Here is a 55,175-nt window from a genome sequence, read left to right on the forward strand (position 1 = left end):
GTTTCCCCATGTGAGAGTAGGTCATCGTCAAGCGCCTAACACCCAGCACCCCCGCTCAGTTCACTCTGGCGGGGGTGTTGTCTTTGGGGCGGAAGAAAGTCGAACGGAGTTCGAGGATGCCGTTGCTGAAATTGCTGAGTGATGGAAAATTTCATTCCGGCGTCGAGCTTGGTGAGGCCCTGGGCGTCTCCAGGAGTGCCATCTGGAAGCGGCTGAAGACGCTGGAAGATGACCTGGGCGTCGAGGTGTTCAAGGTTCCGGGGCGGGGTTACCGCCTGGAAGAGCCCCTGTCGCTGCTCGATGCCGAACGGATCGCGGGGGAGGGTGGTTGGCCGGTAGCGGTCCTGGCTTCCATCGACTCCACCAATGCCGAGGCACAACGCCGTCTGCAACAACAGCAGCAAACGCCGTTCGCCTTGCTGGCCGAGCATCAGCAGGCCGGACGTGGCCGGCGTGGCCGCGCCTGGGTCAGTCCCTATGGCAAGAATCTCTATCTCACCGCCGTGGTCTCCAGCCAGGGCGGGATCCAGAAGCTGCAGGCCTTGAGCCTGACCATGGGCCTGGCGGTGATCCGTACCCTGCAACAGCTGGGAGTGGAGGATGCCTGGCTGAAGTGGCCCAACGACGTCCTGGTTCGTGGTCGCAAGCTGGCCGGTATCCTCATCGAATTGTCGGGTGATCCGCAGGACGTCTGCCAGGCCATCATCGGCATCGGTATCAACGTCAACATGCGCATGGCCAACGACATCGATCAGCCATGGATTTCCATGGCCGAGGTCCTGGGCGGTCTGCAGGATCGCAACCAGGTCGCCAGTCTGCTGCTGCGGGAGATCGACAGCCTGTGGCAGATTCACCGCCAATCCGGATTCGCCGCCCTGCGCGGCGAGTGGGAGCGTTATCATGGCTGGCAAGGTCGAGCGGTAACCCTGTCTTCGGGGGTTCGCTGTATTCAGGGCACAGTGGCAGGAGTTGCCGAAGATGGGGCTATCCTCATGCGCGTAGACGGGCAGACACAGGCATTCAGCGGTGGCGAATTGAGCCTGAGCCTAGATCATGATTCTTGAACTCGATTGCGGTAACAGCCTGATCAAGTGGCGACTGCTCGCCGCGGGAGCCGAAGTGGTCGACACCGGCATCGTCGACAGCGACGACGCCCTGATCGCGGCCCTGTCCCAGCCGGATGCTCCCACCCTGGCGGCCTGTCGGCTGGTCAGCGTGCGCAGCGACGAAGAGACCCAGCAGCTCAAGGAGCGGTTGACGGCGACCTTCGCCATCCCCTGTCACCAGGCCGTGCCGGTAGAGGTGTGGAATGGTGTGCGCAACGGCTATCGGGATCACCAGCGTCTGGGCATGGATCGCTGGTTGGTGATCCTGGCCGCGGTGCAACTGGCCGAGGGAAAGGCCTGCGTGGTCCTGGATCTGGGCACTGCGGTGACGGCCGATCTGGTCGACGCCCAGGGTGAGCATCAGGGCGGGTTCATCTGTCCGGGGATTCCGTTGATGCGTCGGGAACTGCAGACCCATACCCGTCGGATCCGCTACGATCCACATTGGGCCAGTGGTGAACGCTACGAGGCGCCGGGACGTACGACCATCGAGGCCGTGGAGCGTGGGTGTCTGTACATGCTCAAGGGCTTTGTCCGCACCCAGTACGAACTGGCTCAGGAGATGTTCGCCGAAGGCTGCGAGGTGTTTCTGACCGGGGGTGACGCGGAACTGGTCAAACATGTCGTTCCGGGCGCGCGGATCGTGCCCGATATGGTGTTTGCTGGATTGGCTTTGGCGTGTCCGCTCGAGAACGAATGATGCGTTGGTTGTTTCTGCTATTGGTGGTACTGAACGTTTTCTACTACATATGGCATCAACAGCAGGTGCCTTTGCTAGGTAAGGAAATCGCCCCTCTGACGCTGTACAAAGGCGAGCGTGAAAACATTCGTCTGTTGAACGAGACGGCATCTGGTGACGCTGCACGGCGTCAGTGACGGCGGTACCCTTCGATGAGGAGCGAAGATGCTGACGCTAGGTAATCTCTGCCTGTTGCTGGGCGCAGTCGGCATTGGTCTGTGGTTCTGGCACGCCCACGGCATTCGCGAGCAGGCACTGGTGCTGGCCGAGCAGGAGTGTCGTCGCCGCAAGGTCACGCTGCTCGATGGCGCCGTGGCCTTTTCCCGTTTTCGCTGGCTGGCCGATGCCAAAGGCCGCAAGCGCCTGGCGCGGTTGTTCTCCTTCGAATTCACCGTGACGGGAGAGGAGCGACTCGACGCCTCTCTGGCCCTGTTCGGCAAGACGCTGGCCAAGGTCGAGTTCGCGCCTTTCGTGGTGCCCGAGGTCGAACGCCCGGCGGCGGATTCGGTGGTGGCTTCGGCCCCTGCCTATCAGGCCAAGCCCGAGCACGGCCAGGTGGTCTATCTGGATCAATGGCGACAGCGCCAGCGTACCGAGACCAATAGGCGCCAGGAGCCGGAGTGATCCCCGGCACTATCTCCTGATATTTTTTTCCTTCCGTAGTCTGACGATCAGTTCCGGCTGATCCGTTCTGGCTTTCTGCTTCTTTTCATGTGATCCCTGATGTTCAGCCCTCTCGTTACCTTTCCTGCGCTCTATTTCGCCACCCTCCTGATGTTGGCCGGCTCCGGTCTGTTCACCACCTATATCGGTCTGCGACTGACTGAGCAGGGGGCAGGGGATTTCTGGACCGGCGCCCTGATGGCGGCCTACTACTTCGGGCTGGTGTGCGGCGGCAATTTCGGCCATCGGCTGATCGCCAGTGTCGGCCATATCCGTTCCTATGTGGCCTGCGCCGGTGCGGCCACCGTTACCGTGCTCATTCACGCCCTGATCGACGACCTGAACGTCTGGATCGCGTTGAGATTCATCATGGGCGTGGTGATGATGAATCAGTACATGGTGATCGAGAGCTGGCTCAACGAGCAGGCGGAGAATCACCAGCGCGGCAAGGTGTTTGCCGGCTACATGGTGGCGGTGGACCTGGGGCTGGTGATCGGCCAGGCGCTGCTGGCCTGGCATCCGCAACTCGACTACAAGCCGCTGTTGCTGGTAGCCATCTGCTTCGCCTCTTGCCTGATTCCTCTGGCGATGACGCGGCGGGTGCACCCGGCCAAGCTGGTGGCGGCGCCGCTGGAGATCCGCTTCTTCTGGCAGCGGGTGCCCCAGTCACTGGTGACCATCTTTACCGCAGGCCTGCTGGTGGGGGGCTTCTATGGCCTGGCACCGGTGTTCGCCAGTCGCAGTGGCCTGGATACGGCGCAATCGAGCTTCTACGTCGGGCTGTGCATCGTCGCGGGCTTCTGCGCCCAGTGGCCGCTGGGCTGGCTGTCGGATCGACTCGACCGCTGCAAGCTGATCCGCGCCAATGCGGTGCTGCTGTGCCTAGCGGCGGTACCGCTGTGGGGACTGATCACCTTGCCCTATCCCTGGTTGCTGGCTGCGGGCTTCGTCTCGGGCATGCTGCTGTTCACCCTCTATCCGCTGGCGACCGCCTTTGCCAACGACCACGTCGAGCCCGAGCGGCGGGTGGAACTGTCGGCGATGCTGCTGACCACCTATGGCGTCGGTGCCTGCATCGGGCCGCTGCTGGCCGGCGCGGCCATGGAGCATTTCGGCCCGGGCACCTTCTATGTGCTGACCTCGGCCTATGCGCTGATCCTGATCGTCTTCGTGCAGCCCCGGTTCGTCAGTGGCGAGCACCGGCTGGACGCGGCACCGCTGCATCATGTGGCCATGCCGGATTCCGTCAGTCCGATGGCAGCGGCGCTGGATCCGCGTATCGACGAGGTGCCGCAGGAAATGGTGGTGGAGGCCCCCGCCAGCATCGGACCGGGTAGCGAGAAGACCTGATAGGCGAGCCCGGCGCGAGGCCAGGCAGGAAGGAGCGGGTAGCGCTTAGGCCTGACGGGTCTGGCCGGGCTTGATCAGGCGGTCCAGGGTCTGGGCCGAGCCGTTTTCGGCCAGGGCGCCCTCCTGCAGACGATGCTGCTGATGCTCGATCAGTCGACCCACGGGACGCTGACCGCTTTCTTCGGCCACTTCGTCGCCACCGAGACGCTGTTGTTGGTCTTCGATCACCTGGCCCAGGGGACGCAGACTGGACTCTTCGGCGATCCGGCGGTCCTGCAGTTGGCGTTGCTGCTGCTTGATGACTTCACCCAGCGGACGCAGGCTGGATTCTTCGGCCAGGGTGCGTTCCTGCAGACGTTGCTGCTGTTGCTTGATCAGATGGCCTAGCGGACGCTGGCTGGATTCCTCGGCGATCTGGGTGGCAGGGCTGGTGGGGGTGAAGGAGAAGTCCTGGGCGAAGGTGTTCAGGGCCAGGGCGGTCAGGGCGAAACCGAAGGCGATACGCAGGTTCATGATGGTGTCCTCTGGGGAAACTGTGCTGGAGTGAGTTCAGTATCCCGAGCAGGACCGCTCGAAAAAAATAGACTGGCGAGATAGTGACTATCAGCGCCGTCGATGCCTTTCAAAAAACCTCTAGCCTCCCGTCGATGATTCCTGCTTTTCCGCTTCGCTCAGGTGCGTGCCACCGAACAGCTCGCGCAGAGCGGCGGCATAGGCACGTGTGCCTATCACCATGCTGTTGGAATGGGTGCCGCCCGGGATCAACAGCAGCCGCTTGGGGGGTTGCGCGGCGGCATAGAGGGCCTCGCTGAAGCGGGGCGGCACATAGCGGTCGTCGCTGCCGTGAACGATGAGCACCGGGATATGGATCTCCGGGATCTTGTCCAGGGAATCGAATTTCTCCGTCATCAGCCAGCGCAGGGGAAAGCGGGTGTCAACCACCGCCGAGGCGGCATCGGCCAGGGTGGTGAAGGTGGATTCGATGATCAGACCGGCCGCGGCGGGATAGTCGCCCGTGGGATCCCCGTCGCGGGCGATGCGCCAGGCCAGATCCACCGCCACGGCGCCACCCAGGGAATGGCCATAGAGGTATCTCTTGCGCGGATCGGGCTGCAGGCTCTGCAGGTGCTTCCAGGCGACCCGGGCGTCCTGGTAGACGCTGCGTTCGGAGGGAACGTCGCCAGGACTTTCGCCAAAGCCGCGATAGTCGATGGCCAGCACCGAGTAACCCAGTTGTCGCAGGGTGGCGATGCGCCGGACCTGGGCGGTGAGATTCCAGCGGGTGCCGTGCAGATAGAGCAGGGTGGGGGCGTCCGGGCGCCGGGCGGGCCACCACCAGGCATGCAGGTAGTCGGTGCCGGTCAGACCGTCCGGGACCGGCAGATTGAACTGGCGGACGCCTTCCGGCACCCCGGTGAACCAGCTGGCATTGCCGGGCTCGATGCTGAACACCCATTGACGTTCGCGGTAGGCCAGTTCCGAGCAGCCATAGGGGACCCCGACACCCACCAGCAGGGTGACGCAGAGCAGCGGGATCAGGCGACGGCGGAGCAGGGTGGCAAGGGGCATGGGTTTCTCTGGATACCGGAAGACGCAGGGTAGGGGCGTTCGTCGCCTGGCGCGAACCCCCGTTTCGGTTGGACAGTCATCCTAGAGACAGCGACTGCAGTGACCCCACACCTGAGGTGAGCCATGAGTGCTACGGCCAAGAAGAGCGATCCCGAACTCTGGGAAAAGGTGAAGAAAGAGATTACCGAGGGCGACAAGGGCGGCAAGCCCGGCCAATGGTCGGCGCGCAAGGCGCAACTGGCGTCCCAGGAGTACCAGAAGCGCGGTGGTGAATACCAGGGCGGCAAGGGCAAGGACAATCATCTGCAACAGTGGACCGACGAGAAGTGGGACACCCGCTCCGGCAAGAAATCCGAAGAGACCGGCGAACGCTATCTGCCGGAAAAGGCCCGGGATTCCCTGAGCAAGGAAGAGTACCAGCGCACCACCGCCAAGAAGCGTCGCGACACCCGCCGCGGCAAGCAGCATTCCAAACAGCCGGCGGATGTGGCGCGCAAGACGGCGACCGCGCGTGAGTCGGGCCTGGCCGGTCTGACCAAGGACGAATTGATGAAGCGTGCCGCGCGTCGCGAGGTGCGGGGCCGGTCGCGCATGAAGAAAGACGAACTGGTGAAGGCGTTGCAAAAGGCAGGTGAAAAATGAGCACCAAGAAGGCTTCCAACGACGACAAGAAAGACGACAGGAAAGAGGTTCGCAGCGAGTTCAAGCAGGTGGTCAACATGACCCCCAGCCAGCTGCGCAAATGGCTCAGCGGTGATACCAGCAAGGGTGTGGGCATGACCAAGGGCGGCAAGAAGGTCACGGCCGCCAACGATGGCAAGGCGGTCGGCCATGCCATGGGTGAGCGCATCCTGGAGCTCAAGGGCAAGCGCCAGGCCGAGCTGGAAGACGATGACTACCAGGCCATGCGCAAGGTCATCGGCTATGTGCATCGCCATCTCAAGCAGCGACCGGAGGGCGATATCGAAGACTCGCGCTGGCGCAAGTCGCTGATGAACTGGGGCCATGATCCCTTGCGCGACAAGCGCAGTGCCTGATCCCGACGAACCGCAGCCCAGGCTGCGGTTTTTCGTTGCTAGGGAGTGACTGGCCGAATTTGTGGGCAACTGTGACGCCGCAGCGCGGACGCAAAGGAGTAGGGTAGCCACCTATCTATCTGAAATCCTTCAAGGAGTTGTGAATGGCACCCCGGGATCTGTTGCTGGCATTGGTCGTCATCCTGGCCTGGGGGGTGAATTTCGTCGTCATCAAGGTTGGCCTGCATGGCGTACCGCCCATGTTGCTGGGCGCCCTGAGATTCTGTCTGGCGGCCTTTCCCGCCATTCTCTTCGTACGGCGACCCCAGGTGTCCTGGCAGCTGCTGCTGGCCTACGGCCTGACCATCTCGCTCGGCCAGTTCGCCTTCCTGTTCTCGGCCATGTACGTGGGGATGCCAGCGGGGCTGGCCTCGCTGGTGTTGCAGGCCCAGGCCTTCTTTACCCTGGCCTTCGCCGCCACCTTCCTGGGTGAGAAGGTACGGCGGGCGAGTCTGGTCGGGCTGCTGGTGGCGGCCTTGGGGCTGTTGCTGATCGGTACCGAGCATGGCGTCACCATGACCCTGGCCGGTTTTCTGCTGACCCTGGCGGCGGCGGCCATGTGGGGCCTGGGCAATATCGTCATCAAGAAGATCGGCAAGGTGGACATGCTCGGCCTGGTGGTCTGGGGCAGCCTGATTCCGCCCATCCCCTTCTTCATCCTGTCGTTGCTGCTGGAAGGCCCGGAACAGATCGCCACGGCGCTGACGTCGCTGTCGGGCGGCTCGGTCTTTGCCATCGTCTACCTGGCCTTTATCGCCACCCTGGTCGGCTACGGCATCTGGAGCCGGCTGCTGTCGCGCTATCCGGCGGGCCAGGTGGCGCCCTTTTCGCTGTTGGTGCCGGTGGTGGGGCTGACTTCCGCCGCGGTGCTGCTGGGGGAGCAGATGACCATCCAACAAGCGGTAGGTGGCCTGGCTGTCATGTTCGGCCTGTTGATCAATGTCTTTGGCGGTCGCTGGCTGGATACGCGGGACAAGGCCTCAGCCTCTGCATGATGTTGCACGTTTATAAATGATTGTGCATGATCTGCTGATCCTCCTGGAGTATCAGCATGACTGCATCCATCCACCTCCCCGAAGAACGCCAGGCCGCGATCCTGGCCCTGTTGCGTGAGCAGGGCCGGGTCCTGTCGGCCGAACTGGCCGCCACCTGGGGCATTTCCGAAGACAGCGTACGTCGCGACCTGCGTGAACTGGCCCGCCAGGGCCTGTGCCGCCGGGTGTACGGTGGGGCGCTCTCGCTGCTGACACCGCCGCAGGCACTGCCGGCGCGGATCAGCCAGGACGAGACGGCCAAGCAGGCGCTGGGCCACGCCGCGGCCAGGCTGGTACAGCGGGGGCAATTGCTGCTGCTGGATGCCGGCTCGACCAACCTGGCCATCGCCCAGGCGCTGCCCACGGATCTTGACCTGACCGTGGCCACCAATGCGCCGGTGATCGCCACGGCGCTGCTGCAGCGCCCGGGCATCCGGGTGCTGATGATCGGCGGCCTGGCTGCGCCGCAGTCCGGCGCCTGCCTGGGCGCCCGGGCCCTGCGTGACCTGCGTGGCGTGCGCGCCGACCTGGCCTTTCTCGGGACCTGCGCCCTGGCGGTGGAAACCGGGGTGACCGGCTTCGACCTGGAGGAGGCCGAGTTCAAGGCGGCCGTGGCCGAACAGAGCGCCCAGGTCGCCGTCGCGGTGACCGCCGAAAAGCTCGACAGCGTGGCCTTCTATCACGTGCTCCGGCTCGATCAGCTGAACCATCTGGTGTTGGAGCCGGGGTTGAGCGAGGAGCGCCTGCAGCCCTATCGCGATGCCGGCCTGCACCTGCATTCGCTCGCTAGCGACCGCTGATCTCTCGCCCAAGGATTCCCATGACCTCTGCCGTACTGCGTCGCCAACGCCGCGCCACCTTTACCGTCTTTCTCGCCAATGGTTGCGGGATCGGTGGCTGGGCGGCCGCCATTCCCGAACTCAAGCGCGATCTGGCGCTGGGCGACGGCCAGCTGAGTCTGGTGCTGCTGGCGGTCGCCCTGGGCGCCCTGCTGACCATGCCCTTCGCCGGGGTGCTGGTGCCGCGCCTGGGCGGTACCGGACGCCTCACCCGGCTGAGCATCCTGGCCTTCGTGCTGGTGCTGATCTGGCCTGGGGTGGCGCCGTCGCTGGGCTGGCTGCTGCCTTGCGCGCTGCTGCTCGGTGCCAGCAATGGCCTGATCGACGTGGCCATGAATGCCCATGCCAGCGATGTCGAAAGCCGCTGGAACGGCCCGCTGATGTCGTCCTTCCATGCCGCCTTCAGCCTGGGCGGATTTCTCGGTGCCGGCCTGGGGGCACTGGTGCTGCACCTGGGCGCCTCGGCGCTGGTGGTGTTGCTGGCCGCTGCCCTGGTGGCGCTGGTGCTGGCCTTGCCCGCCGCCCTGGCCCTGGACGAAGGCGATCGCAGCCCGGTGAGCCATGCCCTGCGGCTGCCGAATCGACGCGTACTGGCGCTGGGGTTGATCGCCATGGGCTGTCTGATGCTGGAAGGGGCCATGACCGACTGGAGCGCCGTCTACCTGGGCCAGGTGGGCGGCGCGAGTCCGGTGGTGGCGACCCTGGGCTATGCGGCCTTTTCGCTGACCATGCTGGTGGGGCGGCTGTTCGGCGACGGCATCCGCGCTCGCTTCGGCGGCCCCCAGGTGATCGTTGGCGGGGCCCTGCTGGCGACCCTGGGGCTGGCCCTGGCGGTAATCCTGCCGGCGCCCTGGACGGCGATCCTCGGCTTCGCGCTGGTCGGCCTGGGCCTGTCCAATGTGGTGCCCGCGGCCTTCAGCGCCGCCGGCCAGGTGGCCGAGACGCCGGCTGCGGGCATCGCCATGACCGCCACCGCCGGTTATCTCGGGTTCCTGCTCGGTCCGCCGCTGATCGGTGCCGTGGCGGGGCAGGTGGGACTGCGTGGCAGTCTGCTGTTGTTGACCCTGATCGGGGTGGCGGTGGCGCTGCTGGCGCTACGCCAGCGCAAGGCATGACGTCTATTCAGGGAACCCCGCTGCGCTGAGCAGACCCAAGAGGGAACGGAAATCCAAGGAGGCGGCCATGACGCGCCCACGCAAGATCCTCGCCTGGCTGCTGGGAATCATCCTGCTGCTGTTCGTGCTGGTGGTGGTGATCCTTGCCACCTTCGACTGGAATCGGCTCAAGCCGACCATCAACGAGCAGGTGTCGAGCGCCTTGCACCGGCCCTTCGCCATCGAGGGCAACCTGGGCGTGGTCTGGCATCGCGAGCCGGATCAGGGCGGCTGGCGCGCCTGGATTCCCTGGCCGCACATCGCCGCCGAGGACCTGACCCTGGGCAACCCGGACTGGGCCAAGGAAAAGACCTTCGTCCACCTCGACCGGGTGCAACTGCGGATCTCCCCGCTGGCACTGCTGGCCAAGCAGATCTATATCCCGCGCATCGACCTCAGCGGGCCGGTGGTCAATGCCCAGCGGCTGGCCGATGGCCGCAACAGCTGGACCTTCGAGACCGCCGAGAAGGACCCCAAGGCCGAACCCTCGGCCTGGACCGTAGATATCGGCACCATTGGCTTCGACGCCGGCCAGGTCGGCTTCGACGATGCCCAGACCGCCACCCGGCTAAGGGCGCGGATCACCTCCCTGGATGCCCCCATCGCCTACGCCGATCTGGTCGGCAAGCAGGGCACTTCGCGCCAGCGCTCCCACGTCAAGCAGACCCAGCCCTTCCAGTTCGCCCTGGCGGTGGAGGGCAGCTACAAGCAGGTACCGGTCAGTGGCCGTGGCCAGATCGGCGGCCTGCTGGCGCTGCAGGACGCCGACGTGCCTTTTCCCATCCAGCTCGATGCCCGGGCCGGCGAGACCCGCGTCCAGGTCTTTGGCACCCTGACCGATCCGCGGCGGCTGGGCGCCCTGGATCTGCACCTGGTGCTGGAAGGCAAGAGCCTGGCGCAGCTCTATCCGCTGACCGGGGTCACCCTGCCGGAGACGGCGCCCTATGCCACCGACGGCCATCTCACGGTCAAGCTCAACGATCCGGCGGGCGCCCGCTTCAGCTATGAAGACTTCAATGGCCGGGTCGGCAAGAGCGACCTGCACGGCGAGGTGCTGTTCACCGGCGGCAAGCCGCGGCCCAAGCTCAGTGGCACCCTGCGCTCCGATCAGCTGCTGTTCGAAGACCTGGCACCACTGATTGGCGCCGATACCAAGGAGCAGCAGGCGGCCAAGGGCGAGGCCAGCAAGCAGCCGGCGGACAAGGCGCTGCCGATCTCCGAATTCCGCACCGAGCGCTGGCGCGCCATGGATGCGGACGTGCGTTTCACCGGCAAGCGCATCGTGCAGAACGCGCAGCTGCCGATTACCGATCTCAACACCCACGTGCGCCTGACCGATGGCGTGCTGCTGCTCGACCCCCTGCGCTTTGGTGTGGCCGGCGGCGATCTGAACACCACGGTGCGCCTGGAAGGCGACAAGACGCCCCTGCAGGGGCGGGTCGATCTGCATGTGCGCCGGGTCAAGCTGAACCAGCTGTTCCCCACCGTGGAGACCATGAAGCGCAGCATGGGCGAACTCAATGGCGATGCCACCCTGAGTGGCACCGGCAACTCGGTGGCGGCATTGCTCGGCACCAGCAACGGCGAACTCAAGCTGCTGATGAACGACGGCCGCATCAGCCGCAGCTTGATGGAGCTCGCCGGACTCAACGTCGGCAACTATCTGGTCGACCGGCTGTTCGGCGATGACGCGGTGGAGATCAACTGCGCGGTCGCCGATCTCGATTTCAAGAAGGGCTTGGTGCAGCCCCAGGTCTTCGTGCTCGACACCGAGAATGCCCTGATCAACATCACCGGCACCATCAACCTGGCGAGCGAACGACTGGATCTGACCGTCGATCCCCACAGCAAGGGCTTGCGCATCTTCTCGCTGCGCTCACCGCTCTATGTGCGCGGCACCCTGAAGAATCCCGCGCCGGGGGTGAAGGCACTGCCCCTGGCGGCCCGTGGCGCGGCGGCGGCCTTGCTTGCCACCTTCGCGGCGCCGGCGGCCGGTCTGCTGGCGCTGGTGGCGCCCAGCAACGAGCAGGGCGCCCAGTGCAGTGCGCTGTTGCAACAGATGCGTACAGGGCGTTGAACTCCTGCGCTAGAGCCGGTTCGCGCGCCTTGACAGATGACCGTTCGGCGGCGTCTGACGGGTGGAAAAGAACCGCTCTGGTTGCCTAGGCTCTATAGAAATAACCCGAGTCGGGCAGCCTTTTCGCGGAGATCCCTCATGCGTGACGACACCGATAGCCACTACGAAATCCACTACAAACTGCTGGGCGAAAGCTATACCGACCGTATCAGCAATCTGGACGTGCCCATCACCGACGTGGTCCGTGACTTGGCCTGTCGGCACCTGGATGCGATCAACGACGAGCGCTTCCACCTGGCCGACATCGAGTCCGGTCAGGCGCTGGTGGCGCTGCACGATGTGTCCATTCATCGCGTCGCACCGGAAGCCCCATGAAGCGGCTACTAGGCGGTGGGTTGCTGGCCCTGACCCTGACGGGGCTGGCGGCCTGTTCCACCGAGACGGTAGTGACCCTGCAGGACGGTACCCAGTACATCACCGAAGATCGTCCCAACACCAAGACGGCCGACGGTTTCTATGAATTCACCGATGTGGCGGGTCGTCACGTGCGGGTGAAGGCAGCCGATGTAGCCACCATCAAGGCGGAAGACTAATCAGGAGACTGCCATGCCCCGCGGCGACAAATCCAAGTACAGCGACAAACAGGAACGTAAGGCCGAGCACATCGAGGAGAGCTACGAGAAAAAGGGCGTCTCCAAGGATGAAGCCGAAGCACGGGCCTGGGCGACGGTGAACAAGCAGTCCGGCGGTGGTGAAAAGGCAGGTTCCGGCAAGGCCAAGAGTGGTACCGCCAAAAGCGCGGACCGCAAGGATTCCGCCCGGCGGGCGGTGGCGACCAAGCAAGGCCAGTCGCCCAACAGCGGTCGCGCTTCAGCGCGGCATTCGCGCACTGGCAGCACCTCGCTAAGTGACCTGACTCGCGATGAGCTGGTGAAGAAGGCGGCTGAGCAGAACGTCCGCGGTCGGTCGCGAATGAAGAAGGACGAGTTGATTCGTGCCCTGAGCTGAGGCAAAGACACAAATAAAAAAGCCGGACAATGTCCGGCTTTTCTTTGCCTGGCGTTTAGCTGGGTAGCAGACGGCAGGTGAGGCTCTTGATGTAGCGGGTCTCCGGGATGGCCGGGTGCACCGGGTGATCCGGGCCCTGAGCGCCGCGTTCGAGGATCTGCAGGTTGCGATCCAGATGGCGGGCGCTGCCGAGCAGGATGTTTTGCAGGTCGTCTTCGGGCAGGTGCATGGAGCAGGAGGCGCTGACGAGGATGCCGTCCTTGTTCAGCAGCCGCATGGCCTGTTCGTTGAGGCGGCGATAGGCGGCCTCGCCGTTCTTCAGGTCCTTGCGCTTCTTGATGAAGGCTGGCGGGTCGGCGACGATGACGTCGAATTTCTCTTCACCGGCCTTGAGTTCCTTGAGCGCTTCGAAGACATCGCCCTCGACGCACACCAGCTTTTCCGCCAGGCCGTTGAGGGTGGCGTTGCGTTCCACGCCGTCGAGGGCAAAGCCCGAGGCGTCCACGCACATGACCTCGCTGGCACCGAAGGCCGCGGCCTGCACGCCCCAGCCGCCGATGTAGCTGAACAGGTCGAGCACCCGCTTGCCTTCGACATAGGGCGCCAGGCGCGCACGGTTCAGGCGGTGGTCATAGAACCAGCCGGTCTTCTGGCCTTCGCGGACCGGTGCCTCGAAGCGCACGCCGTTCTCTTCCAGCGCTACCCAGTCCGGTACCTCGCCGTAGGCCACTTCCACGTAGCTGGAAAGACCCTCGGCCGTGCGGGCGCTGCCATCGTTCTTCCACAGCACGCCCTGGGGCTTGAACACCTGCAGCAGGGCGGCGAGGATGGCCTCGCGCTGGCGCTCCATGGTCGCCGAGGCGATCTGCACCACCAGGATATCGTTGAAGCGATCCACCACCAGGCCGGGCAGGAAATCCGCATCGCCATAGACCAAGCGATAGCAGTGGCTGCCGAACAACCGCTCGCGCAGGCTCAGGGCGACCTTGAAGCGATGCACCAGCAGCGACTTGTCCAGCGGATAGCCGGTGTCGCGGGAGAACAGGCGGGCGCAGATTAGGTTGTTGGGCGACAGCGCCACCAAGCCCAGCGGCTTGCCGCTGGTGGTTTCCAGGATGGCCTGGTCGCCCGGTTCGAAGGCGGTGAGCGGGGTGGCGACGACGTCCACCTCGTTGCTGTACACCCAGAGGTGCCCGGCGCGCAGACGGCGGTCGGCATTGGCTTTGAGGCGCAGGCGAGGCAGGGTCATGAATCACTCCAACGAAGGGGGCAAAAGCGCGGAATTATAGCGCAAAGCCACCTGCCTGGGCCGGCCGTCAGTCCCGCTGGCTGACCTCGATATCGCTAAGTCCGGCCTCCTGGGCACGACGGGCGATGCTCGGCTGGGCATGGCGTTCCCAAGGCGCATCGACCACCACCTGGGGTTCTTCGACATGCTTGATCAGCAACTGCAGCACGGCTTCCTCCTCGGTGACCGGCTCGAAACTCTCCAGCTCGTGGGTGAGGGGCTCGCCATTGAGGCGATAGCGGATCTGGTAACGGTGCAGGGTCTGCATGGGGGTACCTCGGCAGCGGGGGATAAGCGATGGACTCCGCCAGGCGGCCGCGGTTGCGTCAGAACCTGGTCACGATCTGCTGCGCGTCGGCCAAACGGCGTTGAAAACGCCCTGGAAGGCCAGCCCCGTCAGAATGCTCATTTACCACTTGTAAACCCGAGCGCGGGTCCGATCCGCCTCCTCAGGCATTTTCGTGGGGCCACCTAGGCCTTGTTTGGCTCTAGCTCGCGAGATCGTGAACAGGTCCTCAGCCGCCGAGGGTATCGAGAATCGGGCAGTCGGGACTGGCGTCGCCATGGCAGCAGGACACCAGCTCGCCCAGGGTGCTGCGCAGGCGGGTCAGTTCGGCGATCTTCAGATCCAGCTCGCCGATGTGCCGCTTGGCCAGCGCCTTGACGTCGGCACTGGCACGCTGCCGGTCCTGCCAGAGACTGAGCAACTGGCGGATCTCCTCCAGGCTGAAGCCCAGTTCCCGCGAGCGGCGGACGAAGGCCAGCACTCGCAGATCCTCGGCGCCGTACTGGCGATAGCCGCTGTCGGTACGCCCGGCAGGCGCCAGCAGACCGATGCGCTCGTAGTAGCGCAGCATCTTGGCGGTGAGCCCACTGGCCTTGGCGGCCTGGCCGATGTTCATGACGAGAGATCTCCAGACGGGCGCCAGCGGCCGAGCAGCAGGGCATTGGCCAGGACACTGACGCTGGAAAAGGCCATGGCGGCGCCGGCATAGACCGGGTCGAGCAGGCCAAAGGCCGCGAGCGGCAGGCCGATGACATTGTAGACGAAGGCCCAGAACAGATTCTGGCGGATCTTGCGCTGGGTACGCCGGGCGATGTCCAAGGCCGCCACCACCTGGCGTGGATCCTCCTGCAGGAGGGTGATGCCGGCGGCATGGCGCGCGGCGGCGGTGCCCGAGCCCATGGCGATGCCCAGTTCAGCGGCGGCCAGAGCGGGGGCGTCATTGAGGCCGTCGCCGACCATGGCGACGCCGCCCTGGGTCGCTTGCAGACGGGCGACCACCGTGGCCTTGTCGGCGGGCAGTACCTCAGCCTCCCACTGCGCGATGCCCAGCGCCGCGGCCACCTGGCGGGCGCTGCCGCGGTTGTCACCGGTCAGCAGCCAGCTGTCGATACCGTCATGGCGCAGCTGGGCGATGGCCGCGGCGGCACCCGGACGGATCTCGTCGCCAAAGGCCAGCAGGCCCAGCACCCGCGGTTGGGCGCCGGTTTCCAGCAGCCAGGACAGGGTCAGTCCCTGGTCTTCCCAGGCGCGAGCGGCGTCGGCCAGGGGGCCGGCGTCCAGCTGCCGTTCGGCCAGCAGGCGGGCATTGCCCAGCAACAGCGGCCGTCCTTGCCAACTGCCCTGGAGGCCGCGGCCGGGGAGGGCGCGGACGTCCTGGGCGGGCGGGGTGTCCAGGTCACGGTCACGACAGGCCAGGAGCACCGCTGCGGCCAGGGGGTGTTCGCTGCCGCGTTGCAGGCTGCCGGCCAGACTCAGCAACTCGGCTTCCTCGATGCCAGGCGCCGTGGCCAGGTGGCGCAGGCGCAACTGGCCGGCGGTCAGGGTGCCGGTCTTGTCGAAGACCACGGTGGTGATGCCCTGGGCGCGCTCCAGGGTTTCGGCGCCCTTGATCAGGATGCCGTGACGCGCCGCCACCCCGGTGCCGGCCATCAGCGCAGCAGGAGTAGCCAGGCCCAGGGCGCAGGGGCAGGCGATGACCAACACGGCGACGGCGGCGAGCAGGCTGGGCTCCAGGGCGTGACCAGTCAGCAGCCAGCCGAGCAGGGTGACCAGGGCCAGGGCCACCACTACCGGAACGAACACCCGGCTGATGCGATCCACCAGTTGCTGGATGGGCGCCTTGGTGGCCTGGGCGTCTTCCACCAGGCGGATGATACCGGCCAGCACCGTCTCGCCGCCCAGGGCGGTGACCTCGACCTGCAGATTGCCCTCGCCATTGATGGCGCCACCCACCACCTCGTCGCCGGGGCCCTTGGCGACCGGGCGGCTCTCGCCGGTGAGCAGGGCTTCATCCACCTGGCTTTCGCCCTGCAGGATGCGGCCATCGGCGGGGATGCGTTCACCCGGACGAAGCTGCAGGCGATCGCCCAGGCGCAGCCGGTTGAGGGCAACCTCCTCTTCGTTGCCGTCGGCATCCAGGCGGCGGGCGCTTTCGGGGCGCAGAGCTTCCAGAGCGCGCAAGGCCGCGCCAGTACGGCGCTTGGCACGGGTCTCCAGGTATTTGCCCAGGCGCACCAGGGCGATGACCATGGCCGCCGTCTCGAAGTAGAGATGGGGGCTGCCCTTGACTAGCCAGAGATAGAGACTCAAGCCGTAGGCGGCGCTGGTGCCCAGGGCGACCAGCACGTCCATGTTGCCACTGCGGGCGCGCAGGGCATGCCAGGCGCCACGATAGAAGCGCGCGCCGATGAGGAATTGCACCGGTGTCGCCAGCAGGAGTTGCAGCCAGGCGGGCGGCATCAGGTGCCAGCCGAAGGGCGTCAGCAGCATGGGCAGGATCAGCGGCGTGGCCAAGAGCAGCGCCAAGGCCAGCTCCAGGCGTTCCCAGCGCAGGCCCTGACGTACCGGGGCAGGGCGGTCGTCTTCGGCCAGGCGATCCTCGGCGCCGTAACCCGCCGCTTCTACCGCGACGATCAGGGCCTGCGTCTCGACCGCGGCCAGGGTCTTCACCCGGACTCTTTCGCTGGCCAGATTGACCTCGGCGGTCAGCACCCCGGGCACCGTACGCAAGACCTTTTCGATACGCCCGGCGCAGTTGGCGCAGCTCATGCCGGACAGTGACAGGTCATGCTCGACCTCGGCCACCCGGTAGCCAGCCGCGCTGACCGCCTCGGCCAGCGCCGGTGCCGCGTCGATTGGCGCGCTGACGCGAGCCTTTTCGCTGGCCAGGTTGACGCCGGCCGCACTGACGGCCGGGACCTTCTGCAGGGCGCGCTCGACCCGCCCGGCGCAGGCCGCGCAGGTCATGCCGCTGATGGAGAGTTCGAATTCGTGCATGGGCACCTCCTAAGCTCAGTGTTGACCTTGACCTCGGGTCAAGGTCAACACTGGAACCCGGTCCTGGCGCTGGCGTCAGGAGAAAGAGGTCAAGACAGACAGGAGCAGACCATGCATGTCATCAAGGTAGTCGGAATGAGTTGCGCCCACTGCGTGAGCGCGGTCGAGGCGGCGGTCCTCAAGGTCGATGCCCGGGCGCGGGTCGAGGTGGATCTGCAGGCGGGCGAGGTGCGTATCGACAGCGCCGAGGTTGATGCGCCCTTCCGCGCGGCCATCGAGCAGGCGGGCTATACCGTCGTCGACTGAGTCCAGTCGCGCACGATGGCGCGGAAGAAGGTGGTGAACACCTGATCGGCGGCCAGCAGCGGGGCGAAGGTCTGTTCGTCGCGCAGCAGATCGGAGAGGGTGCCGAGAAACAGGCTGTGCAGCATCCGACTGGCCAGTTGTGGCGTCACGCCCGGCTGCAGGCGGTGCGCCTGGGCGGTGAAGAGGGCGTCGGTAATGCGAATGAACTGCCGCAGGAACTGCAGATCGCGTTCTTCGGCCTCGCGCAGCTCTTCGGTGAATTCGCAGCGGTGCAGCATGATCGTCATCACCCGCTGCTCGCGGCCAGGCTGGGTGAACTTCCCCATGCCTTCGATGCACAGTTTGAACAGCCGTTGCAGACTATCTTCCTCGCCGTCGACGCGCAGGCGCTCGCTCAGTTCGTCGGCGGGGATCCTTATCTGGCTAAGCATTTCGTGGAGCAGGTGGGCCTTGTTCTGGAAATGCCAGTACACTGCACCCCGGGTGACGCCGCATTCGCGGGCGATCATTTCCAAGCTGGTACGCGCCACGCCATTGGTCAGGAACAGGGCTTCCGCCGCATCGAGAATGGCTTGGCGGGTCTGTTCGGCTTCTTCTTTCGTACGACGCATGGGCGATCTGACTGGCAGTGGGTCTGCCACGCAGTCTAGCGCGCCTCGGCGCTTTTACAAACATGATTGTATGTAACTGCGCGACACTTCCGCTTCCATCGGATCAGGCTTCATGACTTTTCGCTTATTGTTGATTCTCGGGGCCCTTTCGGCCTTCGCTCCCTTCGCCATCGACATGTACCTGCCCAGCTTCCCGTCGCTGGCACTGTCGTTCGCCACCGACATCGAACACGTGCAGCTGAGTCTGGCGGTGTATTTCGCCGGTCTGGCCAGCGGTCAGCTGTTCTATGGCCCCCTGGCGGACCGCTTCGGTCGCCGCCTGCCGCTGCTGATCGGCATCGGCCTGTTCTGCCTGGCGTCGCTGGGCTGCGCCCTGGCGCCGAGTCTGCCCTGGCTGATCGCCGCGCGCTTCGTCCAGGCCCTGGGCGGTTGCGCCGGCATGGTGATCGCGCGAGCCGTGGTGCGGGATCTCTGCGAGCCCATGGCCGCGGCGCGGGCCTTCTCGCAGATCATGCTGGTGACCGGGATCGCCCCCATCATCGCGCCCTTCGCCGGCAGCCTCCTGCTCAGCACCTTTGGCTGGCAGGCGATCTTCGTCAGCCTGGCGCTGTTCGCCGCCGCCTGCGGTACCGCCGTGGCGCTCTGGTTGCCCGAGTCCTTGCCGGCGCACCATCCACGGCCGCCGCTGCGGGGGGCCTTGCGCAACTACCTGCGGCTGCTGCGTGATCGCACCTTCATCGGCCACACCCTCACCGGCGGCATCGCCATGGCCGGCATGTTCGCCTACATCTCCGGCTCGCCCTTCGTGCTGATCGAACTCTACGGCGTCAAACCCGAGCACTACGGCTGGGTCTTCGGCCTCAACGCCGCTGGCTTCATCCTGCTGGGGCAGCTCAATGCCCGCCTGGTGGTCCGCCAGGGACCGGCCTTCTGGTTGCGTCGCGCGGTGGTGGCCTATGCCGCGGCGGGGCTGGTCCTGCTGCTGGTGGGTGCCTTCCAGCCCAAGGCGCTGCCGGTGCTGATGATTCCATTGTTCTGCGCCATCGCCCTGCTCGGTGGCATCGTGCCCAACGCCTCGGCCTGCGCCCTGGCGGGGCAGGGCGCCAATGCCGGCAGTGCCTCGGCGCTGATGGGCAGTCTGCAGTTCATCCTGGCGGCGCTGGCCTCCAGCAGCGTGGGCGCGCTGCACAACGGCACCGTGGTGCCCATGTGCGCGGTGCTGGCGCTCTGTGCGGTGGCGACCGCGCTGATGGCCCGCTGGACCCATAGATCCACACCCACCTGAAGCGGAGTGGATTTTTCCCGGCCAGGCAGGTCAGATAGGCGAACCCTCACACTTCCAGGGACGCCGACATGACCTTCGCCTACTGGTGCATCTTCCTCGTCTATCTCGTGCCCTATGGCGCGGCCTATTACGCCAAGTTCAAGGGCAGCGGCTTCACGCCCGAGGACAATCGGGATCCGCGCAGCTTCCTCGGCAAGCTGGAAGGCGCCCGGGCCCGGGCCAATGCCGCTCAGCAGAACGCCTTCGAGATCAATCCGCTGTTCGCCGCGGCAGTGATCGTCGCCCACGTCACCGGTGGCGCCGACCAGGGCACCATCAACTTCTGGGCCTTCCTCTTCCTGCTCAGCCGCATCGCCTACACCTGGCTGTATATCCGCGACCACGCCACCCGCCGTTCCCTGGCCTGGGCCGGTGGTTTCTTCTGCTGCCTGTGCCTGTTCATCGCCGCGGCCTGAACCTGCGGTGAGCCGACATCATCGGTCTTGACCGGCGGCGTCGGCTCCGGCTTCATTAGCGGCCTATCTTTCCTGGCCAGCCGCCATGACTTCCGCTTCGCCCGCCCAGCAGGTGCTGGAGCATTTCGCCGATCTGGCCCAAACCCGTGGGTACACCCTCGATAGCGCTCAACAGGCCGCCATCGAGCGCTTCGCCGTCTTGGCCGACGAACTCCTGCGCCCGCGCCTGTTTCGCCGCCAGACGCCGCGCAGCCTCTATCTCTGGGGGCCGGTGGGGCGTGGCAAGAGCTTCCTACTGGACGGCTTCTTCGCCGCCCTGCCATTCGCCGAGAAGCGACGGGTGCACTTCCATGCCTTCTTTCGCGAGCTGCACGAGCGGATGTTTCGCCAACCGCCGGGGGGCGATGCCCTGGCCGCCAGCCTGGACGACTTGCTCGCCGGCTGCCGACTGCTCTGTTTCGATGAATTCCATGTGCATGACATCGGCGATGCCATGCTCATCACCCGGCTGTTCAAGGCCTTGTTCAGCCGCGGTGTGGTGCTGATCACCACCTCCAACTATCCGCCGGAGGGGTTGCTGCCCAATCCGCTCTACCACGAGCGCTTCCTGCCGGCGATCCGTTTGATCGAGACGCGCATGGACATCCTCTCGGTGGCCGGTCCCCAGGACTATCGCGGCGCCAGCCCTGCCGAGCCCGATCCCTTCGGCGCTGGTGCCTATCTCTGGCCGGGTAGCCCGGAGCAGCGTCGTCGGCTGGCGCTGCCGCCATTGGCGCAGACCAGGATCGAGGTGCCGGTAGGCCATCGCAGCCTGCCCGCCATCAGCGCCGCGGAGGGTCTGCTGCACTTCAGCTTCGCCGACCTCTGCGAAGGCCCCACGGCAGTCCTCGACTACCTGACCCTGAGCGAAAGCTGGCAGCGCTGGCTACTCGATGCGGTGCCGCCGCTGCGCGACGCCAGCCCCGCCGCGCGACAGCGCTTCATCAACCTGGTGGATGTGCTCTACGACCGCCGCCTGGCGCTGTTCCTGGTCAGCGCCGCGCCGCTCGACGCGACCCTGGCCGACAGCGAGATCGCCGACATGTCGCGGACGCGTAGTCGGCTGTCACAGCTGCGGCAGATCGGCCCCGGTTAGTGCTGTTGCCGTAGCTTCGCACTGTCCAGATGCCAACGGCGCTGTTCGGCCGAGGCGCCGTCGACGTCGTTGACCCGGCGCAGCTGATAGCTGCCGCTGAAGGTCTGGCGGGTGCCGTCGGTGAGACGTGCCTTTACCGTCACCGGGACACTGACGTAGCTCGAGCCGGCCGCGCCCTCGACCGGGCCAGGTTGACCGAGGGTCACCTGCACGCTGCGGGTCCGGGCATAACCCTGGCGGAATTTCTCGTAACTGTTGCCGGGTTGGCCGTCATCTCCCCATAGCTGCCAGGCGGTGCCGTAGTCCCGCGCAGCCAGCGCCCGGTAGTAACGCTGGACCACGGCCGCCGCGGCCTCGGCGCTGCTGGGCAACGGACCGCAACCGGGTTCCTTGGCCGCCTCGCCATCGCCGAACAGGGCGCAGCTGCGGGCGATCTCGTCCTCTATCAGGGCGCAGCTGTTGGCGGCGTTGCAGGGCGGTCGCGTGGCGGGGGAGAGCGCTCGGCAGGTGGTGGCCAGGGCCTGAGCCGGCTTTTGCCCGATGTCCTGGGCGCAGCTGCGTGGCGCCCGCTCCGTGGCGGCCAGGGCACCGGTGGCCAGGGACAACAGCAGGAGAGGGCAGAGCAGCAGGCGGGGAGGCATAGACGCGATCCTTGGGCAAAGGCCCAGCCTAGCAGGCCGAGGTCGAGGTGGAAAAAAGCAGGTGACGGTCATCCGTCGTCTGGCCACTTGGCTGACGTAAAAGCGTCATGTGGCCGGCGCAGGGTAGGCAGATCCCGTGTCGGAGTTCGCCCCATGCCTTCGTCCAGTCCAGTCGCCTCCCTGTCACCGCTGTCCCATCCCCTGCACAGTTCGCGCAAGCCCGGTCCGCTGCGGATCGTGCTGTTCATCGTGCTGCTGCTGACCGGTCTGGCCGTGACCCTCGGCGGTATCCACAATGATGTCAGCGATGCCCAGTCGCCGCCCACCACCTGGCTGCCCTTCGCCGGCCTGGCACTGGCGCTGGTGATCGCCCTCGGCTTCGAATTCGTCAATGGCTTCCACGACACCGCCAACGCCGTGGCCACGGTCATCTACACCCACTCGCTGCCGCCCAATGCGGCGGTGCTCTGGTCCGGCTTCTGCAACTTCCTCGGGGTGCTGTTCTCCAGCGGTGCGGTGGCCTTCAGCGTCATCGCCCTGCTGCCGGTGGACCTGGTGGTGGAAATGGGCGCGGGCAAGGGCTTCGCCATGATCTTCGCCCTGCTGATCGCCGCCATCATCTGGAATCTCGGTACCTGGTGGCTGGGCTTGCCGGCGTCGTCCTCCCATACCCTGATCGGCTCCATCATCGGGGTCGGTCTGATGCATGCCTGGCTGGGCGGGATGGATGGCAGCAGTGGGGTGGACTGGGGCCAGGTGGCCAAGGTCGGCTATGCGCTGCTGTTCTCGCCGCTGATCGGCTTCGCCTGCGCGGCGCTGCTGCTGGTGCTGCTCAAGCGGATCGTGCGCGACCAGACGCTCTACCAGGAGCCGAAGAGCGCCGAGCCGCCGCCGCCGTGGATCCGCGGCCTGCTGATACTGACCTGCACCGGGGTATCCTTCGCCCATGGTTCCAACGATGGCCAGAAGGGCATGGGCCTGATCATGCTGATCCTGGTCGGCGCCCTGCCGACCGCCTATGCGCTCAATCGAGCGGTGCCGGCCACCGCCACCCCGGCCTTTGCCGCTGTGGCCGAGGTCACCGCCAGCGGCCTGCGCCAGGCGGCGCCCCAGGCTGCGCCAGCCGATCCCCACGGCGTACTGCTGGAATTCGTGCGCAAGCGGCAGAGCAATCCTGCGGTGCTGCCGGCGCTGGCGGCCATCACCGACGACATCGCCCGCGAGGTGCGTCAGTACGGCGCTCTCAACAACGTGCCGGCGCAGAGCATGCCCAACGTGCGCAACGCCATGTACCTGGCGTCGGAATCCATCCGCCTGCTGGAAAAGGAGCATCTGCCGGGGCTGGCGCCCAAGGCGCAGGAGGACCTCAAGGAATTCAAGCGGCAGATCGACCAGGCTACCCGTTTCATCCCGCTGTGGGTCAAGGTGGCGGTGGCCATCGCTCTGGGGCTGGGGACCCTGGTCGGCTGGCGGCGCATCGTCATCACCGTCGGTGAGCGTATCGGCAAGACCCACCTGACCTATGCCCAGGGCGCCTCGGCCGAGCTGGTGGCCATGGGCACCATCGGCGCGGCGGACGCCTTCGGCCTGCCGGTCTCCACCACCCATGTGCTCTCTTCGGGCGTGGCCGGGACCATGGCCGCCAACGGTTCCGGATTGCAGTGGGCCACGGTGCGCAACCTGGCGCTGGCCTGGGTGCTCACCCTGCCGGTGGCCATGGCGCTGTCCGCGTCACTCTACTGGTTGCTGGTGCACCTGTTCTAAGAGCCTGTTCAAAATCTGCTGCGCGTCGGCCAAACTGTGTTGAAAATGGCTTCGGAATGCTCATTTACCACTCGTAAACTCCGCTTCCTCAGCCATTTTCGCCTTGTTTGTCTCTAGCTCGCGAGATTTTAACCAGGCTCTGACACGGCTTCGGTCAGGCAGCGGCGGAATAGCGCCACGGCCGGCAGGTCGCGCCCGGCGTGGCGGGCGATGATCTGCAGTTCGCGGTGGAAGGTGAGGGGGCCCAGGAACAGCCGGCGCACCCGGGGATGCTCCAGCCAGAGGCCGGCGCAGGGCACCAGGGCCACGCCCAGGCCGTGCTCCACCATCTTGACGATGGCGTCGAGTTCGTCGAGTTCGAGCACCTGGCGCACCGTCAGGCGCTGCTCGCGTAGAAAGGCGCTGACCCGGCGCCCGCCGAAGGAGTGGCGGTCGTAGCGAATGAAGGGCTGAGTTTCCAGCAGCAGGCGCGGATCGTCACCTGTCAGCCCTGGCGGGACGATCAGCACGAAGGGTTCCTGCAACAAGGTGGTGGCGTGCAACTCCTTGGGCAGCTCGAAGGGCGGGCGGATGAGGATGGCCAGGTCCAGCTCGCCGGCGTCCACCTGGCTGAGCAGGGCGAGCGACACCCCAGGCACTAGGCGGGGCTCCAGGCGTGGCGCCCGCTGGCGCAGCCGCACCAGGGTGCCGGGGAGCAGGCCGGTCTGGACGCTGGCGATGGCGCCGATGCGCAACTCGCCCTGGATCTCGTCCCCGGCGCCCGCCATGCGCGCATAGGTGGCGAGGATCTCTTCGGCCAGCGGCAGGGCGCGGCGTCCCGCGGCATTGAGCAGGGCGCTGCGGCCATTGCGGTCGAACAGGTCCACGCCCAGATTCTGTTCCAGGGTGCGGATCTGGGCGCTCACCGCCGAGGGCGTGAGGCCCACGTGCAGACCGGCCGCGGCGAAACTGCCATGGCGGGCTACGGCGAGCAGGGTCTTGAGTTCGCGAAGCATGCTGGTGGCCTGAAGTCAGGAGAGGCCACTGTAGCGAGCCACAAAATTTTTGTCGCTCGGGGGCAGTAAAATACGCTTTATGCACAGGAAAACCTGGGGTGAGAATGGCTGCATTCCCCCTCAGCAGGATTTCCCAGCATGGCCTTGTCGCCCTTCCACCTCGCCATCCCCGTCTACGATCTGGCCGCCGCCCGGCACTTCTACGGGGATGTCTTCGGCCTCGCCGAAGGCCGCTCCAGCGACCACTGGGTCGACTTCGACTTCTATGGCCACCAGCTGGTGATCCACGAGCACCCCAAGACCGCGTCCCAGGACGAGGCTCACACCAACGCCGTGGACGGCCACAACGTGCCGGTGCCGCACTTCGGTATCGTGCTCGGCTGGGACGAGTGGGAAGCCCTGGCCGACCGTCTGCGCGCCCGCGAGACCCAATTCGTCATCGAGCCCTATATCCGCTTCCAGGGCCAGGTCGGCGAGCAGGCCACCATGTTTCTCTTCGACCCCTGCGGCAACGCCCTGGAGTTCAAGGCCTTCAAGGACATGAGCCAGCTGTTCGCCAAATAGCGCGGCTCGGCCGGTCTGCCGTCACGAAACCTAGGCAAAAGACGCGGCAACGGCCATCCTTGAGGTCTTGCCCGTCGCCCGGTCGCCGTCATGAATGCCCGCCAGCCCTTTCTCGATCCCTATCACCAGACCATCCGCCAGCTGTCCGATAGCATCGTCGCGGCCCAGGCGCCGATCCGCATCCTCGATGCGGTGAAGTGGGACGACGGGGTGCGCCAGGGCTTCCTGGACGGCAAGGGCAAGCGCCTGCCGGCGGTGGATCGCGCCTTCTACGAAGGGCGCCCGTTGGGCTTCGACGCCGATGCGCTCAAGGGCGAATTCCAGAGCATCGAGCGGGAGGTCACCCGCCAGCTCGGCCAGTTCAATCCGGTCGGCCAGATCATGAGGCGCATGTGCCGCGAGTACCGCATGGTGATCCGCATGCTGCAGGCGCGCGGCACCCCGGACTTCGGGCTGATTTCCCAGGAGCTCTATGGCGCCGCCTCGGACGCCTTTCATGCCGGCGATCCGACCCTGGCCGACCTGGGCATGATGATGTCCAGCTACCTGGACAACATCGCCCATCGCGGCGCCCTGGAAGACGAGCCCAAGACCCTGACCGCCAAGGACGCCGTGCCCATCCTGCAGGAACGGCTGAATCGGGTCTTTGGCGAGACGGAAGGCACCATCCGGGTGTTCGAGTCCGACGGTATCGTCGCCGACGCCGCGGCTGGCGCCGACTACATCAAGGTGCGCGCCGACGCCCTGTTCAACGAGCGTGACGTGCGCGCCCTGGAGGTCCACGAGGGCCTGGTGCACGTCGGCACCACCCTCAATGGCCAGAACCAGCCGATCTGCACCTTCCTGGCCAAGGGCCCGCCGTCGTCCACCGTGACCCAGGAAGGCCTGGCGATCCTCATGGAGGTGATCGCCTTCGCCTCCTATCCGACCCGCCTGCGCAAGCTGACCAATCGCACCCGCGCCATCCACCTGGCCGAGGACGGCGCCGATTTCCTCGAGGTCTTCCGCTTCTTCCAGGAGCAGGGCTACGACCTGGAGTCGGGCTACCAGAACGCCAGCCGGGTGTTTCGCGGCTCGACGCCGACCGGGCTGCCCTTCACCAAGGACCTGTCCTATCTCAAGGGCTTCATCCTGATCTACAACTACATCCAGCTGGCGGTGCGCAAGGGCAAGCTGGAACAGATCCCGCTGCTGTTCTGCGGCAAGACCACCCTGGAGGACATGCGCATCCTGCGCCAGCTGGTGGACGAGGGCGTGGTGGTACCACCCAAGTACCTGCCGGCGCAATTTCAGGACCTCAACGCCCTGGCGGCCTGGATGTGTTTCTCCAACTTCCTCAACCACCTGAGCCTGGATCGGATAGAGGCGGATTACGCCAATATCCTCTAGGAGCCTGTTCAGGCGCTGACATGAAAAAGCCCCGGCGGACCGGGGCTTTTGCGTTTCAAGGCGTCGCGGGTATCACTCGCCCTTGAAGGCCGCCGCGATGCTGCGTTCGCCGTCACCCGCGCGCGGGTCAGTCGAACGTTCCGGCACGAAGGCCAGGGCACGGTTGAGGGCGCCGCAGGCTTCCAGGCCGCTGGCGCGGGCGATGGCTTCGGCCACGGCGCTGCCGGGAATGGTCTCGTCGCGCAGCAACTGGTCGGTGATGTCGTCCAGCGCCGGCTTGAGTTCGGTGATCAGCGCCAGGCAGCGATGATCCAGGCTGTGCAGCAACTGGTCTGCAGCGGCGATGCTGGGCGCGGCGTCGAAGTCGATGCCAGCGTCGCGCAGGGCCTGCAGGCTGAGCAGCGAGCCGCTCGGGCCCATGCCCAGGGAGGCGACCATGGACAGCGCCAGCTTGGAGGCTTCCTGCAGATCCTGGGCGGCACCCGAGGAGACCTCGTTGAAGTACAGCTGCTCGGCGCAGCGACCGGCCAGCAGCATCTGAATGCGACCTTCGAGTTCCGATTTCAGGTGCAGGCGCTTGTCTTCGGTGGGGGTGATCAAGGTCACGCCCAGGGCCTGGCCACGGGGCAGCAGGGTGACCTTTTCCACCCGACCGACATTGAGCACGGCGGCGACCAGGGCATGACCGGCTTCGTGCACGGCGATGCGGGTACGCTCGGCCGAACCCAGCGGGGTGACACCGACCGGTTGCTCGCCGATGCGGCAGGTCTCGATGGCCTCGACGAAGTGGGCCATGGTCACGGCGCTGGCGTTCTCGCGGGCGGCCAGCAGGGCGGCGTGGTTGCTGATGTAGGCGATGGCCGCCGGGGTCAGGCCCACGGTGCCGCGGGAGAGGGCGGCCAGATCCAGTTCGCCCTGGCAGGGCAGCTTGCCGGCATAGAGTTCGAACAGCGCGCGACGGTCTTCCAGGCTCGGCAACGGCACGGCGATGGTGCGGTCGAAGCGGCCTTCGCGGCGCAGCGCCGGATCCAGGGAGTCGGCGAAGTTGGTGGCGCCCAGGACCAGTACTCCGCTGGTGCCATCGAAGCCGTCCAGCTCGGTAAGGAACTGGTTGATGATGCGGTTGGCTTCGGCATCGCTGGAGCGCGACTGCTCGGCGCGGCGGCCGATGCCGTCGATCTCGTCGATGAAGATGATGCAGGGCGCCTTCTTGCGCGCGGTGCGGAACAGCGACTTGACCTTCTGGATGCCTACGCCGAAGAACATCGAGGAGAAATCACTGCCGGTCACCTGGATGAAGTGGGCGTTGCACTCGGTGGCCAGGGCCTTGGCCAGCTGGGTCTTGCCGGTGCCGGGTTCGCCGGTCAGCAGCACGCCCTTGGGCGGACGGGCACCCAGGGCGGCGAAGGCCTTGGGATTGCGCAGACAGGTGGTGACGTCTTCCAGGGCGCGCTTGGCTTCGGCGGCGCCGACCACATCCTTGAAGGAGATGCCGGTGCCCTTGCGGTGCAGCTTGAAGGGGCTGGCGAAGCGCAGCGCCAGGGGCACGGCCAGCAACAGCAGGAGCAGATAGCCCGGCAGGTTGAACAGCAGGGCATCCAGCCAGGGGTGGCGCTGGCCGGACTCGCTCCAGGTGGCGATCGGAAACAGCGGCTCGGCCTGGGTGGCGTAATCGGCCAGCAACCGGTCGGTCAGGCGACCGCCATTATCGGTCACCGCGTAGTGCTCGCCGCGGGTGGTGTCGACGTAGAGGGTACGGTCACCGATCACGGCGCCACTGATGACGCCGGCGCGCAGATCGGCCAGCAGCACGGAGAAATCGCGGGGCTCCTGGGTCCAGTGTTCGGGGGCCTGCTGCACACTGGCGAGCATGGCCGTGGCGGTCGGAGCCGGAGTGGAAGGCTTGAGCCACCACCAGCAGGCCAGGCTGACCAGGGTGACGAGGGCGAGAACGCCGGCGATCAGCAGGCGCGGATACTTGGAAACGACGGACTTCTTCATTCACATACCGTTGGGGTAGGAGCGACATCGGACGCGGACTCCCGGATTATCGGCCTGTAGCGCCAGGGTTGAACCTCAGTTCCCTGGAAAACGATGAGTGGACTCACCATCCGTCGAGTATCGTCACACTTTCGCCCTTTTCCGCGGTCCGCAAGACCCTGTTGTTTTGCCGCAGATGTCAGGAGCCAACGCCTTCATGCCCGATCCCATCGATTGCCGAGACGGCCTCGCCGCCTTACCGCCGGTACTGCTCGATCGCCTGCGCCAGGCCGACGAGGTGCTGGTGCTGACCGGTGCCGGCGTGTCGGCGGAAAGCGGTATCGCCACCTTTCGCGAAGCCCTGACCGGCTTGTGGGCGCGCTTCGATCCGGCGCAACTGGCGACGGCCGCAGCCTTCGTCGAGGACCCGGTCCGGGTCTGGAGCTGGTACGAGTGGCGCCGTGTCCAGGTGCTGGCGGCCCAGCCCAATCCCGCGCATCGCGCCCTGGCGGACTGGGGTAGCCGGCACGGGCGGCTGGGCCTGGTCACCCAGAATGTCGACGACCTGCACGAGCGCGCCGGCAGTGGCGACGTGATTCATCTGCATGGCAGCCTGCATGCGCCGCGCTGCTTCGAATGCGCGCGGCCCTTGGCAGCGCCGGCGTTACCGGAAGCCGAGGATCAGCTCGTGGCGCCACCACGTTGTGCCTACTGTGGCGGTCTGGCCCGGCCTGGGGTGGTCTGGTTTGGCGAGTCCCTGCCCGAGGCGGCCCTGGCCAACGCCTGGGCGCTGGCCGAGCGTTGCGACCTCTGCCTGGTGGTCGGCACGTCGGGACTGGTGCAGCCGGCGGCCAGTCTGCCTGAAGTGGCGCGCCAGCAGGGCGCCACGGTGGTGCGCATCGATCCGCAACCGGCAGCGGATTTCAGTGGCGACTGGCAACTGCTGGGCGCCGCCGGGGTGATCCTGCCGGCGCTGTTGGAGCGTCTCTAGAGACCTAGTGCAACGCCTGACCGCCGGTCCCCAGGGCATCCAGGGTGCGTTTGAGCGCGGTGTAGGCCTGGCGCTGGTCGTCGTCTTCGGTGAGCAGGCCATCGAACAGGGTGGCGACCAGGGCCGGATCCTGGGCGACGAAGCGATCGATGAGGACGTCGTTGTCCTGGCGCCCGGCGGTGATCAGCAGCACGGCGAGCTGGGCGACATAGCGTGCGGCCAGCGGATAGGCCTTGAGGAAGACCTTGAAGGGCGCATCGGCCAGACCCGGCGCGAAGCCCTTGGCCAGCCCCTGCTGGGCCGCGGCGATGGCCTGGCGGACGGCGTCCTGCCAGTTGCCGGCGGTCACCGCCCCTGCCGGCAGGGCGCGGCGCATCTGGCCCAGCAGGCTGTTGAGGAAGATGCGGCGATTGGCCTGGTAGTCGTCATCGGTATCGAGCAGTTCGCGGCGGATACGGGTCAGGACGCGATCATCCTCGGCATCGGCGGTCACCGCCTGCTTGAAGGCCAGGGTCAACTCGCGATCCAGCAGACCGGGCTTGCGGCCCTCCAGTTCGGCCTGCAGCAGCGGGCCGCTGGAGTCGGCGAAGAAGAAGCGTTCGGCATGGGGCGCCAGGCGCTCGCGCAGGCGCGGCCAGAGCTCCGCCGCGAACAGTTGCTCGGCCGTGCCGCCGGAGACGATGACGCGGTGCTGCGGCGCCTCGGCCAGATAGTCGAACAGCGCAGGGCTATCGAGCGCGGTGCAATCGACGATGAGGTAACGGTGCTTCACGGCAACTCCTGAATACGACGGCCGGACCTTTCGAGGCGCGGCGGGATGGCCGTTAGTCTATAGGAAGGTGGGAACGCTTGGCCCGGCCTTTGGCCTAATCAGGCAGGGTGCAGCCCGCGACACCCTTCCTTTCGCGGCCGGAGGACACCAAGATGCGCAAGACCCCGCTGATCCTCGCCCTGAGCGCTGCCCTGGCCCTGTTGGCCGGTCCCAGCCTGGCCGCCAGCAGCAACAACGACGCCGGAGTGACCGGCAACGGCATCGGCGCGCCGGGCAGCTCCAACACCAGCAACAGAGACAGCGCCGACGACACGTCTAGCGCCAAGCCGTCCACCCAGAAGAAGGCCGACAAGACGCCTGCCACCAAGGCCCAGGGCAGTCAGCAGAAGCGCGTGCTCAACGATTGACAGGCAAACGAAAGGCGCCTCGCGGGGCGCCTTTGTTCGACCGCTCGATGCGATCTCAGGAGGCACGGGTGTAACGCACCTGCCAGTCGAGTCGCTCATGGGTCGCCCGCTCGATACGGGCGCGGCTGTCGCAGATGAAGGCTTCCAGCAGGGAGTTGTCGAGCAGATCGACCCGGGCGATGCGTCGCTGCAACAGTGCCGTGCCGTTGGGTGCATAGACCTCGACGTTGAAGGTCGCCTGATCCTGGGCGGTCATGGCGCACAACATGGGTTGGAAAGCGCCCTTGATAATGGTGTTCGCATCCGTGAACTTCAGCGGCTCGGCCATCGCAATCACTCCTGTCAGCTATAACGCTTCGACCGATTCTTGCGGTGCCCGTTCGATTTTCGCCATGACCGACTGGCAGATTTGTGATGCAGGCGGTGGCCTTGCCTGCGCACGGGACAGCCGGTCAGTTGATCAGGGTACCAAAGGCCTTGTCCGCCTCTATGACCTCGGGCAACTCGCCCAGCAGGTGATCCAGATCCACGCCTTCCAGCAGGGGATTGGCCAGGGCGGCCTTGGCCTGGTCATTGATGCCACCGTGGCGGCGCAGGACAAAAGACACCAGCCGGGCCTGAGCGACCATCCGCGCCTGGGTGGAATCCTCGGGTGCATCCTGGGGATGCAGCTGGTAGGCGATAGCATGCTGGATCACCACCGGCAGTTGCCAGCGGCGGGCCAGCTCCGCGCCCACCTCGGGGTAGCCGAAGCCGATGGCCTGGTCGGCGGGCACCGGCGCGCGTTGCTCGGCGTCGATGCGCGCGGCGATGTCGGGCGCCGCCGTCTTGATCAGCAACTCGCCAATGCTGTGCAGCATGCCGCAGGTAAAGGCGGTCTCGGGATCGGCGCCGGCCTGGCGGGCGAGAACGCGGCAGATGCTGGCCACATCGAAACTGTGCTGCCAGAAATCCCGCGGATCGAAGCTGGGATTGTGGCGGAAGGCCGCGGTCACTGCCGAGGCCAGCACCAGGGTGCGCAGGGCGTCGAAACCCAGACGGATGGCCGCGCCTTCGATGCTGGTAGAGGGACGGACGCCACGAAAGCGCACCGAATTGGCCAGGCGCAGGACCTTGGCCGACAGTACCGGATCCAGGGCCAGATTGCGGGCCACGTCTTCGATACTGCTGTCCGGATCGTCGAATTGCTGGATCAGCTCCTGAGCCACCTTGGGAATGCTGGGAAGGGTATGCAGGTGATCGAACAGAGCATCGATTTCCATGATGGCGCCTGGTTTGTTCTATACCGGTAGTGGAAGCTGATAAAGCCTTGGAAGCATGAACGACGGCCTGGGCACTGCCAAGCCTAGTCGAAACTCCCGAAGCGAAGAGCTTAGCGGGACGGGCGCGCCGGTCCGCAGAGTGAGCTGACCGATGGCGTCATTTCGCCGCCGTCCGTTTGGTCAGTCTGCTCGCAGGCGTGGTCCTATGCGGTCTTGTCACCAGCAGTGCGCTGTTCAGACGTCTATTGTCTTGCTTGAGTCCGCTTCCCGCCGACGACGGGCCACGAATGGGATAGCATCCGGTGATATCGGTTGGCCACTAAATTTGGCGTTCGAGTTGTGCAATGACTTATCAGACTCATATCCGCCAGATGCTGCAGTTGCCCAATGTGCTGGCGCAGAGCACCGGCATCCTGGGCTGGTTGATCAGCGTGCTGATCAACCCCTTTCTGACCGCCGGGGTGCCGGTGTGGGGCTGGCTGGCCTTTGCCGGCATGATCGGCTCTTGCCTGGCGATGACCACTGCGCGCCGCTTTGCCATCTGGCGCCTGTTCGCCCTGGTGTTCGTGCTGTTCGAGGCCCTGGCCTTCCGCTTTCAGATCCTCGGCATGGGCGAGGCTGGCCATGCCTGGATGATCCCCACGGCCATCGTCATCATCCTCGGCTCGACTATTCTCTTTTCCCATGTGCTCGATTACGGCATCGCCGCCGGTGCGGTCTGGCTGCTGCTCTTCTATGGCGAGCTGGACACCGTCACGGCAGCGGCCCTGCCGCTGTTCGCGGTGATGCTGGGCGCCAGCCTGGCGCTGGGGCTGCTGCTCAACGCCACCTTCGTGCGTATCGTCGCCACCACCCTGGAGCTCAAGGAGCGCTATCGCCTGCAGGCGGAAACCGATGCCCTCACCGGGATCAGCAACCGCCGTGCGCTGATGCTGGACGCGGAGCAGGTCTGCCGTGAGGGCTCCCCGTCCTGGTATTTCGTCATGCTCGACATCGATGACTTCAAGCGGATCAACGACAGATTCGGCCACGACGTGGGCGACCAGGTGCTCAAGGAAACCGCGCTGATCCTTGGCCGGCATTTCCCCGACGGCCATTTCGGACGCCTGGGCGGCGAGGAATTCGGGGTACTGCTCAAGCCCGACGACGAGCGCCACCTGGCGCAGCGGCTGCAGGCGCTGCTGGACGACATCCGCAGCAACACCCGCACCGGCACCTGCTTTTCCTTCAGTGCGGGCGTGGCGCGCTTCGCGCCGGGTTACCAGCCCTCGGACCTGCTCAAGCAGGCCGACAGCGAGCTCTACCAGGCCAAGCGCGCGGGCAAGGACCGGGTGCACTATCGCGGCGGCATGATCTGCGGTTAAGGCAGGCCTGACCGGTCCTGGAGGGCGTCCGTCTCCGGCGGTGGATGGGTGCGATTGCGGCCCAGGTGCTTGGCGCGATAGAGGGCGGCATCGGCGCTGGCCAGCAGGTCGGCGGGCTGCGGCGGTGGCGATTGACCAGGCGGCTGGACGGCGATGCCAAGGCTGACGGTGATGCGGCCGAAAGGACTGGTGGCATGGGCCACCTCCAGCACCTGCAGGCGTTCCTGGACCGTGGCGGCTACCCGCTGGGCGCCGATCTCGTCGCAATTGGGCAGCAGTAGGACCATCTCCTCGCCGCCGTAGCGTGCCGCCAGATCGCCCGGGCGTCGCGCCGCCGAGGCCACCACGCCGGCCACGGCCTGCAGGCAGCGATCGCCCGCTGGATGGCCATAGTGGTCGTTGTAGGCCTTGAAGTGATCGATGTCGATCATCAGCAGGCTGAGCGACTGAGCGTTGCGCTGCGCCCGGGCCAGCTCCACCGGCAGCAGGTTGTCGAACTGGCGACGATTGCCCAGCCCGGTCAGGCTGTCCTTGAGGGTCAGCAGGTGCAGCTCGTCGTGGGCCAGACGCAGGGCCGCCGCGCTGCGTTCGCCGGCGCGGATCTCGCGCAGCAGGCTGAAGCCGAAGATCAGCATGCCGACGATGATGAGGCCGACCACCGTCACCGATCTCAGCATGTCCTGGCGCCAGCTGGCGAGGATATCGCTCCTGGAGATACCGGCCAGGGCCACCAGGGGATAGCCTTCCAGATGCTGGAAGGCATAGAGGCGTTCACGGCCGTCGATCATGGCCCGCACCAGGGCGGTACCGTTGGGCGCCTGGGTCACGTACTGGCGAAACAGCTCGCTGCTGGCGAGCGGGGTACCGACGTGCGCGGGTACATAGGGACGGCGGACCATTAGGGTACCGTCATCCTGCGCCAGGGTGATGGCACCCCGGGCATCCAGCTTGAACCGCTCGTAGTAGTCGACGAAGTACTGCAGGCGGATGGTGGCGAGCAGCACGCCAGCAAAGCGACCGTCGCGGTCCTCCAGGCGGCGTGATACCGGAATGATCAGCTCCTGGGTGCTGCGACTCTCGATCACCGTGCCGACGTGCAGCACATCGGCGGCATGCTGGCGGTGAAACTGGAAGTACTCGCGATCGGCGTTGCTGGCCCGGGGCGGGTCACTGCTCTTGTCGGTCACCCGCCAGCCGCCGTCGCGATCATAGATGAACAGCCCGTGCAGTTGCGGCAACAGGGCGGCCTGGCGCGCCAGCAGGCGATGCACCCGAGGGCGGTCCAGCTGGTCGAGGGGTTGATCTTCCAGCCGGTCACGGATACTGACCAGCAGCGAATCCGCTTCCTTGATGGCGTCATCGGCATGTTGGGCCGCCGCCAGGGCGATGTTGCCGACATCACTGCGCGCACTGGCGAAGGCGTTCTGGTAATTGCGCCACACCTGCCAGGATTCCAGCGCCAGGATCACCGCCACGGCGCAGACGAGCAGCCACAGCGCCCGGCGCTGGGTGGCCGGATTGCGTGGCGGGAGGGGGGTATCGTCAGCGTCGACCATGGCGGGGCTGCTTCCTCGTCCTCGGTGTGCAGGAGACCGCTAGCCGGCCGATTCACGCCACTACACGGGGATAAAAGTCAGACAAGTCTACAGTTTCGTCGGAATCTTGCAGAGAGAACGAATCGTCGTGGCGGGCCCGTGGTCATTAGCGATACGGCCGTCGCTGGGACGGCGCCCTGTCAATGCCCGACCAGGAGGTCACAGATGTCGCAGATCGCCGAACAGATCGTCGAAGACGCCATGCAGCGCATCGAGGAGAACGAGTCGCAGCATGCTGCCGATCCCATACGCAATTTCTCCCTGACCCTGACCGATCCCGCGGAGATCCGGGTTGGCGCGGAGATCTACTTTCTCTTCGAACAACGCCTCAAGGGCTTCTATCCGGATGCACGGGTGGTGGTCCGCGGCCATGCCGCCGAGGGCTACAACATCACCGCCCAGGTCGAGCGCCGCCGCTCGGCCTGAGCGCGCCGCCCGCATCCTCCGTCAGGTGCGGGCCAGCTTGACCAGTTGCCGGGCCAGTAGCGGTCCGGTCAGCACCACTCCGATCAGGCGCAACGCCTGCATGGCCAGTACCAGGCCGACATCGGCATGGGCATCCACGGCGATGATGGCCATGGAATCCAGTCCGCCCGGACTGGTCGCCAGGTAGGCCGTGAGAAAGTCCACGTGCATCAGCTTCGCCATCAGCAGCGCCGACAGGGCGCAGAGGGCGATCAGCAGCAGGGAGGCAAAGATCATCTTGGGCAGGGCGCGCCAGACATAGGCGACCGTGGCCCGATCGAATCTCAGTCCCACATAGCAACCCATGGCGCCATAGGCCACCGCGAGCAGCAGATGGGGCAGGGTGATGTCCAGCCAGCCATTGAGTTGCAGGAGCGTACCCAGGGCGATGGGCAGCAGCAGGGCGCCGGCGGGGAACAGGCGGCCGCCCAGCCAGCTGCCGGCCAGGGCCACTGCCAGGGTCAGCATGAGATTGAAGGCGAAATGGCCGTCCAGGCTGACCACCGCGGCCTGATGGCCGGTGCCGCTGCCCTCGGCCCCCAGCAGCCGGCCGACCAGGGCACTGATCAGCACCACGCAGACCACCCGCACGTATTGCATGGTGGCGACGATCCGTGGATCGGCGCCGTACTCCTCGGCCATGGCCACCATGGCGGCGGCCGCGCCGGGCGTGGTGCCCCAGGCGGCGGTGCTGCCAGGCAGGCCGCCGAAGCGCACCAGCAGGGCGCCAGTGAGCAGGCTGAGCAGCACGGTCAGGGCGGTGGCCAGCAGCATCACCGGCCAGTGCTCGGCAACGGTGAGCAGGACCGCGGCGGTCATGGCGTGGGCGATCAGGCAGCCCACCACGCCCTGGCCAGTCTGGAACAGCCGACGGGGCAGACGGATGGTGGCGCCGCAGACGCCGAAGGCGATGGCCACCAGCATGGGGCCGAGAAAGAGGGCCGCGGGCACCTGCAGCCAGCTGAGTCCGCCCCCGACCAGGGCGGAGCAGAGGATCAGGGCCAGCCATTGCAGCAGGGGAGGATAGGGCGAGGGTGCAGGTGGGGTGGGCAAAGCGGTCTCCGAACGGCGGGGGACCGGCGAGGCGTACCGACCCCGGGGCCGGCACGGGGCCGACCCTGGGGCGATTATACGACCTTTATGGCTTTCAATGGCCTTTCAGTCATTGAAAAAACCACTGGTTAACGCACCAGGTGCAGGAACTGCAGGTGGCGTTCGTACTGGTCGAGCATGTCGTTGAGGATCTGCTCGCGGTTGTAGCCCACCAGGTCGTAGTCCTGGCTGCCCTCGGTGAGATGCACCTCGGCGCGGTAGTAGCGACGATTCTTCAGGTGCAGGCCACCGATGCCGGCGCGGGCGAAGGAGGGGGTGAAATAGCCCTGCATGATCACCTGGTAGATGAAGGGATGCTCCTCGCCGTGGCCGATGATGAGTTGCAGGTTGGCGTTGGTGGCGTCGAACTGGGTCTCCACCACCAGACCTTTCTCCCGCGAGACCTCGACCATCTCTTCCATGGCCGGACGCACGGTGCTGTCCATGAAGCGATAGACCTCGTCCCGCGAGGGGAAGTACACCGCCTGGGACAGCCGCTGGCGCCAGCCGCCGTGCCGTGCCTTGCCGTTGGTCGCCACCGGCGCCAGGGAGTGCAGCCGCGCGCGCTGGCGCTGGGATTCCAGGTGCAGCGCCTTGTGCAGGCCCCACATCATCAGCAGTACCACCACCGAGAAGGGCAGCGAGGTCAGCACCACCGCCGATTTCAGCGCATCCATGCTGCCAGCGAACAGCAGCCCGCCGGTGACCAGGGCCACGGCCGCGCCCCAGAACACCCGCAACCACTTGGGACCGTCTTCGTTGGCTTCACCGCCCTTGGACGACAGGGTGGACAGCACCACGGTGCCCGAGTCGGCCGAGGTGACGAAGAAGACGAAACTCACCAGCACGGCGACGCTGATCACCGCGCGGCTGGCCGGATAGGTTTCCAGCACCTGGTAGAAGGCCATGGCCGGATCGGTGAGGGCGGTCTGCGCCAGACCGGTCATGCCCTGGCCAAGCACCAGTTCCAGGGCGCTGTTGCCGAAGATCGACAGCCAGGCCAGGGTGAAGCCCAGGGGGATGAACAAGACGCCAAAGACGAATTCGCGAATGGTGCGGCCGCGGGAGATACGGGCGATGAACAGCCCGACGAAGGGCGCCCAGGCGATCCACCAGGCCCAGTAGAACACCGTCCAGCCACCGAGCCAGTCGGAGGGCTCGTCATAGGCATAGAGGTCGAAGCTCTTGCCTGGCAAGGCCGAGAGGTAGTCACCGATGTTCTGGATCAGGGTGTTGAGCAGATGCTGGGTCGGACCGGCGAACAGCACGAACAGCAACAGGGCGACGGCCAGCACCATATTGATGTCGGACATGATGCGCACGCCCTTGTCGACGCCGGACACGGCCACGGCGATGGCCGCGCCCATCATCAGCACGATGAGGATCAGTTGCACCCAGTGGCTGTGGCTGATGCCGAACAGGTAGTCCAGCCCGGCATTGAGGTGCAGCACGCCGAAACCCAGGTCGGCGCCGAGGCCGAAGATGGTGGCGATGATGCCGAAGGCGTCCACGGCATGGCCGATGGGACCGTTGATGCGCTTGCCGATCAGCGGATAGAGCGCCGAACGCAGGGCCAGTGGCAGGTTGTGGCGATAGGCGAAGTAGGCCAGCGCCATGGCTACCAGGGCGAAGACCCCCCAGCCGTGCAGGCCCCAGTGCAGGAAGAGGATCTGCATGGCCTGGCGCGCCGCCGCCGGATTACCCCCTTCGCCGGCGGGGGGCTGGGCGAAGTGGGTCAGGGGTTCGGAGACGCAGAAGAAGAACAGGGTGATGCTGATGCCCGCGGCGAACAGCATGCCGGCCCAGGACAGGTAGCTGAACTCGGGTTGGTCGTGGTCGGCACCGAGCTTGATCTTGCCGTAGCCGGACAGGGCGGTGACCACCACGAACACCAGATAAAGCGACATGGCCAGCAGGTAGTACCAGCCAACTGTGTTGGCGGCCCAGGTCTGGGCCTGCAGCAGCCAGGCACCGGCCTGCTCGGGACGACCGATGACGGCCAGGGAAAACAGCAGGATCACTGCAGCCGCGCAATAGAAGGCGGGGGGATTCAGCTTTACGGTGCCGGATGAGGGCGTCGCACTCATGGGGACTCCTTGCGAACTGCCAAAGGGAGAGAATTCTTTTTTTATTGATCGTTCGATTAAAAAAGAATACCACAGGAGGCCCCTGAGGTGAACGCTTCGAGTCAGCGAAGCGCTGAAAGTTGCCGTTTAGAAACCTTGCTTATGCCGGTGGTCGACTTTGGTCGAGCCCAAGCCGAATGGTCAGAACCGTGACCCCTTGGCAAAGTCTGTAGGTTATGACTCAAGCATCTTCTCCACTCGGCTCCTATCGTCCACTACTGTTGCTGGTAGAGGACGAGCCGTTGCTGAGGGAGTTGGCCACCGAGGCGCTGGAGTCCCTGGTGGATCTGCAGGTGGTGGCCGTATCGACCGCCGATGCGGCCTTGAGCTATCTGGAACAGACCGGTGCCCGCATTGATATCCTCTTTACCGATGTGCGCATGCCGGGACGGCTGGACGGCGAGGCCCTGGCCCAGTTGGTCTCCCAGCGTTGGCCGCATATCCCGGTGATCCTCACCTCCGGCGACCGTCTGACCGTACCCCGCGGCGCCGGTCGCACCCGCTTCATGCCCAAACCCTGGCATATCGATGACATGGCCAATTGCGTCAACGAGGCGCTGGGGCAGAGTCGGGTGGCGTGAGGGGATAGAACGCAAGATATCGCGGCCATGGCGGTCCGCCGATGCGGCCATTGCTACAGGCTTACGCTTTAGTTGTAGGGGTAGTCCGCGGTCGCGATGAATTACAGATTAATGAGTTGCAGAGCAGTAGCGTGAAAAACGGTGCAGCCTTTGCCACTGACAGCTTATTAGCCTGCTGCGCCCTCACCCCAACCCTCTCCCAGGGGGAGAGGGAGTTGCCTGAGCAGGCGTTCAGCTTTATCAGCTCCATCAGGCAGCACCCGTGGGAGCGGCCGCATCGGCGGCCGCGATGGGTGCGGAGTGGTAGCACCGGTGCAGAGAGAATAGCTGGGCGAGATAACCTGCCTATCGGCAGCTTTCGGCTTTCCCATGATCGTCACGACTTTTGCTTTTGACGAGGTCGCGGCCATGGGCCGCTCCTACGGATACTTCAGGAGCGACCCAGGACCGCCATCCAGGTCAATTTACGGTTGCCACTGCGGATCCTTGCCGCTCAGCTTGCGATCCAGGAAGAAGGCGGTGCTGATCAGGGCCAGATGTGACAGGGCCTGGGGCAGGTTGCCCAGCGGGTAGCCGCGCTTGTCCAGTTCCTCGGCGTAGAGGCCCAGGGGGTTGGCATAGCCCAGCAGTTTTTCGAACTCCAGGTGGGCTTCGTCGACACGACCGGCGCGGGCCAGGCATTCGACGTACCAGAAGGAGCAGGCGACGAAGGCACCTTCTTCGCCCTTGAGGTTGTCCGCCGGCGTATCGGCCGGGTTGTAGCGACGGATCATGCCGTCATAGGCCAGGTTGGTCTTGATGGCATCCAGGGTGGACAGCCACATGGGATCGGTGGCGCTGACGAAGCGCACCAGGGGCATCAGCAGCAGGGCGGCGTCCAGGCTCTTGCCGTGGCGGGTCGAGGTGAAGTGACCCAGTTCGGCGTTCCAGAAGTTGTCCCAGATGTCTTCCTGGATGGCGGCGCGCGCGGCGTACCAGCGTTCATAGGGCATCGGCAGCGAACGCTTGACCGACAGGCGCATGGCGCGGTCGATGGCCACCCAGCACATCAGCCGTGAATGCAGGAAATGCTCGGGATCGCCGCGCATTTCCCAGATACCGGCATCGGGTTGGTTCCAGTTCTCGCAGACGTGGTCGATCATCCGCACCACGTCCTTCCAGCCATGGTGGGAGATGGCTTCGCCATACTTGTTGGACAGGTAGATGGCATCCATCAGCTCGCCATAGATGTCCAGCTGAATCTGCTGGTAGGCCTCGTTGCCGATGCGCACCGGACTCGAATTGGCATAGCCCGCCAGGTGGTCGAGGGTTTCCTCGGGCAGGTCCAGGCCGCCGTCCAGGCGATACATGATCTGCAGCTTTTCCGGGGCGTTGTGGCTGTTTTCCACGCACTGGCCGACCCAGTGGGTGAAATCCTTGGCTTCTTGGGTGTAGCCCAGGCGCATGAAGGCGTAGACGGTAAAGGAGGCGTCGCGGATCCAGGAGGCGCGATAGTCCCAGTTGCGTTCACCGCCCAGGGCTTCGGGCAGGCTGAAGGTGGCGGCCGCGGCGATGGAACCGTGCTTGCAGGAGGTCAGCAGCTTCAGCGCCAGGGCCGAACGGGTGACCATCTCGCGCCAGCGGCCCTGGTAGTGACTCTTGGCCGCCCAGGAGGTCCAGTAGGAGAGGGTGTCCTCGAAGCAGAGATCGCTCTGGCCGGCGATGACCTTGTCGTCTTCCTCGCAGCCAAAGACGAAATCCAGCTGCTGCCCCTGCTCCAGTTCGAATTCGGCCAGGGCGGCGTTGCCGTCCACCTGCAGGGTGACGCTCGAGGCCAGGCGCAGGGTCGGCTGGCCCTTGGCCTCGAACAGCGCGCCACCCTCCACCAGGCGCGCGCGGGTCTCGGCGCGGGCATAGTCGTGGGCCGGGGCGCAGACCAGGTGGAAGCGGCAGCGTCCGGCCACCACCTGTACGCGGCGGACGATGCGCGGCTGGGTGTCCTCGCTGCTGCACACCGGCATCAGGTCGGTGACCTCGGCGACGCCGTCCGCCGACAGCCAGCGGGTCTGCAGGATGTTGGTATCGGGTAGGTAGAGCTGCTGCTCGCGGGCGTCTTCCCAGACCGGGGCCAGGCTGAAGTAGCCGGCCTTTTCCGAATCGAGCAGGGCGGCGAACACCGAGGGGCTGTCCAGATTCGGCCAGCAGAAGTGGTCGATGGTGCCGTCGGTGGCGACCAGGGCACAGGTGCGCAGGTCGCCGATGACACCGTGGGCGCCGATACTGCGGCGGGCGTGCACGGAGGAGGAATCAGCCATTGTCTTCGAATCCCGGATAGAGGCACATGCCGCCGTCGACGAACAGGGTGGTGCCGACGATGTAGTCGGCCAGGTCGCTGGCGAGAAAGACCGCCACGTTGCCCACATCGTCGACATGGCCGACGCGCTTGTAGGGGATCAGCTTGAGCAGTTCGCGTGCCTTGGCCTCGTCACCGGTCACCTCTTCGTTGATGGCGGTGGCGATGGCGCCCGGGGCGATGCTGTTGATGCGGATGCCCTCGGCGGCGACTTCCTGGGCCAGGCTGCGCATCAGCAGGTTGACCCCACCCTTGGAGGCGGCGTAGTTGACGTGCCCGGCCCAGGGAATGACCTCGTGCACCGAACTCATGTGGATAATCTTGCCGAGGGCGCGGGAGATGTTTTCGTCGCGGCCCTGCTGGCGAAACTGGCGGATCGCCGCCCGGGCGCAGAGGAACTGGCCGGTGAGGTTGGTGTTGATCACCGTGTTCCAGTCCTCGAGCGACAGGTCGGCGACCGGTGCGTCCTTTTGCAGGCCGGAATTGGCGACCAGGATGTCCAGGCGGCCGAAGGCTTCCAGGGTGCGGTCGAACAGCGCCTGGACCGCGGCCTCGTCGCCGACGTCACCGCCCACGGCGATGGCGCGACCACCGGCGTCCTGGATGCGCTTGGCCAATTCCTCGGCCGGTTCGGCGCTGGAATGGTAGTTGATGGCGACGGCGGCACCGGCCTTGGCCAGGGCTTCGGCGACGGCGGCACCGATCCCGGAACTGCCGCCGGTGACCAGGGCGACCTGGCCGTTGAGGGAAAGCTGCATGTCCAGACTCCTGCGCGGGAAAAGGTGTCTGACTGCTGACCGCCACGCTCGCGTCTAGGTTCAGCCCGCAGGCGTTGCCGGATGTTCAGGCCGAGGCCGTGCGGAACAGGCTCATGCGCCGCTCCAGATCCTCGGCCAGTTCCGCCAGCTGGCGACTGGCGCCGGCGATCTGCTGCGAACCGCTGGCGGTTTCCAGGGTGGCGGCATGGATGCGGTTGATGTTCTCGTTGACCTCCTCGGCCACGGCGGTCTGCTGGGCCGCGGCGGTAGCGATCTGCGCATTCATGGCGTTCACCGAGCCGACGTCCGCCTGGATGGCCGCCAGCGCCGCGACGGCGCGCTGGGTCAGCGCGGCGGTCTCGTGGGCCTGGCCGCGGCTCTCTTCCATTTGCGCCGAAGCGCGCCCGGCGCCTTCCTGCAGGGTGGCGATCATGGCGCGGATCTCGCGGGTCGATTCCTGGGTGCGGGTGGCCAGGTTGCGCACCTCGTCGGCGACCACGGCGAAGCCGCGACCCTGCTCACCGGCGCGAGCGGCCTCGATGGCGGCATTCAGCGCCAGCAGATTGGTCTGCTCGGCGATGCCGTTGATGACGGCGACGATGTTCTCGATGCTGGCGCTGTCGCTGGATACCTGTTGCACGGTGACGCTGGCCTGCTCCAGCGCCTGCACCAGCTGGCCGATGGCCTGGCCGGAACGGGTCACCAACTGATTGCCAGTGTCCACCTGGGCGCTGGCATTGCCGGTGGCCTGGGCGGCCTGGGCTGCGTAGCCGGCGACCTCGCCGATGGTGGCGGCCAGCTCGGTGACCGCCGCGGCCATGTGCTGGGCCTGGTTGGACTGCACATCGGTGTGGCGTTGGTTGGTCTGGGCGGTGCCTTGCAGCTGGGCCGCCGCCGTGGCGACCGAGCTAGCGGTATGGCGCACCTGGACGATGGTCTCGCCCAGGTGTGCGGTGGCGCTGCCCAGGGTGCCCATGACGCTGTCCGGGTGACGGGTGGCAGGGCGCTCGTCCAGCCGGCCCTCGGCCAGCCGGCGGATGGCGGCGGCCACGGCGTGGGGTTCGCCGCCCAGGGTCGCGCCCATCTGACGGATGATCAGCACGGAAACGGCCACGCTCAGCAGCAGGGCGAGGGCACAGGTCACCAGCATCAGCCAGCGGAAGCCACCGGCGATGCCGCGGACCTCGGCCAGATGGCCGCTGGCGATGGCCTCCTCGTGATCGATGAGCGCATTGATGCGCTTGAGCCACTCGACATAGGCCGGCGAGACGCGCTCCAGCAGGAACACCCGGGCGCCTTCCAGATCACCGGCCTGGCGCAGTTGCAGCAGGCGGTCGGTCAGGGGCAGGGCGGTGCCTTCGATGTCCTTGATGGCCGCCAGCAGGCGCTGTTCCTTGGCGGTGGCGCCCTGGCTGACGAACAGCTGATCCATGGGCTCGGCGGACTGGCGATAGAAGGCCTTGAGCCGGTCGATGTCGGCCAGGCGACTGGCCAAGGGCGCGGCGTCGTGGATCAGCACCGTATCGCGAATGGCGATGGCGCGGTCGTGCACGCTGCCGCGGAAGTTGATGGCATAGCGCTGCTTGACGCTGGCGCCCTGGCTGACAGCGGTCAGGGTGTCGTCGATGACGCCGACGCGCTGGACGCCGACGAGGGTGATCAGCAGCATCAGCACCAGGATCAGGCCGAAGCCCAGGCCCAGGCGGGCGGCCATGGAAAGAGGGGTACGCATGCAGACCTCAACACTTGAAAGGATGTGACATGGATCACATTTTGCGACAAAGGTTTGCGCGATAAGGTTATTCCGGAGCGAGCGGTCATCCCCTGGGTATGAGTGGCAATTCGGGTGACAGGGCTGGATTCAGCCGTCCTGGCGCGGCTCCGTCAGCCGGTCGCGCCTGGCCAGGCCCGGGAACAGCTTCATCCAGACCCCGGTGATCACCAGAGTGCCGACGCCACCCAGCACCACCGCGGGCACCGTGCCGAAGAAGTGCGCGGTGACCCCCGATTCGAATTCGCCGAGCTGGTTGGAGGCACCGATGAACAGGCCGTTGACCGCACTGACCCGACCGCGCATGGCATCGGGGGTTTCCAGCTGGACGAAGGAACTGCGGATCACCACGCTGACCATGTCGGCGGCGCCCAGCACCACCAGGGTGGCCAGTGAGAACCACAGCGAGGTGGACAGCCCGAAGGCGATGGTGGCGACGCCGAACAACGCGACCGAACCGAACATGATGCGGCCCACGTGGCGATTGAGGCTGACGTAGGCGAGCAGAAAGGACATGCCCAGGGCGCCCACGGCCGGCGCCGAGCGCAACAGGCCCAGGCCCCAGGGACCGGTGAGCAGGATGTCGGCGGCGAACACCGGGAGCAGGGCGGTGGCACCGCCCAGGAGCACGGCGAAGAGATCCAGGGAGATGGCGCCGAGCACGTCCGGGCGACTCTTGATGAAGCGGATGCCGGCCAGCAGGTTGTCCAGGGTCGGCTTTTCCTTCTGGCTGGGCGTCTGCCGCGCCGGCAGGCTGGAGACCAGCAGGATGGCGATGCCATAGAGCACCAGCGCCGGGCCATAGACCCAGGCGGCGCCCAGGGCATAGAGCAGGCCGCCCAGGGCGGGGGCGATGATGGTGGCGCCCTGCATGGCCGAGGCCGCGGCGGCGATGGCGCGCGGAAAGATCGAAGGTGGCACGATGTTGGGCAGCAGCGCCTGGGTGGTGGGCTGCTCGAAGGCGCGCGCGGTGCCCAGGCAGAAGGCCAGGATGAAGATCAGTTCGCGAGTCACCGCGTGATTGAGGCTGCCCACCAGCAGCACCAGGGCGATCAGGCCCTGGCCGGTCTGGCAGAGGGCGGCGACCCGGCGGCGGTCGTAGCGATCGGCGACATGCCCGGTGTGCAGCATGAACAGCACCCGTGGCAGGAATTCCACCAGCCCCACCAGGCCGAGATCGAGCACGTTGCCGGTGAGGGAATAGAGGTGCCAGCCGATGGCGACGGTGAGCATCTGGAAACTGCCGGCGGTGCAGATGCGGGCGAACCAGAAGGCGACGAAGGGGCGGTGGTGACGCAGCTGCAGGGTATCGCCGGACATGAGGGGGGCTCGCAGGGACAGAGGCGGCATCTTAAGCCACCCGGGGACTGATCGTCATACAACTGCGGGGTGCGACAGCCTGCCCGATGCGACATCCAACCACGTAAGCAAATGTATCGAGGGGGACTATCCTAAAGCCTGACGTTGATCCACGTCAGCTTCCGACCTGGTCCAATGGGCTAGCGGCGGTGGCGCCTTTTTAGCGTCCCGCTAGAACCCCAGGCGACGCCGGAGGTTCGAACCTCGGTCAGCGTCAACTCGACCGGCTACCCTCGATGGCCGGCGTGCCTGAGAGGAAAAGCTATGTTCGGCCTCGAAGCCCTGGATCTCGCCCGGATCCAGTTCGCCTTCACCGTGTCCTTCCACATCGTCTTCCCGGCGCTGTCCATCGGTACCGCGAGCTTTCTCGCCGTGCTCGAAGGGCTGTGGCTGAAGACCGACAACCACGTCTACAAGGATCTGTATCACTTCTGGCTGAAGATCTTCGCGATCTTCTTCGGCATGGGCGTGGTGTCCGGTCTGGTGATGGCCTATGAGTTCGGCACCAACTGGAGCGGTTTCGCCGACTATGCCGGCGCCGTGACCGGTCCGCTGCTGACCTACGAGGTGCTCACCGCCTTCTTCATCGAAGCCGGCTTCCTCGGCGTCATGCTGTTCGGCTGGAATCGCGTGGGCCGCGGCCTGCACTTCTTCTCGACGGTCATGGTCGCCATCGGCACCCTGATGTCAACCTTCTGGATCCTGTCGTCCAACAGCTGGATGCACACCCCGAGTGGCTACGAGATCGTCGATGGTCGCATCGTCCCGGTGGACTGGCTGGCGGTGATCTTCAACCCGTCGTTCCCCTTCCGCTGGGCGCACATGACCATCGCCGCCTACCTGTCGGTGGCCTTCCTGGTCGGCGCCTCGGCGGCTTGGCACCTGCTGCGCGGCAACGACAACCCGGCGGTGCGCAAGATGTTCTCCATGGCCATGTGGATGGCGCTGCTGGTAGCGCCCATCCAGGCGTTCGTTGGCGACGCCCATGGCCTCAACACCCTGGAGCACCAGCCGGCCAAGATCGCCGCGATGGAGGGCCACTGGGAGAATCCTCCGGGCGAAGCGACTCCGCTGATCCTGTTCGGCTGGCCGGACATGGAGCGCGAGGAAACCCGCTTCAAGCTGGAGATCCCGGTGCTCGGCAGCCTGATCCTCAAGCACAGCCTCACCGAGCCGATCCCGGCGCTCAAGGACTTCCCCAAGGAAGACCGGCCGCCGGCCTATGTGGTGTTCTGGTCGTTCCGCATCATGGTCGCCCTGGGCATGCTGATGATCGCCGCCGGTCTGTGGAGCGCTTGGCTGCGCTGGCGCGGCAAGCTGTACGAGACCCGCGGCTTCCTGCGCCTGGTCACCTGCATGGGTCCGGTCGGCCTCATCGCCCTGCTGGCCGGCTGGTTCACCACCGAGGTGGGCCGCCAGCCGTGGATCGTCTACGGCCTGTTGCGTACCAAGGACGGGGTATCCAACCACAGCGTCACCCAGTTGAGCATCACCCTGGTGGCCTTCGTGGTGGTTTACTTCGCCGTGTTCGGCATCGGCACCCTCTATGCGCTGCGCATGATCGGCAAGGGTCCGCACACCGGTGAAGGCGACCTGCCCACCTCCGGCGGCCCGGGCACCGATCGTCATCCCAAGCGTCCGCTGTCCGGCGCCGATGGCGGCCTGGAAGAAGACAATCCCAATGACCAGCTGACCGGAGACCGCACATGAACGGCATCCCTGGCATCGACCTCCCGCTGATCTGGGCGATCATCATCATCTTCGGTCTCATGATGTACGTGGTCATGGACGGCTTCGACCTGGGCATCGGCATCCTCTTCCCCTTCGTCAAGGGCAAGGAAGATCGCGACGTCATGATGAACACCGTGGCGCCCATCTGGGACGGCAACGAGACCTGGCTGGTGCTCGGCGGGGCGGGGCTCTATGGCGCCTTCCCGCTGGCCTACTCGGTGATCCTGCCGGCGCTGTACCTGCCGCTGATCTTCATGCTGATCGGCCTGATCTTCCGCGGCGTGGCCTTCGAATTCCGCTTCAAGGTCCAGGAAGGCAAGGAAGCCCTGTGGGACAAGTCCTTCATCTTCGGCTCGCTGCTGGCCAGCTTCTGCCAGGGCGTGGCCCTGGGTGCCTTCATCGAAGGCTTCCCGGTGGAGAATCGCCAGTACGTCGGCGGGCCGCTGGACTGGCTGACGCCCTTCTCGATGTTCTGCGGCCTGGGCGTCATCGCCGCCTATGCGCTGCTGGGCAGCACCTGGCTGATCATGAAGACCGAGGGCCCGCTGCAGGCCACCATGCGTCGCCTGACCAAGCCGCTGCTGTTCCTGCTGCTGGCCTTCACCGCGGTGGTGAGCATCTGGACCCCGCTGAGCCAGGCGGCCATCTCCGCCCGCTGGTTCAGCATGCCCAATCTGGTCTGGTTCCTGCCGGTACCGATCCTGGTGGGCGTGGTGACCCTGGCCCTGCTGCGCGCCATCCTGCGCGAAGACTCGCACCATGCGCCCTTCCTGCTGACCCTGGCGTTGATCTTTCTCGGCTACAGCGGCCTGGGCATCAGCCTCTGGCCGAACATCATCCCGCCGGGCGTCTCCATCTGGGAGGCCTCGTCGCCGCCGCAGAGCCAGCTGTTCCTGCTCATCGGCACCCTGTTCATCATCCCCATCACCCTGATGTACACCTTCTGGGGCTACTACGTGTTCCGCGGCAAGGTACGCGCGGGGGAGGGCTATCACTGATGGTCGGCCGCTCGCGCGAACCCAACCCCGCGGACAACAAGCCGCTCTGGCAGCGGCTGGCCTGGATGGCCGGCATCTGGGCCTGCAGTCTGGTAGCGCTGGGTGTGGTGGCCTGGGTGCTGAGATTGGTGCTGACGGCCGCGGGGCTCAAGTCGCATTGACCCTTCCATGTGTCGGTGGATGAGGCTGCGCCGTCATCCACCCTACGCAGGAGCTTGTACTTGCGTAGGAAACTTATCCCGCACACCGGATTACCCCCTCTCCCGCTTGTGGGGGAGGGCTGGGGTGGGGGGAGTACGCTTATATCTGCTCGGATCGCTAAGCTGATTTACGGTGTACTCGGTAAGCTTTTGTTCCGCCCCCGCCGGGCGGGTTACTTTTTGCAGTCGCCAAAAAAGTAACCAAAAACGCTTGCCCTGGTCATCCGGCCCTACGCTGCGCTCCGGGTCCCCTCACTCCGCCGCCCTTCCGGCGGGCCGCCGTCGAAGGGCCGTCCTGGTCCTCGACGCCTTTCGCGGCATCCCTGCCGCTCACCCACCTCCAGAGCGGCTGCGTTCGGCCTACTGAACAGGGCGCTTGGGTGCCGGCTGGAAGTATCTTTTTAAAAGCTGGTTAGCCTGGCGTGTTACGTAATGTCCTCGTGCCTTTCATTCAATAGGCATGGCAAGTAGCAAGCGTTAGCCAACGTCTTAAAACCGCTTGAATAACCCTAAACTTTCAGCGGGCACTCCAGTGCCCCGTCTGGCCGGCCGAACGTTAGTGTCGAGGAAGCGGGTGAGCGGCATGGATGCCGCGAAAGGGGCCGAGGGCCAGGACGGCCCTTCGGCCCCGGCCCGCTGGAGCGGCGCTGACGTGAGGGCATCCTGCGCAACGCGCAGGACCGGCTAGTTGGGGCGAGCGTTTTTGGTTACTTTTTTGGCAATTGAAAAAAGTGACCCGCCCGGCGAGGCGGAACAAGGAGCGTCAGCAGATTCCTAAAATCAGCTTGGCGGCCTGAGCAAAAGCACTACCCCCACCCCAACCCTCCCCCGCAAGCGGGAGAGGGGGCGGTCCGGCGTGAAGGGATCGAGCGCTGCGAGTCAGCCTGGCCGTCGATCACAACTGCAACGCAGCCCACCCCCCAAACCTACAACTTTTCCCAGTTATCCCCCGCCCACCTACCCGCTAGCCTGACCCCGTTCCCATCCAGACGAGGAAGGCACCCATGCAGGTTCGAGAAGGCTACGCCGATTTCCAAGGCCATCAGACTTGGTACCGGGTCACCGGCGACCTGGCCAGTGGACGGTTGCCGCTGGTGGTGGCCCATGGCGGTCCCGGTTGCACCCATGACTATGTCGACAGCTTCAAGGACCTGGCCGAGCACGGCTGGCCGGTGGTGCATTACGACCAGCTGGGCAATGGCCGTTCCACCCACCTGCGCGGCATCGATCCGGGGTTCTGGACGGTAGCGTTGTTTCTCGACGAGCTGAACAACCTCCTGCGCCATCTGGGTATCGGCCAGTACGCGCTGCTCGGCCAATCCTGGGGCGGGATGCTGGCTGCCGAGCACGGGGTGCGTCAGCCGGCAGGGCTGCGGGGGCTGATCATCGCCAATTCGCCTGCGTCCATGGCGCTCTGGCGCGAGGCGGCGGCTGGGCTGCGGGCCGAATTGCCGCTCGAGGTGCAGGCCACCCTGGCGCGACACGAGGCCGCCGGCACGACCGACTCGCCGGAGTACCGCGCCGCCAGCCAGGTCTTCTATGACCGCCATGTCTGCCGGGTGCAGCCGCTGCCGGCCGAGGTGGCGCGGACCTTCGCCGCCATCGACGCCGATCCCACCGTCTATCACGCCATGAACGGCCCCACCGAATTCCATGTCATCGGCAGTCTCAGGGACTGGAGCGTGATCGAGCGGCTGGCGCGGATCCAGATGCCGACGCTGCTGATTTCCGGGCGCCATGACGAAGCCACACCGGCCTGCGTGGAGCCCTTCGCCCAGTTCATCCCGAACGTGCGCTGGCGCATCTTCGAGGACTCCAGCCACATGCCTCACGTGGAAGAGCGCGAGGCCTGCATGGCCCTGGTGGCGGACTTTCTCGCCGAGGTGGAGCGCGGCTAGGCGTCCGCGTCCAGGGCCGCGGCGATCTCGTCGATACGGGTCTGGCGGTCGTCGGCTTGCAGGCGCGCACGCGGATTGAGCGCCGACCATTCCGGGTGGGCCCGGGCCACCTGCACGGCGGCGGGCAGCTTGCCTTCGCGCCAGCGCTGCTCGTCAGGCGCGGCCACTTCGATGGCGCCCTGGGCGGCGTGGCCGCGAATTTCCAGCGCCGCCAATAGCTGACGCTGCCGTAGCGCCAGCAGGCGCAGCACGGCATCGTCGATGGACAGCTCCCGCCCGCCGCGCAACTTGCCGAACAGTCGTCGGCCATAGTGGCCGCCGGTCTGTGCCAGGCCGCCGGCCAGGGCGCCCAGTACCGTGGCGGCGCCCAGGGTCAGGCCACCGGCGAGCAGGTCGAGACCGACCCCCGCCGCGGCACCGGCCGCCACCCCGCCGCCCAGCCGAATGCCCAGCAGGCGCAGGGTTTCCGGATTGAACAGGTCATCGCCCCAGCGGCCGTCCAGCAGTGGCAGGTCGCTGGCATGGGCGTCGCCCGGGCGAAAGCCGAACAGCCGCAGGAGTTCTTCCACGCAGCGTTGTTCGCGGCTGCGCAGGGCATCGCGCAATTCGGCGGTCGCGTTGCTCACCTCGGCTTCGCCGGGCGCCACGCTGCGCCGGGCAGCGGCAGCGTCCACCAGCAATTCAGCGATCAGCCGCACGCCTTGCTGATGGCGCCGGCGGGCCTGTTCGGCATGGTCGGCGATCAGCCGTTGCAAGGCCGGGCGGCCACTTTCCAGCAGGGTCGCCAGGCTTTCGTAGAGACGCGCCTCGCCATCCGCCGGTGGCGCGACGCTGTCGAAGCGCACCAGGGCGTGCAGGCCGAGGCGGGCCAGGGTGGCGCGCCAGTCGTCGGCGCGGTGGCCGTCGGCGGCGACGAAGTTGAGCACTGGCACCAGCGGGCGCCCGCAACCGGCCAGCACCGCCAGTTCGTCGCGGTACTTGGCCAGCACCGGCTCGCGGGCGTCGATGACATAGAGACCGGCGTCGGAGGCGCGCAGCTGGCGGATCACCTTGGCTTCCTGCTCGAAGCGTTGGCGGGCTTCGACGCTGTCGAGAAAACGGTCGAGCAGGGTGGCGGCGTCCAGGCGTTCGCCGGGTCTTTCCAGCTGCTCCAGGTAGTCGCGCAGGGCGATGGCGTCTTCCAGGCCGGGCGTGTCGTAGAGCTCCAGCAGCGCCTCGCCATCCACCGACAGGCGTGCGCCCTCGACATGACGGGTGGTGCTGGGGCGATGGGAGACCTCGCCGAAGTCGACGTCGCGGGTCAGGGTGCGCAGTAGCGAGGTCTTGCCGACATTGGTATGGCCGACCAGCGCCAGGCGCAGGGGGCCGCTCATGGATTCGTCTCCAGCCAGGCCAGTTCTTCGAGATCGCCCTCGCAGTGTGCCAGACGCAGGGCGTCCAGTGCCTGGCGCCAGTCGTCCAGGCGGACCGGATCGAGCTTGCCACCCAGGGGCGCGGGTAATAGCCAGACGCGGGTCGCCGTGGCGCAGCGCGACAATTCCGCCAGCAGCGTCAGGGTACCGCGATCCGGCGAGCGACGGGGATCGCAGGCGATCAGCAGGCGGCGGGCCGGATAGCGGGTCAGCTGTTCGAGCAGATGACGGCGGCCCTGGCCGTCGTCGAGCACGCCGGCGTCACGCACGCCCTCGGGCAGCGGTGGCGGCCAGGTGTGGTCGGTGAGTTCGAGACCCACCAGCAGCGCCTCGTCGCCGGTGCGTGCGAGGCCACGGGCGTCCTGCTGGGGCAAGTGGGCGGGAGCGGCGTCGTTCACGCCCAGGCGCTCGCTGGTGGGTAGCAGGCGTTCGCGCAGGTGCAGATAGCCGGGGCGCTCGACGTCCAGCCGCAGGCGCTCGCGACCACGCCGCCAGCGCCACAGGCAGAGCAGGGTCAGCAGCAGCCGTGGCAGCAGGCCATAGACCAGCACCACGCCCAGCAGCCAGCCGGCCCAGGCCTGGCGCGCTGTGGCCAGGGGGCTGGCGGCATCGCCGCTGGCGGCGATGCTGGCCGGGTCGGGCAGGGGAAAGCCCAGCAGCTGGGGCAGGGCGCCCAGCACCTGGGTCAGCAGCACGAAGGTGTCGCTGCCGAGCAGGGTGGTCTCCCAGACGAACAGATAGCTGCGTCCGGAGAGCAGTGCCAGCAGGGTTGCCAGGGCACTGCCGAGGATCAGCAGCCAGAGGCCGTGCACCAGGCCGCCCAGGGCCCAGGGCAGCAGCCGCGCGCGACCCAGCAGCCCGACCAGTGCCGGCCCCAGGTGCAGGGCTCGGGCATCCCGCGCCAGGCGGCCGGAGAGCCACAACCAGAGTCGCGCCAGCGGTGAGGCCAGTTGCCGTCCACCGCCCAGCAGGCCAAGGGCCCAGACCAGCAGGCTGAGCAGATTGAGGCCGAGCAGACTGCCCAGCGCCCAGAACACATTGACCGGACGACTGCCGTCACCCAGGGCGCCAGCGGCGAGGCCAGCGCCGCAGAACAGCGCCACGATGCCCAGCAGCCAGGCGGCCAGCACCGCACCCTGGCGCCAGCGACGCCGCGCGGCCAGCAGGCCATCGCGCTGGCCGAGCAGCCGGGCACGGGTCACCAGGCGTGTCTCGAAGGCGCCGCCGGCCGCCCGCGCCTGGCGATTGGCTTCGGCGTCGTCCAGCGGGCCGCTGTCTTCCTCGGTCAGGCGCAGGGCTTCGGTCAGCCAGAGGTCTTCGAAGGCGGGGGAGGGGGTTGCGGTCACGCGTCGGTGCCCTTGCGGCAAAAACGCCGAGGATAGTCCCTGGCGCCCCGGCTGTTAACGCCTCTGTTATGCTCTGTCACCATGAAAACCTCTCTTCCCCTGAGCCTGATCGTCGCCGTGGCCGACAACGGCGTCATCGGCATCGACAATCGTCTCCCCTGGCACCTGCCGGCGGAGCTCAAGTATTTCAAGGCCGTGACCCTCGGCAAGCCGCTGGTCATGGGTCGCAAGACCTGGGATTCCCTGGGCCGCCCGTTGCCGGGTCGGCTGAATCTGGTGGTCTCCCGTCAGACTGATCTGGTGGCCGAAGGTGCCGAGGTGCGGACGTCGCTGGCCGCTGCGGTCGAGCGCGCCGAGGCCTGGGCCCTTGAGCACCAGGCAGGCGAGATCATGCTGATCGGCGGCGCCCAGCTGTTCGCCGACGCCCTGCCCCAGGCGCAGCGCCTCTACCTGACCCGAGTTGCCCTGGCGCCGCAAGGCGATGTCTTCTTTCCCCCATGGCAGGAGAGCGACTGGCAGCTTGTCTCGCGGCAGGAGCATGCGGCCGAGGACGATCGTCCAGCCTATGCCTGCGAGGTCTGGGAGCGGCGGGACTAGCGCCTGCAGCTTGCGGCTTTCCCGCGTCGCGTCTCCGATCCTTGCCCCGGCCTTAAGTAAAACCTAAGACAAGCATGGCATAAAGACGCTGAGGCAGGCCGCCTGGGCGGCCGGAGGGCACGACCATGAGGGCGATCGATAGCCAGACTTCGACGGCAATGGCAGGGACTCAGCCTGCCAATCCGAGCGCTACCGGCAATCAGAGCGCACCCGCCGCCGACTCCGCCAGCGCGGGGGGAACCCCAGCCGGCACCGATGTCGCGGTGGACCTGTCGCCCGCCGCCCAGCTCATTGCCAGGCTGTTGCCGGGCCAGTCGAACGGTAACAGCGATCTCGACAGCTTCATGCAGATCCTCCAGCAACAGCTTCGCAGCCAGGGTACCGACGCCGCCGTGCTCGGCGAGATGCCCGAGGGGGCCAGTCCCGACCGTGTCCAGTTGGCGAAGCAGGCGGCCAATCACCTGCTGGTGAGCTATTACCATGACGACAGTCGCTATGCCGACGCCTCCACCCAGGATCCCTTCGCCAACCTGGACAGCAATAGCCTGACGCGTATCGCCAGCGACGATTCGGGCACCTTCACTTCGGCTGAACGTCAGCTTGCCTATTTCGAAGGCGCGCAGCGGGGCACCGATGCGGCCAACGTGGCCTTCTCCGGGCTTTCCCCGCAGGATCAGGGTGCCGCGTCCTGGAACTGGGCTCCCGCCGCCACGGAAGATGCCGGCATCCTCGGTACGCTGAATCCCGGCATGCCGGATTGGCAACCCAATCAGTTGAGCAGCCAGCTCATCGACGGCCTGAGTCCTGGCGGCGTGGCGACCGCTGCCGCCCAGGAAACCGCCCAGTTGTCGGCGCCGACCTTCAACGTCAGCACCGGTGCCGATGGTGCACCCCAGTGGACGGTGCTGCCGGTGGACGAACAGGGCGCAGGGGCAAACACCGCGCTGGATGGCAGTATCCTCACCCAGATGACCGGCACGACCGCCGCGCCGGCGCTGTCGCTCTATCGGCAGATCGCCGCGTTCGGTTGAGTAGGGCTGTTGGGCTAGGGCCTGCTTGTTGGGCTTCGACGATGGAGCCGTCTCAGCCCAACCTACGGTGCGGTAGGTTGGCGCTGAGCGCAGCGAAGCCCAACATCGTGGTGCTTAGGTCTATCTGTTGGGCTTCGACGATGGAGCCGTCTCAACCCAACCTACGGCGCAGTAGGTTGGCGCTGAGCGCAGCGAAGCCCAACATCGTGGCATCCGGGTTGCCCATGGGACTTCGACGATGAAACCGTCTCAACCCAACCTACGGCGCGGTAGGTTGGGTTGAGCGCAGCGAAGCCCAACGCCAAGCTGACCTCAGATCGCCCGCAGTTTCTTCGCCGGCAGGTAGTCGCGATGGACGCGCTCTTCCACCAGGTACAACCAGCAGGGGCCTTCCACCTGGGGAAAGAGGCGCACTTCCTGGATGCTGCTGGGCTTGGGTTCGCCATTGCCGACCTGCACGGCCACCGTCTGGCCCAGACGGAAGCGCGGGACCACGCCGGCGTCCACCACGCTCTGCTCGGCCTTGGTCGCCGGGCGGCCCAGGTATTCGCCCAGGTCCACCGGGCCGGAGGGGCCTTCGGCCACGGTGTCCACATGGAAGCTGTAGGCGGTGGCCAGGCCTTCGTCGCCACCGTGGGTCTCGCCCTGCTTGATGCGCGACACGGCCTGGTCGAGGGCGGCGTCGAGCGTCAGTTCATTGTTCGATTGCAGGGTGATGACGATGCGGCGTTCAAAGGGGTACTGGCTCATGGTTTCGACTTTTTCGGCAGATAAGG

General features: G+C 66.2%; 54 protein-coding genes and 1 pseudogene. 31 read left to right on the forward strand and 24 right to left on the reverse strand.

Features of this window, described 5'->3' with window-relative positions; genetic code table 11:
- Positions 1-116 precede the first annotated feature (116 nt).
- The 4 genes from birA to AX284_RS03770 all read left to right on the forward strand — a co-directional run bounded on the left by birA (position 117) and on the right by AX284_RS03770 (position 3,858).
- A complete protein-coding gene (gene birA / locus AX284_RS03750; RefSeq protein ID WP_068383691.1) occupies positions 117-1,064 on the forward strand; it encodes a bifunctional biotin--[acetyl-CoA-carboxylase] ligase/biotin operon repressor BirA in 948 nt (315 codons plus the stop codon).
- Complete coding sequence (locus AX284_RS03755) at positions 1,054-1,806, forward strand: type III pantothenate kinase (protein ID WP_017638738.1); 753 nt, start codon at positions 1,054-1,056, stop codon at positions 1,804-1,806. The genes birA and AX284_RS03755 overlap by 11 nt, the downstream gene beginning before the upstream one ends.
- A 204-nt stretch (positions 1,807-2,010) precedes the next feature.
- Entirely contained in the window at positions 2,011-2,469 is a 459-nt protein-coding gene (locus tag AX284_RS03765; protein ID WP_017638740.1) for a DUF3301 domain-containing protein, read from the forward strand.
- 99 nt (positions 2,470-2,568) lie between these two features.
- Positions 2,569-3,858 carry an MFS transporter gene (locus tag AX284_RS03770; RefSeq protein ID WP_068383693.1) on the forward strand — a complete coding sequence of 430 codons (1,290 nt, stop codon included), beginning with the start codon at positions 2,569-2,571 and terminating at the stop codon, positions 3,856-3,858.
- Between the two features lie 45 nt (positions 3,859-3,903).
- Here the strand turns inward: AX284_RS03770 and AX284_RS03775 are convergent, their stop codons facing one another.
- Positions 3,904-4,371, reverse strand: a complete 468-nt coding sequence (locus AX284_RS03775) for a hypothetical protein (protein ID WP_064308910.1) — start codon at positions 4,369-4,371, stop codon at positions 3,904-3,906.
- A 120-nt stretch (positions 4,372-4,491) separates the two neighbouring features.
- Positions 4,492-5,427, reverse strand: coding sequence for an alpha/beta hydrolase (locus AX284_RS03780; protein WP_068383695.1), 936 nt, complete (start codon positions 5,425-5,427; stop codon positions 4,492-4,494).
- A 123-nt stretch (positions 5,428-5,550) separates the two neighbouring features.
- Between AX284_RS03780 and AX284_RS03785 the strand changes: the two genes are divergently transcribed.
- From AX284_RS03785 to AX284_RS03825, 9 genes are all read left to right on the forward strand, one after another.
- The gene (locus AX284_RS03785; RefSeq protein ID WP_064308912.1) at positions 5,551-6,069 is read left to right on the forward strand and encodes a hypothetical protein; all 519 of its coding nucleotides are present in this window, start codon (positions 5,551-5,553) and stop codon (positions 6,067-6,069) included.
- Complete coding sequence (locus AX284_RS03790; protein WP_017638744.1) at positions 6,066-6,464, forward strand: DUF3140 domain-containing protein; 399 nt, start codon at positions 6,066-6,068, stop codon at positions 6,462-6,464. Before AX284_RS03785 ends, AX284_RS03790 begins: the two co-directional genes overlap by 4 nt.
- A gap of 143 nt (positions 6,465-6,607) precedes the next feature.
- Positions 6,608-7,498: an EamA family transporter gene (locus tag AX284_RS03795; RefSeq protein ID WP_064308913.1), complete on the forward strand. Its 891-nt coding sequence runs from the start codon at positions 6,608-6,610 to the stop codon at positions 7,496-7,498.
- 56 nt (positions 7,499-7,554) lie between these two features.
- The gene (locus AX284_RS03800) at positions 7,555-8,337 is read left to right on the forward strand and encodes a DeoR/GlpR family DNA-binding transcription regulator (RefSeq protein WP_064308914.1); all 783 of its coding nucleotides are present in this window, start codon (positions 7,555-7,557) and stop codon (positions 8,335-8,337) included.
- Between the two features lie 20 nt (positions 8,338-8,357).
- Complete coding sequence (locus tag AX284_RS03805; RefSeq protein WP_064308915.1) at positions 8,358-9,491, forward strand: MFS transporter; 1,134 nt, start codon at positions 8,358-8,360, stop codon at positions 9,489-9,491.
- A 67-nt stretch (positions 9,492-9,558) separates the two neighbouring features.
- Positions 9,559-11,607: an AsmA family protein gene (locus AX284_RS03810; RefSeq protein ID WP_064308916.1), complete on the forward strand. Its 2,049-nt coding sequence runs from the start codon at positions 9,559-9,561 to the stop codon at positions 11,605-11,607.
- A gap of 138 nt (positions 11,608-11,745) precedes the next feature.
- The gene (locus tag AX284_RS03815) at positions 11,746-11,982 is read left to right on the forward strand and encodes a hypothetical protein (protein WP_017638749.1); all 237 of its coding nucleotides are present in this window, start codon (positions 11,746-11,748) and stop codon (positions 11,980-11,982) included.
- A complete protein-coding gene (locus tag AX284_RS03820; RefSeq protein WP_017638750.1) occupies positions 11,979-12,200 on the forward strand; it encodes a YgdI/YgdR family lipoprotein in 222 nt (73 codons plus the stop codon). The genes AX284_RS03815 and AX284_RS03820 overlap by 4 nt, the downstream gene beginning before the upstream one ends.
- Positions 12,201-12,213: 13 nt before the next feature.
- Positions 12,214-12,615, forward strand: coding sequence for a Rho termination factor N-terminal domain-containing protein (locus tag AX284_RS03825; RefSeq protein WP_064308917.1), 402 nt, complete (start codon positions 12,214-12,216; stop codon positions 12,613-12,615).
- Positions 12,616-12,670: 55 nt separating this feature from the next.
- Here AX284_RS03825 and AX284_RS03830 read toward each other — a convergent pair whose 3' ends face one another.
- The 4 genes from AX284_RS03830 to AX284_RS03845 all read right to left on the reverse strand — a co-directional run bounded on the left by AX284_RS03830 (position 12,671) and on the right by AX284_RS03845 (position 17,186).
- On the reverse strand, positions 12,671-13,864 hold the full coding sequence (locus AX284_RS03830; protein WP_064308918.1) for a class I SAM-dependent rRNA methyltransferase: 1,194 nt from the start codon (positions 13,862-13,864) through the stop codon (positions 12,671-12,673).
- A 67-nt stretch (positions 13,865-13,931) separates the two neighbouring features.
- Positions 13,932-14,171 carry a hypothetical protein gene (locus AX284_RS03835; protein WP_017638753.1) on the reverse strand — a complete coding sequence of 80 codons (240 nt, stop codon included), beginning with the start codon at positions 14,169-14,171 and terminating at the stop codon, positions 13,932-13,934.
- 247 nt (positions 14,172-14,418) lie between these two features.
- Entirely contained in the window at positions 14,419-14,805 is a 387-nt protein-coding gene (gene cueR / locus AX284_RS03840; protein ID WP_064308919.1) for a Cu(I)-responsive transcriptional regulator, read from the reverse strand.
- Entirely contained in the window at positions 14,802-17,186 is a 2,385-nt protein-coding gene (locus AX284_RS03845) for a heavy metal translocating P-type ATPase (protein ID WP_068383698.1), read from the reverse strand. The genes cueR and AX284_RS03845 overlap by 4 nt, the downstream gene beginning before the upstream one ends.
- A 111-nt stretch (positions 17,187-17,297) precedes the next feature.
- Here AX284_RS03845 and AX284_RS03850 point away from each other — a divergent pair, with 111 nt between their 5' ends.
- Positions 17,298-17,492, forward strand: a complete 195-nt coding sequence (locus AX284_RS03850; RefSeq protein WP_017638756.1) for a cation transporter — start codon at positions 17,298-17,300, stop codon at positions 17,490-17,492.
- Here AX284_RS03850 and AX284_RS03855 read toward each other — a convergent pair.
- Positions 17,474-18,103, reverse strand: a complete 630-nt coding sequence (locus tag AX284_RS03855) for a TetR family transcriptional regulator (RefSeq protein WP_068383700.1) — start codon at positions 18,101-18,103, stop codon at positions 17,474-17,476. The two genes, AX284_RS03850 and AX284_RS03855, sit on opposite strands and share 19 nt — an antisense overlap.
- Before the next feature lie 112 nt (positions 18,104-18,215).
- Here AX284_RS03855 and AX284_RS03860 point away from each other — a divergent pair, with 112 nt between their 5' ends.
- The 3 genes from AX284_RS03860 to zapE all read left to right on the forward strand — a co-directional run bounded on the left by AX284_RS03860 (position 18,216) and on the right by zapE (position 20,978).
- Positions 18,216-19,388 (forward strand): multidrug effflux MFS transporter, encoded by a 1,173-nt coding sequence (locus AX284_RS03860; RefSeq protein ID WP_026083563.1) that lies wholly within the window; start codon positions 18,216-18,218, stop codon positions 19,386-19,388.
- Positions 19,389-19,456: 68 nt separating this feature from the next.
- Complete coding sequence (locus tag AX284_RS03865) at positions 19,457-19,843, forward strand: MAPEG family protein (protein ID WP_017638759.1); 387 nt, start codon at positions 19,457-19,459, stop codon at positions 19,841-19,843.
- An 85-nt stretch (positions 19,844-19,928) separates the two neighbouring features.
- Positions 19,929-20,978, forward strand: a complete 1,050-nt coding sequence (zapE, locus tag AX284_RS03870) for a cell division protein ZapE (RefSeq protein WP_068383702.1) — start codon at positions 19,929-19,931, stop codon at positions 20,976-20,978.
- Here zapE and AX284_RS03875 read toward each other — a convergent pair.
- A complete protein-coding gene (locus AX284_RS03875) occupies positions 20,975-21,619 on the reverse strand; it encodes a hypothetical protein (protein WP_068383704.1) in 645 nt (214 codons plus the stop codon). The two genes, zapE and AX284_RS03875, sit on opposite strands and share 4 nt — an antisense overlap.
- A 153-nt stretch (positions 21,620-21,772) precedes the next feature.
- Between AX284_RS03875 and AX284_RS03880 the strand changes: the two genes are divergently transcribed.
- Complete coding sequence (locus AX284_RS03880; protein ID WP_068383705.1) at positions 21,773-23,383, forward strand: inorganic phosphate transporter; 1,611 nt, start codon at positions 21,773-21,775, stop codon at positions 23,381-23,383.
- A gap of 128 nt (positions 23,384-23,511) precedes the next feature.
- Here the strand turns inward: AX284_RS03880 and AX284_RS03885 are convergent, their stop codons facing one another.
- On the reverse strand, positions 23,512-24,378 hold the full coding sequence (locus tag AX284_RS03885) for a LysR family transcriptional regulator (RefSeq protein WP_068383706.1): 867 nt from the start codon (positions 24,376-24,378) through the stop codon (positions 23,512-23,514).
- A 138-nt stretch (positions 24,379-24,516) separates the two neighbouring features.
- On the opposite strand from AX284_RS03885, the gene AX284_RS03890 reads away from it, so the two are divergent.
- Together AX284_RS03890 and AX284_RS03895 are read left to right on the forward strand one after the other, a co-directional pair.
- On the forward strand, positions 24,517-24,942 hold the full coding sequence (locus AX284_RS03890) for a VOC family protein (protein WP_017640917.1): 426 nt from the start codon (positions 24,517-24,519) through the stop codon (positions 24,940-24,942).
- Positions 24,943-25,032: 90 nt separating this feature from the next.
- Positions 25,033-26,331, forward strand: a complete 1,299-nt coding sequence (locus AX284_RS03895) for a flavohemoglobin expression-modulating QEGLA motif protein (RefSeq protein ID WP_068383707.1) — start codon at positions 25,033-25,035, stop codon at positions 26,329-26,331.
- A gap of 72 nt (positions 26,332-26,403) precedes the next feature.
- On the opposite strand, the gene AX284_RS03900 is transcribed toward AX284_RS03895, so the two are convergent.
- On the reverse strand, positions 26,404-28,332 hold the full coding sequence (locus tag AX284_RS03900; protein WP_017640919.1) for an AAA family ATPase: 1,929 nt from the start codon (positions 28,330-28,332) through the stop codon (positions 26,404-26,406).
- A gap of 196 nt (positions 28,333-28,528) precedes the next feature.
- Between AX284_RS03900 and AX284_RS03905 the strand changes: the two genes are divergently transcribed.
- A complete protein-coding gene (locus tag AX284_RS03905; RefSeq protein WP_064308586.1) occupies positions 28,529-29,302 on the forward strand; it encodes an SIR2 family NAD-dependent protein deacylase in 774 nt (257 codons plus the stop codon).
- A 4-nt stretch (positions 29,303-29,306) separates the two neighbouring features.
- Here AX284_RS03905 and AX284_RS03910 read toward each other — a convergent pair whose 3' ends face one another.
- Positions 29,307-30,074, reverse strand: a complete 768-nt coding sequence (locus tag AX284_RS03910) for a hypothetical protein (protein ID WP_064308585.1) — start codon at positions 30,072-30,074, stop codon at positions 29,307-29,309.
- Between the two features lie 152 nt (positions 30,075-30,226).
- Here AX284_RS03910 and AX284_RS03915 point away from each other — a divergent pair, with 152 nt between their 5' ends.
- Complete coding sequence (locus AX284_RS03915) at positions 30,227-30,481, forward strand: hypothetical protein (protein WP_064308584.1); 255 nt, start codon at positions 30,227-30,229, stop codon at positions 30,479-30,481.
- Positions 30,482-30,536: 55 nt separating this feature from the next.
- Here the strand turns inward: AX284_RS03915 and AX284_RS03920 are convergent, their stop codons facing one another.
- Positions 30,537-30,809 (reverse strand): hypothetical protein, encoded by a 273-nt coding sequence (locus AX284_RS03920; RefSeq protein WP_059313784.1) that lies wholly within the window; start codon positions 30,807-30,809, stop codon positions 30,537-30,539.
- Between the two features lie 124 nt (positions 30,810-30,933).
- Positions 30,934-31,746, reverse strand: a complete 813-nt coding sequence (locus AX284_RS03925) for an HDOD domain-containing protein (RefSeq protein WP_197480265.1) — start codon at positions 31,744-31,746, stop codon at positions 30,934-30,936.
- Positions 31,747-32,087: 341 nt separating this feature from the next.
- On the opposite strand from AX284_RS03925, the gene AX284_RS03930 reads away from it, so the two are divergent.
- On the forward strand, positions 32,088-33,107 hold the full coding sequence (locus tag AX284_RS03930) for a GGDEF domain-containing protein (RefSeq protein ID WP_064308582.1): 1,020 nt from the start codon (positions 32,088-32,090) through the stop codon (positions 33,105-33,107).
- On the opposite strand, the gene AX284_RS03935 is transcribed toward AX284_RS03930, so the two are convergent.
- Positions 33,104-34,663, reverse strand: coding sequence for a GGDEF domain-containing protein (locus AX284_RS03935; protein WP_068383709.1), 1,560 nt, complete (start codon positions 34,661-34,663; stop codon positions 33,104-33,106). The genes AX284_RS03930 and AX284_RS03935 overlap by 4 nt on opposite strands.
- Before the next feature lie 204 nt (positions 34,664-34,867).
- Between AX284_RS03935 and AX284_RS03940 the strand changes: the two genes are divergently transcribed.
- Positions 34,868-35,128: a hypothetical protein gene (locus AX284_RS03940; protein ID WP_068383711.1), complete on the forward strand. Its 261-nt coding sequence runs from the start codon at positions 34,868-34,870 to the stop codon at positions 35,126-35,128.
- A gap of 21 nt (positions 35,129-35,149) precedes the next feature.
- Here the strand turns inward: AX284_RS03940 and AX284_RS03945 are convergent, their stop codons facing one another.
- Together AX284_RS03945 and betT are read right to left on the reverse strand one after the other, a co-directional pair.
- Positions 35,150-36,220, reverse strand: a complete 1,071-nt coding sequence (locus AX284_RS03945) for an AbrB family transcriptional regulator (RefSeq protein WP_017640927.1) — start codon at positions 36,218-36,220, stop codon at positions 35,150-35,152.
- 128 nt (positions 36,221-36,348) lie between these two features.
- On the reverse strand, positions 36,349-38,313 hold the full coding sequence (gene betT / locus AX284_RS03950) for a choline BCCT transporter BetT (RefSeq protein ID WP_085984311.1): 1,965 nt from the start codon (positions 38,311-38,313) through the stop codon (positions 36,349-36,351).
- 248 nt (positions 38,314-38,561) lie between these two features.
- Between betT and AX284_RS03955 the strand changes: the two genes are divergently transcribed.
- Positions 38,562-38,966: a response regulator gene (locus tag AX284_RS03955; RefSeq protein WP_231893081.1), complete on the forward strand. Its 405-nt coding sequence runs from the start codon at positions 38,562-38,564 to the stop codon at positions 38,964-38,966.
- Positions 38,967-39,430: 464 nt separating this feature from the next.
- Here the strand turns inward: AX284_RS03955 and AX284_RS03960 are convergent, their stop codons facing one another.
- The 5 genes and pseudogenes from AX284_RS03960 to AX284_RS03975 form a co-directional block, all read right to left on the reverse strand.
- Complete coding sequence (locus tag AX284_RS03960) at positions 39,431-41,260, reverse strand: glycoside hydrolase family 15 protein (protein WP_068383713.1); 1,830 nt, start codon at positions 41,258-41,260, stop codon at positions 39,431-39,433.
- Positions 41,253-42,056 carry a glucose 1-dehydrogenase gene (locus AX284_RS03965; RefSeq protein WP_068383715.1) on the reverse strand — a complete coding sequence of 268 codons (804 nt, stop codon included), beginning with the start codon at positions 42,054-42,056 and terminating at the stop codon, positions 41,253-41,255. Before AX284_RS03965 ends, AX284_RS03960 begins: the two co-directional genes overlap by 8 nt.
- Positions 42,057-42,141: 85 nt before the next feature.
- Positions 42,142-43,206 carry a methyl-accepting chemotaxis protein gene (locus tag AX284_RS12250; protein WP_439001607.1) on the reverse strand — a complete coding sequence of 355 codons (1,065 nt, stop codon included), beginning with the start codon at positions 43,204-43,206 and terminating at the stop codon, positions 42,142-42,144.
- A 60-nt stretch (positions 43,207-43,266) separates the two neighbouring features.
- Positions 43,267-43,788 (reverse strand): annotated as a pseudogene (locus AX284_RS12255) (MCP four helix bundle domain-containing protein); the annotation flags it as partial.
- A gap of 129 nt (positions 43,789-43,917) precedes the next feature.
- Positions 43,918-45,147: an MFS transporter gene (locus AX284_RS03975; protein ID WP_026083828.1), complete on the reverse strand. Its 1,230-nt coding sequence runs from the start codon at positions 45,145-45,147 to the stop codon at positions 43,918-43,920.
- A 303-nt stretch (positions 45,148-45,450) separates the two neighbouring features.
- On the opposite strand from AX284_RS03975, the gene AX284_RS03980 reads away from it, so the two are divergent.
- The 4 genes from AX284_RS03980 to AX284_RS03990 all read left to right on the forward strand — a co-directional run bounded on the left by AX284_RS03980 (position 45,451) and on the right by AX284_RS03990 (position 50,013).
- Positions 45,451-46,896, forward strand: coding sequence for a cytochrome ubiquinol oxidase subunit I (locus AX284_RS03980; protein ID WP_017640934.1), 1,446 nt, complete (start codon positions 45,451-45,453; stop codon positions 46,894-46,896).
- Positions 46,893-47,915, forward strand: coding sequence for a cytochrome d ubiquinol oxidase subunit II (cydB, locus tag AX284_RS03985; protein ID WP_017640935.1), 1,023 nt, complete (start codon positions 46,893-46,895; stop codon positions 47,913-47,915). Before AX284_RS03980 ends, cydB begins: the two co-directional genes overlap by 4 nt.
- A complete protein-coding gene (locus AX284_RS11685; protein WP_017640936.1) occupies positions 47,915-48,076 on the forward strand; it encodes a DUF2474 domain-containing protein in 162 nt (53 codons plus the stop codon). Before cydB ends, AX284_RS11685 begins: the two co-directional genes overlap by 1 nt.
- Before the next feature lie 1,043 nt (positions 48,077-49,119).
- Positions 49,120-50,013, forward strand: a complete 894-nt coding sequence (locus AX284_RS03990; protein ID WP_017640937.1) for a proline iminopeptidase-family hydrolase — start codon at positions 49,120-49,122, stop codon at positions 50,011-50,013.
- Here AX284_RS03990 and AX284_RS03995 read toward each other — a convergent pair.
- Both AX284_RS03995 and AX284_RS04000 read right to left on the reverse strand, forming a co-directional pair.
- The gene (locus AX284_RS03995) at positions 50,010-51,386 is read right to left on the reverse strand and encodes a GTPase/DUF3482 domain-containing protein (protein ID WP_064308633.1); all 1,377 of its coding nucleotides are present in this window, start codon (positions 51,384-51,386) and stop codon (positions 50,010-50,012) included. The two genes, AX284_RS03990 and AX284_RS03995, sit on opposite strands and share 4 nt — an antisense overlap.
- On the reverse strand, positions 51,383-52,771 hold the full coding sequence (locus tag AX284_RS04000) for a DUF2868 domain-containing protein (RefSeq protein WP_068383721.1): 1,389 nt from the start codon (positions 52,769-52,771) through the stop codon (positions 51,383-51,385). The genes AX284_RS03995 and AX284_RS04000 overlap by 4 nt, the downstream gene beginning before the upstream one ends.
- A gap of 81 nt (positions 52,772-52,852) precedes the next feature.
- Here AX284_RS04000 and AX284_RS04005 point away from each other — a divergent pair, with 81 nt between their 5' ends.
- Together AX284_RS04005 and AX284_RS04010 are read left to right on the forward strand one after the other, a co-directional pair.
- Entirely contained in the window at positions 52,853-53,368 is a 516-nt protein-coding gene (locus AX284_RS04005; RefSeq protein WP_068383723.1) for a dihydrofolate reductase, read from the forward strand.
- 158 nt (positions 53,369-53,526) lie between these two features.
- Positions 53,527-54,399 (forward strand): hypothetical protein, encoded by an 873-nt coding sequence (locus tag AX284_RS04010; protein ID WP_064308630.1) that lies wholly within the window; start codon positions 53,527-53,529, stop codon positions 54,397-54,399.
- A 312-nt stretch (positions 54,400-54,711) separates the two neighbouring features.
- Here AX284_RS04010 and AX284_RS04015 read toward each other — a convergent pair whose 3' ends face one another.
- Complete coding sequence (locus tag AX284_RS04015; protein ID WP_017640942.1) at positions 54,712-55,149, reverse strand: hypothetical protein; 438 nt, start codon at positions 55,147-55,149, stop codon at positions 54,712-54,714.
- Between the last annotated feature and the right edge of the window lie 26 nt (positions 55,150-55,175).

The sequence above is a fragment of the Pseudomonas sp. HUK17 genome, assembly GCF_001566765.1.

Excerpts from the sequence above, each read along its gene's own strand:
- birA (WP_068383691.1), top strand. The coding sequence starts at position 117 with ATGCCGTTGCTGAAATTGCTGAGTGATGGAAAATTTCATTCCGGCGTC.
- AX284_RS03755 (WP_017638738.1), top strand. The coding sequence starts at position 1,054 with ATGATTCTTGAACTCGATTGCGGTAACAGCCTGATCAAGTGGCGACTG.
- AX284_RS03765 (WP_017638740.1), top strand. The coding sequence starts at position 2,011 with ATGCTGACGCTAGGTAATCTCTGCCTGTTGCTGGGCGCAGTCGGCATT.
- AX284_RS03770 (WP_068383693.1), top strand. The coding sequence starts at position 2,569 with ATGTTCAGCCCTCTCGTTACCTTTCCTGCGCTCTATTTCGCCACCCTC.
- AX284_RS03775 (WP_064308910.1), bottom strand. The coding sequence starts at position 4,371 with ATGAACCTGCGTATCGCCTTCGGTTTCGCCCTGACCGCCCTGGCCCTG.
- AX284_RS03780 (WP_068383695.1), bottom strand. The coding sequence starts at position 5,427 with ATGCCCCTTGCCACCCTGCTCCGCCGTCGCCTGATCCCGCTGCTCTGC.
- AX284_RS03785 (WP_064308912.1), top strand. The coding sequence starts at position 5,551 with ATGAGTGCTACGGCCAAGAAGAGCGATCCCGAACTCTGGGAAAAGGTG.
- AX284_RS03790 (WP_017638744.1), top strand. The coding sequence starts at position 6,066 with ATGAGCACCAAGAAGGCTTCCAACGACGACAAGAAAGACGACAGGAAA.
- AX284_RS03795 (WP_064308913.1), top strand. The coding sequence starts at position 6,608 with ATGGCACCCCGGGATCTGTTGCTGGCATTGGTCGTCATCCTGGCCTGG.
- AX284_RS03800 (WP_064308914.1), top strand. The coding sequence starts at position 7,555 with ATGACTGCATCCATCCACCTCCCCGAAGAACGCCAGGCCGCGATCCTG.
- AX284_RS03805 (WP_064308915.1), top strand. The coding sequence starts at position 8,358 with ATGACCTCTGCCGTACTGCGTCGCCAACGCCGCGCCACCTTTACCGTC.
- AX284_RS03810 (WP_064308916.1), top strand. The coding sequence starts at position 9,559 with ATGACGCGCCCACGCAAGATCCTCGCCTGGCTGCTGGGAATCATCCTG.
- AX284_RS03815 (WP_017638749.1), top strand. The coding sequence starts at position 11,746 with ATGCGTGACGACACCGATAGCCACTACGAAATCCACTACAAACTGCTG.
- AX284_RS03820 (WP_017638750.1), top strand. The coding sequence starts at position 11,979 with ATGAAGCGGCTACTAGGCGGTGGGTTGCTGGCCCTGACCCTGACGGGG.
- AX284_RS03825 (WP_064308917.1), top strand. The coding sequence starts at position 12,214 with ATGCCCCGCGGCGACAAATCCAAGTACAGCGACAAACAGGAACGTAAG.
- AX284_RS03830 (WP_064308918.1), bottom strand. The coding sequence starts at position 13,864 with ATGACCCTGCCTCGCCTGCGCCTCAAAGCCAATGCCGACCGCCGTCTG.
- AX284_RS03835 (WP_017638753.1), bottom strand. The coding sequence starts at position 14,171 with ATGCAGACCCTGCACCGTTACCAGATCCGCTATCGCCTCAATGGCGAG.
- cueR (WP_064308919.1), bottom strand. The coding sequence starts at position 14,805 with ATGAACATCGGCCAGGCCGCCAAGGCCAGTGGGCTCACCGCCAAGATG.
- AX284_RS03845 (WP_068383698.1), bottom strand. The coding sequence starts at position 17,186 with ATGCACGAATTCGAACTCTCCATCAGCGGCATGACCTGCGCGGCCTGC.
- AX284_RS03850 (WP_017638756.1), top strand. The coding sequence starts at position 17,298 with ATGCATGTCATCAAGGTAGTCGGAATGAGTTGCGCCCACTGCGTGAGC.
- AX284_RS03855 (WP_068383700.1), bottom strand. The coding sequence starts at position 18,103 with ATGCGTCGTACGAAAGAAGAAGCCGAACAGACCCGCCAAGCCATTCTC.
- AX284_RS03860 (WP_026083563.1), top strand. The coding sequence starts at position 18,216 with ATGACTTTTCGCTTATTGTTGATTCTCGGGGCCCTTTCGGCCTTCGCT.
- AX284_RS03865 (WP_017638759.1), top strand. The coding sequence starts at position 19,457 with ATGACCTTCGCCTACTGGTGCATCTTCCTCGTCTATCTCGTGCCCTAT.
- zapE (WP_068383702.1), top strand. The coding sequence starts at position 19,929 with ATGACTTCCGCTTCGCCCGCCCAGCAGGTGCTGGAGCATTTCGCCGAT.
- AX284_RS03875 (WP_068383704.1), bottom strand. The coding sequence starts at position 21,619 with ATGCCTCCCCGCCTGCTGCTCTGCCCTCTCCTGCTGTTGTCCCTGGCC.
- AX284_RS03880 (WP_068383705.1), top strand. The coding sequence starts at position 21,773 with ATGCCTTCGTCCAGTCCAGTCGCCTCCCTGTCACCGCTGTCCCATCCC.
- AX284_RS03885 (WP_068383706.1), bottom strand. The coding sequence starts at position 24,378 with ATGCTTCGCGAACTCAAGACCCTGCTCGCCGTAGCCCGCCATGGCAGT.
- AX284_RS03890 (WP_017640917.1), top strand. The coding sequence starts at position 24,517 with ATGGCCTTGTCGCCCTTCCACCTCGCCATCCCCGTCTACGATCTGGCC.
- AX284_RS03895 (WP_068383707.1), top strand. The coding sequence starts at position 25,033 with ATGAATGCCCGCCAGCCCTTTCTCGATCCCTATCACCAGACCATCCGC.
- AX284_RS03900 (WP_017640919.1), bottom strand. The coding sequence starts at position 28,332 with ATGAAGAAGTCCGTCGTTTCCAAGTATCCGCGCCTGCTGATCGCCGGC.
- AX284_RS03905 (WP_064308586.1), top strand. The coding sequence starts at position 28,529 with ATGCCCGATCCCATCGATTGCCGAGACGGCCTCGCCGCCTTACCGCCG.
- AX284_RS03915 (WP_064308584.1), top strand. The coding sequence starts at position 30,227 with ATGCGCAAGACCCCGCTGATCCTCGCCCTGAGCGCTGCCCTGGCCCTG.
- AX284_RS03920 (WP_059313784.1), bottom strand. The coding sequence starts at position 30,809 with ATGGCCGAGCCGCTGAAGTTCACGGATGCGAACACCATTATCAAGGGC.
- AX284_RS03930 (WP_064308582.1), top strand. The coding sequence starts at position 32,088 with ATGACTTATCAGACTCATATCCGCCAGATGCTGCAGTTGCCCAATGTG.
- AX284_RS03935 (WP_068383709.1), bottom strand. The coding sequence starts at position 34,663 with ATGGTCGACGCTGACGATACCCCCCTCCCGCCACGCAATCCGGCCACC.
- AX284_RS03940 (WP_068383711.1), top strand. The coding sequence starts at position 34,868 with ATGTCGCAGATCGCCGAACAGATCGTCGAAGACGCCATGCAGCGCATC.
- AX284_RS03955 (WP_231893081.1), top strand. The coding sequence starts at position 38,562 with ATGACTCAAGCATCTTCTCCACTCGGCTCCTATCGTCCACTACTGTTG.
- AX284_RS03960 (WP_068383713.1), bottom strand. The coding sequence starts at position 41,260 with ATGGCTGATTCCTCCTCCGTGCACGCCCGCCGCAGTATCGGCGCCCAC.
- AX284_RS03965 (WP_068383715.1), bottom strand. The coding sequence starts at position 42,056 with ATGCAGCTTTCCCTCAACGGCCAGGTCGCCCTGGTCACCGGCGGCAGT.
- AX284_RS12250 (WP_439001607.1), bottom strand. The coding sequence starts at position 43,206 with ATGCTGGTGACCTGTGCCCTCGCCCTGCTGCTGAGCGTGGCCGTTTCC.
- AX284_RS03975 (WP_026083828.1), bottom strand. The coding sequence starts at position 45,147 with ATGTCCGGCGATACCCTGCAGCTGCGTCACCACCGCCCCTTCGTCGCC.
- AX284_RS03980 (WP_017640934.1), top strand. The coding sequence starts at position 45,451 with ATGTTCGGCCTCGAAGCCCTGGATCTCGCCCGGATCCAGTTCGCCTTC.
- cydB (WP_017640935.1), top strand. The coding sequence starts at position 46,893 with ATGAACGGCATCCCTGGCATCGACCTCCCGCTGATCTGGGCGATCATC.
- AX284_RS11685 (WP_017640936.1), top strand. The coding sequence starts at position 47,915 with ATGGTCGGCCGCTCGCGCGAACCCAACCCCGCGGACAACAAGCCGCTC.
- AX284_RS03990 (WP_017640937.1), top strand. The coding sequence starts at position 49,120 with ATGCAGGTTCGAGAAGGCTACGCCGATTTCCAAGGCCATCAGACTTGG.
- AX284_RS03995 (WP_064308633.1), bottom strand. The coding sequence starts at position 51,386 with ATGAGCGGCCCCCTGCGCCTGGCGCTGGTCGGCCATACCAATGTCGGC.
- AX284_RS04005 (WP_068383723.1), top strand. The coding sequence starts at position 52,853 with ATGAAAACCTCTCTTCCCCTGAGCCTGATCGTCGCCGTGGCCGACAAC.
- AX284_RS04010 (WP_064308630.1), top strand. The coding sequence starts at position 53,527 with ATGGCAGGGACTCAGCCTGCCAATCCGAGCGCTACCGGCAATCAGAGC.
- AX284_RS04015 (WP_017640942.1), bottom strand. The coding sequence starts at position 55,149 with ATGAGCCAGTACCCCTTTGAACGCCGCATCGTCATCACCCTGCAATCG.